49 protein-coding genes, 1 tRNA gene and 1 pseudogene (1 of these 51 cut by a window edge) are annotated in these 57,214 nt (G+C 71.8%); 25 read left to right on the top strand and 26 right to left on the bottom strand.

Features of this window, described 5'->3' with window-relative positions; all coding sequences use genetic code 11:
• Positions 1-895: 895 nt before the first annotated feature.
• The 4 genes from IF55_RS10030 (at position 896) to IF55_RS10015 (ending at position 4,434) form a co-directional block, all read left to right on the top strand.
• Positions 896-1,573, top strand: a complete 678-nt coding sequence (locus IF55_RS10030; RefSeq protein WP_245661136.1) for a hypothetical protein — start codon at positions 896-898, stop codon at positions 1,571-1,573.
• A 16-nt stretch (positions 1,574-1,589) separates the two neighbouring features.
• Positions 1,590-2,813, top strand: coding sequence for a histidine kinase (locus IF55_RS10025; protein WP_048831832.1), 1,224 nt, complete (start codon positions 1,590-1,592; stop codon positions 2,811-2,813).
• A gap of 26 nt (positions 2,814-2,839) precedes the next feature.
• Complete coding sequence (locus IF55_RS10020; RefSeq protein ID WP_030892169.1) at positions 2,840-3,517, top strand: response regulator; 678 nt, start codon at positions 2,840-2,842, stop codon at positions 3,515-3,517.
• A 293-nt stretch (positions 3,518-3,810) separates the two neighbouring features.
• Complete coding sequence (locus IF55_RS10015; protein WP_048831816.1) at positions 3,811-4,434, top strand: DUF3159 domain-containing protein; 624 nt, start codon at positions 3,811-3,813, stop codon at positions 4,432-4,434.
• Between the two features lie 22 nt (positions 4,435-4,456).
• Here IF55_RS10015 and IF55_RS10010 read toward each other — a convergent pair whose 3' ends face one another.
• From IF55_RS10010 to IF55_RS10000, 3 genes are all read right to left on the bottom strand, one after another.
• Positions 4,457-9,427, bottom strand: a complete 4,971-nt coding sequence (locus IF55_RS10010; RefSeq protein ID WP_048831831.1) for a DNA repair ATPase — start codon at positions 9,425-9,427, stop codon at positions 4,457-4,459.
• A 215-nt stretch (positions 9,428-9,642) separates the two neighbouring features.
• Positions 9,643-11,697: an SPFH domain-containing protein gene (locus tag IF55_RS10005; RefSeq protein WP_030892160.1), complete on the bottom strand. Its 2,055-nt coding sequence runs from the start codon at positions 11,695-11,697 to the stop codon at positions 9,643-9,645.
• Between the two features lie 113 nt (positions 11,698-11,810).
• Positions 11,811-12,500, bottom strand: coding sequence for a hypothetical protein (locus IF55_RS10000; RefSeq protein ID WP_030892157.1), 690 nt, complete (start codon positions 12,498-12,500; stop codon positions 11,811-11,813).
• 397 nt (positions 12,501-12,897) lie between these two features.
• Here IF55_RS10000 and IF55_RS09995 point away from each other — a divergent pair, with 397 nt between their 5' ends.
• Positions 12,898-13,992: a PucR family transcriptional regulator gene (locus tag IF55_RS09995; RefSeq protein ID WP_030892155.1), complete on the top strand. Its 1,095-nt coding sequence runs from the start codon at positions 12,898-12,900 to the stop codon at positions 13,990-13,992.
• A 193-nt stretch (positions 13,993-14,185) separates the two neighbouring features.
• Here IF55_RS09995 and IF55_RS09990 read toward each other — a convergent pair whose 3' ends face one another.
• The 6 genes from IF55_RS09990 to IF55_RS09965 form a co-directional block, all read right to left on the bottom strand.
• A complete protein-coding gene (locus IF55_RS09990) occupies positions 14,186-15,007 on the bottom strand; it encodes an SAM-dependent methyltransferase (protein ID WP_030892153.1) in 822 nt (273 codons plus the stop codon).
• Positions 15,008-15,078: 71 nt separating this feature from the next.
• Positions 15,079-15,528 (bottom strand): MaoC family dehydratase, encoded by a 450-nt coding sequence (locus tag IF55_RS09985; RefSeq protein WP_030892150.1) that lies wholly within the window; start codon positions 15,526-15,528, stop codon positions 15,079-15,081.
• A 14-nt stretch (positions 15,529-15,542) separates the two neighbouring features.
• Positions 15,543-15,785 (bottom strand): hypothetical protein, encoded by a 243-nt coding sequence (locus tag IF55_RS09980; RefSeq protein WP_030892147.1) that lies wholly within the window; start codon positions 15,783-15,785, stop codon positions 15,543-15,545.
• 121 nt (positions 15,786-15,906) lie between these two features.
• Entirely contained in the window at positions 15,907-16,314 is a 408-nt protein-coding gene (locus IF55_RS09975; protein WP_245661130.1) for a holo-ACP synthase, read from the bottom strand.
• Between the two features lie 146 nt (positions 16,315-16,460).
• Complete coding sequence (locus tag IF55_RS09970) at positions 16,461-17,315, bottom strand: aminoacyl--tRNA ligase-related protein (protein WP_030892141.1); 855 nt, start codon at positions 17,313-17,315, stop codon at positions 16,461-16,463.
• A gap of 96 nt (positions 17,316-17,411) precedes the next feature.
• Positions 17,412-18,314, bottom strand: a complete 903-nt coding sequence (locus tag IF55_RS09965; protein WP_030892138.1) for a diiron oxygenase — start codon at positions 18,312-18,314, stop codon at positions 17,412-17,414.
• Positions 18,315-18,646: 332 nt separating this feature from the next.
• Between IF55_RS09965 and IF55_RS09960 the strand changes: the two genes are divergently transcribed.
• Positions 18,647-19,816, top strand: coding sequence for a LysR family transcriptional regulator (locus IF55_RS09960; protein WP_078644018.1), 1,170 nt, complete (start codon positions 18,647-18,649; stop codon positions 19,814-19,816).
• Here IF55_RS09960 and IF55_RS09955 read toward each other — a convergent pair.
• Together IF55_RS09955 and IF55_RS09950 are read right to left on the bottom strand one after the other, a co-directional pair.
• Positions 19,755-20,786, bottom strand: a complete 1,032-nt coding sequence (locus IF55_RS09955) for a pyridoxamine 5'-phosphate oxidase family protein (protein WP_048831814.1) — start codon at positions 20,784-20,786, stop codon at positions 19,755-19,757. The genes IF55_RS09960 and IF55_RS09955 overlap by 62 nt on opposite strands.
• Positions 20,783-22,315, bottom strand: a complete 1,533-nt coding sequence (locus IF55_RS09950; RefSeq protein WP_078644040.1) for an MFS transporter — start codon at positions 22,313-22,315, stop codon at positions 20,783-20,785. Before IF55_RS09950 ends, IF55_RS09955 begins: the two co-directional genes overlap by 4 nt.
• Positions 22,316-22,400: 85 nt before the next feature.
• Between IF55_RS09950 and IF55_RS09945 the strand changes: the two genes are divergently transcribed.
• The 4 genes from IF55_RS09945 to IF55_RS35960 all read left to right on the top strand — a co-directional run bounded on the left by IF55_RS09945 (position 22,401) and on the right by IF55_RS35960 (position 26,161).
• Positions 22,401-23,012: a TetR/AcrR family transcriptional regulator gene (locus IF55_RS09945; RefSeq protein ID WP_030892127.1), complete on the top strand. Its 612-nt coding sequence runs from the start codon at positions 22,401-22,403 to the stop codon at positions 23,010-23,012.
• 224 nt (positions 23,013-23,236) lie between these two features.
• Entirely contained in the window at positions 23,237-24,229 is a 993-nt protein-coding gene (locus tag IF55_RS09940; RefSeq protein ID WP_030892125.1) for an aldo/keto reductase, read from the top strand.
• A 174-nt stretch (positions 24,230-24,403) separates the two neighbouring features.
• Positions 24,404-25,363: an aldo/keto reductase gene (locus IF55_RS09935; RefSeq protein ID WP_030892122.1), complete on the top strand. Its 960-nt coding sequence runs from the start codon at positions 24,404-24,406 to the stop codon at positions 25,361-25,363.
• Positions 25,364-25,681: 318 nt separating this feature from the next.
• Entirely contained in the window at positions 25,682-26,161 is a 480-nt protein-coding gene (locus IF55_RS35960) for a hypothetical protein (RefSeq protein WP_030892119.1), read from the top strand.
• A gap of 54 nt (positions 26,162-26,215) precedes the next feature.
• Here IF55_RS35960 and IF55_RS39710 read toward each other — a convergent pair whose 3' ends face one another.
• Positions 26,216-26,761: a DUF1707 SHOCT-like domain-containing protein gene (locus tag IF55_RS39710; protein WP_106980344.1), complete on the bottom strand. Its 546-nt coding sequence runs from the start codon at positions 26,759-26,761 to the stop codon at positions 26,216-26,218.
• A 195-nt stretch (positions 26,762-26,956) separates the two neighbouring features.
• On the opposite strand from IF55_RS39710, the gene IF55_RS09915 reads away from it, so the two are divergent.
• A complete protein-coding gene (locus IF55_RS09915; protein ID WP_030892111.1) occupies positions 26,957-27,271 on the top strand; it encodes a hypothetical protein in 315 nt (104 codons plus the stop codon).
• Positions 27,272-27,744: 473 nt separating this feature from the next.
• Here IF55_RS09915 and IF55_RS09910 read toward each other — a convergent pair whose 3' ends face one another.
• Entirely contained in the window at positions 27,745-28,056 is a 312-nt protein-coding gene (locus IF55_RS09910) for a hypothetical protein (RefSeq protein ID WP_425428517.1), read from the bottom strand.
• A 217-nt stretch (positions 28,057-28,273) separates the two neighbouring features.
• A complete protein-coding gene (locus tag IF55_RS09905; protein ID WP_030892105.1) occupies positions 28,274-28,768 on the bottom strand; it encodes a hypothetical protein in 495 nt (164 codons plus the stop codon).
• A gap of 231 nt (positions 28,769-28,999) precedes the next feature.
• Here IF55_RS09905 and IF55_RS09900 point away from each other — a divergent pair, with 231 nt between their 5' ends.
• From IF55_RS09900 to IF55_RS09880, 5 genes and pseudogenes are all read left to right on the top strand, one after another.
• Positions 29,000-30,586 (top strand): selenium-binding family protein, encoded by a 1,587-nt coding sequence (locus IF55_RS09900; RefSeq protein WP_245661129.1) that lies wholly within the window; start codon positions 29,000-29,002, stop codon positions 30,584-30,586.
• A gap of 312 nt (positions 30,587-30,898) precedes the next feature.
• Positions 30,899-31,531, top strand: coding sequence for a LuxR C-terminal-related transcriptional regulator (locus IF55_RS09895; RefSeq protein WP_030892100.1), 633 nt, complete (start codon positions 30,899-30,901; stop codon positions 31,529-31,531).
• Between the two features lie 65 nt (positions 31,532-31,596).
• A pseudogene (locus tag IF55_RS36960) lies at positions 31,597-32,253 on the top strand (TetR/AcrR family transcriptional regulator); the annotation flags it as partial.
• A 266-nt stretch (positions 32,254-32,519) separates the two neighbouring features.
• Positions 32,520-34,004: an MFS transporter gene (locus IF55_RS36955; RefSeq protein WP_078644038.1), complete on the top strand. Its 1,485-nt coding sequence runs from the start codon at positions 32,520-32,522 to the stop codon at positions 34,002-34,004.
• Positions 34,005-34,084: 80 nt separating this feature from the next.
• Positions 34,085-34,564 carry an HIT family protein gene (locus IF55_RS09880; protein ID WP_030892091.1) on the top strand — a complete coding sequence of 160 codons (480 nt, stop codon included), beginning with the start codon at positions 34,085-34,087 and terminating at the stop codon, positions 34,562-34,564.
• Positions 34,565-36,985: 2,421 nt separating this feature from the next.
• On the opposite strand, the gene IF55_RS09875 is transcribed toward IF55_RS09880, so the two are convergent.
• The gene (locus tag IF55_RS09875; protein WP_030892797.1) at positions 36,986-37,963 is read right to left on the bottom strand and encodes a zinc-binding dehydrogenase; all 978 of its coding nucleotides are present in this window, start codon (positions 37,961-37,963) and stop codon (positions 36,986-36,988) included.
• Positions 37,964-38,266: 303 nt separating this feature from the next.
• Here IF55_RS09875 and IF55_RS09870 point away from each other — a divergent pair, with 303 nt between their 5' ends.
• A complete protein-coding gene (locus IF55_RS09870; RefSeq protein WP_030892799.1) occupies positions 38,267-38,926 on the top strand; it encodes a TetR/AcrR family transcriptional regulator in 660 nt (219 codons plus the stop codon).
• On the opposite strand, the gene IF55_RS09865 is transcribed toward IF55_RS09870, so the two are convergent.
• Positions 38,907-40,292: a sensor histidine kinase gene (locus IF55_RS09865; protein ID WP_078644009.1), complete on the bottom strand. Its 1,386-nt coding sequence runs from the start codon at positions 40,290-40,292 to the stop codon at positions 38,907-38,909. The two genes, IF55_RS09870 and IF55_RS09865, sit on opposite strands and share 20 nt — an antisense overlap.
• A gap of 229 nt (positions 40,293-40,521) precedes the next feature.
• On the opposite strand from IF55_RS09865, the gene IF55_RS09860 reads away from it, so the two are divergent.
• From IF55_RS09860 to IF55_RS09835, 7 genes are all read left to right on the top strand, one after another.
• A complete protein-coding gene (locus IF55_RS09860; protein ID WP_048831813.1) occupies positions 40,522-41,298 on the top strand; it encodes an ABC transporter ATP-binding protein in 777 nt (258 codons plus the stop codon).
• Positions 41,292-44,096, top strand: a complete 2,805-nt coding sequence (locus tag IF55_RS09855; protein WP_048831812.1) for an ABC transporter permease — start codon at positions 41,292-41,294, stop codon at positions 44,094-44,096. The genes IF55_RS09860 and IF55_RS09855 overlap by 7 nt, the downstream gene beginning before the upstream one ends.
• 508 nt (positions 44,097-44,604) lie before the next feature.
• Positions 44,605-44,769 (top strand): hypothetical protein, encoded by a 165-nt coding sequence (locus tag IF55_RS39705; protein ID WP_169767194.1) that lies wholly within the window; start codon positions 44,605-44,607, stop codon positions 44,767-44,769.
• Positions 44,770-44,835: 66 nt separating this feature from the next.
• Entirely contained in the window at positions 44,836-45,129 is a 294-nt protein-coding gene (locus IF55_RS09850) for a Dabb family protein (RefSeq protein WP_030892808.1), read from the top strand.
• A 301-nt stretch (positions 45,130-45,430) separates the two neighbouring features.
• A complete protein-coding gene (locus IF55_RS09845) occupies positions 45,431-46,561 on the top strand; it encodes an RNA polymerase sigma factor SigF (RefSeq protein WP_245661128.1) in 1,131 nt (376 codons plus the stop codon).
• A gap of 201 nt (positions 46,562-46,762) precedes the next feature.
• Positions 46,763-47,599, top strand: coding sequence for an RNA polymerase sigma factor SigF (locus tag IF55_RS09840; RefSeq protein WP_030892813.1), 837 nt, complete (start codon positions 46,763-46,765; stop codon positions 47,597-47,599).
• A 223-nt stretch (positions 47,600-47,822) separates the two neighbouring features.
• Positions 47,823-48,659, top strand: a complete 837-nt coding sequence (locus IF55_RS09835) for a hypothetical protein (RefSeq protein WP_030892814.1) — start codon at positions 47,823-47,825, stop codon at positions 48,657-48,659.
• Positions 48,660-48,736: 77 nt separating this feature from the next.
• Here IF55_RS09835 and IF55_RS09830 read toward each other — a convergent pair whose 3' ends face one another.
• The gene (locus IF55_RS09830) at positions 48,737-49,093 is read right to left on the bottom strand and encodes an ArsR/SmtB family transcription factor (protein ID WP_048831811.1); all 357 of its coding nucleotides are present in this window, start codon (positions 49,091-49,093) and stop codon (positions 48,737-48,739) included.
• A 74-nt stretch (positions 49,094-49,167) separates the two neighbouring features.
• On the opposite strand from IF55_RS09830, the gene IF55_RS09825 reads away from it, so the two are divergent.
• Positions 49,168-49,458, top strand: a complete 291-nt coding sequence (locus tag IF55_RS09825) for a muconolactone Delta-isomerase (protein ID WP_030892816.1) — start codon at positions 49,168-49,170, stop codon at positions 49,456-49,458.
• 91 nt (positions 49,459-49,549) lie between these two features.
• On the opposite strand, the gene IF55_RS09820 is transcribed toward IF55_RS09825, so the two are convergent.
• From IF55_RS09820 to IF55_RS09785, 9 genes are all read right to left on the bottom strand, one after another.
• A complete protein-coding gene (locus IF55_RS09820; RefSeq protein WP_030892817.1) occupies positions 49,550-49,993 on the bottom strand; it encodes a DUF6010 family protein in 444 nt (147 codons plus the stop codon).
• A 142-nt stretch (positions 49,994-50,135) separates the two neighbouring features.
• Positions 50,136-50,897: a MerR family transcriptional regulator gene (locus IF55_RS09815; RefSeq protein WP_030892818.1), complete on the bottom strand. Its 762-nt coding sequence runs from the start codon at positions 50,895-50,897 to the stop codon at positions 50,136-50,138.
• A gap of 2,110 nt (positions 50,898-53,007) precedes the next feature.
• Positions 53,008-53,520 (bottom strand): flavodoxin domain-containing protein, encoded by a 513-nt coding sequence (locus IF55_RS09810; RefSeq protein WP_030892820.1) that lies wholly within the window; start codon positions 53,518-53,520, stop codon positions 53,008-53,010.
• A gap of 254 nt (positions 53,521-53,774) precedes the next feature.
• Positions 53,775-53,846: transfer RNA gene (locus IF55_RS09805), tRNA-OTHER, on the bottom strand.
• 178 nt (positions 53,847-54,024) lie between these two features.
• Positions 54,025-54,435: a hypothetical protein gene (locus IF55_RS09800; RefSeq protein WP_030892822.1), complete on the bottom strand. Its 411-nt coding sequence runs from the start codon at positions 54,433-54,435 to the stop codon at positions 54,025-54,027.
• Positions 54,436-54,503: 68 nt separating this feature from the next.
• Positions 54,504-55,226, bottom strand: a complete 723-nt coding sequence (locus IF55_RS09795) for a hypothetical protein (protein WP_048831810.1) — start codon at positions 55,224-55,226, stop codon at positions 54,504-54,506.
• A 689-nt stretch (positions 55,227-55,915) separates the two neighbouring features.
• Positions 55,916-56,134, bottom strand: a complete 219-nt coding sequence (locus IF55_RS09790; protein ID WP_030892826.1) for a DUF397 domain-containing protein — start codon at positions 56,132-56,134, stop codon at positions 55,916-55,918.
• Positions 56,135-56,180: 46 nt separating this feature from the next.
• The gene (locus IF55_RS36950) at positions 56,181-56,399 is read right to left on the bottom strand and encodes a DUF397 domain-containing protein (protein ID WP_078644036.1); all 219 of its coding nucleotides are present in this window, start codon (positions 56,397-56,399) and stop codon (positions 56,181-56,183) included.
• 11 nt (positions 56,400-56,410) lie between these two features.
• Positions 56,411-57,214, bottom strand: the 3' portion of a protein-coding gene (locus tag IF55_RS09785; protein WP_030892828.1) for a helix-turn-helix domain-containing protein. It continues 33 nt past the right edge of the window; the window shows 804 of its 837 coding nt (coding positions 34-837); its start codon lies beyond the right edge, outside the window; its stop codon occupies positions 56,411-56,413.

The raw sequence follows: 57,214 nt of genomic DNA, 5'->3' as shown, positions 1-57,214 counted from the left end.
CCCCAGCCCCGCCCCCTCCCCCGCCGCTGCCAGCGCCTTGGGTCCGAAGGGCCCGAGACGAAACCCGCACCAAACCACTCCGACACCTCCCCCATGCGGCCGCAGGCCGCAGCACCCCGCTTCGGGTCATGGTCGAGTCCCCGTGCCCAACCGCCAGTCGCGTAGCGCAGCGGAGCCCGCCTTGAACCCCAGCCCGACCCGAGCCGTCCCTGCCCGCCGCTCTTGAATCCTTGGGCCTCAAGCCCCCACGCCCCCGCAGCCGAACGAGCACAACGGCCACTTCGCGGCAGCAGCCAGCGGCGAAGCGCAGCGAGCCCTCTCTAGCCCCAGCCACAACCCCACCCGCAGGCAGCGAACCGGACCTCAGGCCGGCCCCCTCCCCCCGCCGCTGCCAGCGCTTTGGACCCGGAGGGTCCGAGACGAAAGCCGCAGCCAACCGGGCGCAATACCGCCCCACCCAGCGACAAGCCGTGACGCCCGCCCCTACCCAAACCGCAGGCAGCGAGCCAACCCCTGCCCGTCCCTGCCCGCCGCTTGCATGAACATCAAGCCACAACGCGCCCCCGACGAGAGCCGCGACCGGGCGGGCACAATGCCGCCCCGCCCAGCCGTTGCCGGTGGAGCGCAGCGGAGCAGGCGTGTCTCGGGCTCGGGCTCGGGCTCGGGCTCGGGTGGAGAGATTTCTCCACCCGGAGTTACGGCGGCTGCCTCATGAAAGGTAAGGGGGTCGAAATCTAGTTTTGGGGGTGTTGGCAGAGGTCGGCTAATCGGTTGGCCGGTTTATGGATTGGGAGGCAGCGCCATGAGTGGGCCCGTTGAGATTGTGCTGATTATCGCGGCTGTGTGTTACGTGATGGTTCGGCGGTTGCTGGGGGAGCCGGCCGAGGCAAAGCGGATGCTGATTCTTCCGGCGGTGTTGTCGCTCGTCGGGGTGTCCAATGTGTCCGGGCACCACACCGGGGTGGCCTCCGTGGTGTTCCTGGTGGCCACTGGCGGGATCAGCGTCCTCCTCGGGGTGCTGCGGGGCGTGAGTATCCGACTGTCCAATCGGGACGGGCTGGTGTTCATGCGCTACACCTGGGTGACCGTGGCGCTGTGGGTGCTGAACATCGTGGTGAAGATCGCGGCGAACGTCACCCTCGGGGCCGTCGACCCGCACGTGTCCGACGCCGCCGGCAACAGCCTGCTCCTGACCGTGGGCCTCGGCATGCTCGCCGAGGGCATCGTCGTCCTGGGCCGCGCCGTACGTACCGACAGCCGCGTCGTCTGGACCGTCGGCAAGGACGGGCAGCCCCACACCTCCTCCCCCCTCCTGGACAGCCTCCAGCAGCGGTTCGCTCCCAGTCAGTCCCACAGCCAGTCCCACAGCCAGTCCCACAGCCACTCCCCCAGCCAGTCCCCCAACGACCTCCCCGGCCGCCACACTGCCGGCGGCAGCCACGCCGCCACGAGCAGCCACACCGCCACCGCCACCGCCACCCGCACCGCCCCCCACCAGCGCGGAACCGCCCCCTCTATGCTGGACGCGCTTCGGGATGCCGACTCCCGCTCCCGTCAAGACCGCCGCTACTGAGGTCGGAGTGCGCCCCGTGCCGTCCACCGGATCCGAACCCCCGGCCCCAAAAACGTCCTCCTCCACCGGAGAAACGTCCTCCCCCACCCCGCAGCCCCTCTTTCCCCATCACCACGGTGACGATCTCGCCCAGCCCTTCATCGCCGTCACCGCCACCGTCCTGACCGCGATCCAGATCCCCCGCGCCCACATGGTCGCCCCGCCGCTCGCCATCTCCCTCTTCGTCGTGGTCGCGGCGTGCTCCTTCGCCGCGATCTTCTCCTGGGCCCGGCTGTCGCAGCGGGCGCAGGTGGCGCTCGCGGGCGGCTACGCCGTTCTGGCGGCCGTGCTCCTCCCTCTCGCGCACAACACCGTGGCGCCCTTCTTCGCCTACTCCGCCGCCGCCACCGCCGGGGTGAAGCTCGCCTCCCGGCGCACCGCCGTCGGGGTGGCGGCGGCCGGGGCGGTCAGCGCCGCCTCGGCGGTCTGGATCGCCGACCGGCTCTCCCCCTCCCCCGGCTACTGGCCCTGGTGGCTGGCGCTCACCGTGGCGATGCCCGTCTACATGGGCATCTCCAAGCGCGACCGGCGCGAGGCGCTCGCGAGCGCCCAGCACGCCGCCGCCGAGGCGCGGCGGGCCACCGAGTCCGAGGCCCGTACGGCCGCGCTCATGGAGCGGGGGCGCATCGCCCGCGAGATCCACGACGTGCTCGGCCACTCCCTCTCCGGCATCGCGCTCCAGCTCGACATGGCCGACGCCCTCAGCCAGAAGGACCGCGTCGAGGAGGCGCGCGCGGCTGTGCGCCGGGCCAGGGCGCTGGCCGTCGACAGCATCGCCGAGACCCGGCACGCCGTGCACGCCCTGCGCGAGGACACCCTGCCCCTCCAGGAGTCGCTGCGGCTGATGGCGGAGGGCGAGGAGGTCGCCTTCGAGATCGTCGGCGAACCCGTGCCCGTATCGGTCGAGATCGCGCAGACCGCGCTGCGCGTGGCGCAGGAAGCCCTCACCAACGCCCTCAAATACGCGCCGGGGGCCGCCCGCGCCATGACGCTCGAATTCACCGCCGACGCGGTCGCCCTCACCGTCGTCAACGGACCGGCCGGCTCCCCCGCGCCGCGCCCCGGCGCCGAGGGCACCGGCATGGGCCTGGTCGGCATGCGCGAACGCGCCGCCCTGGTGGGCGGTACCCTCCGCGCCGGACCCAATATCGCGGACGCCGCACCGGGCGGCTGGACCGTAAGACTGGAGGTGCCCAGGTGAGCGGCGACCAGGCGAGCAGCGCCCCGATGAACAGCGACCAGGCGAGCAGCGTCAAGTTGGTGGTCGTGGACGATCAGACGGCCGTCCGCGAGGCGCTGGCGGTCATGCTCGACCTCGACGACGACGTCGACGTCGTGGCGACGGCGACCAATGGCGAGGAGGCGGTCGCGGCCGTCGCCGCGCACGGCCCCGACGTCGTCCTGATGGACCTCAACATGCCCGTCATGGACGGCGTCGAGGCCACGGGGCGCATCCGCGCCGCCAGCCCCCGGACCACGGTCGTCGTCCTGACCACCTTCGAGGACGACGAGTCGATCCTGGCCGCCCTCCAGGCCGGGGCCGGCGGCTATCTGACCAAGGACGCGGGCCGCGACACGATACTGCAGGCCGTACGCAGCGCCAGCCACGGCCAGGCCGTCCTCGCGCCCGAGGTGCAGCGCCGGCTGCTCACCCTCGCCACCCACCGGCCCAAGCCCGCCGCCGAGCAGGCCGCCATGCTCACGGCGCGCGAGCGGGAAGTGCTCCGGCTGATCGGCGACGGGCTGCGCAACCCCGAGATCGCCGCCCGCCTCGTCATCAGCGAGGCCACCGTCAAGACGCACATCAACAACCTCTTCGCCAAGGCCGACCTCCACTCCCGCGCCGAGGCCGTGCGCTACGCGCTGAGCGTTCTCCCCCCGGACGGCTCCGAACAGCGGCCCTGACCTCGCCCCTGACACCTCCCCCTGGCACCCCCTGAGCCGCGCTCCTTCCCCAACGGCGCGGCCTCTTCGCGTGCGCGCCCAACTCGCCTGCGCGCCCCACCCCTCCCCCCTGGTGTACGCCGGGTGGAGACCCTTCTCCACCCGCAAGATACGGCGCTCACCCCACGACACTCCGGCCCCGCCCCCGTAATTTTGATATCGCCGCCGGGGAGAAACCGGAGCAGTCGGAAAAGGAATGACGACGGCTTCGCACCCGGATTCCCATTCGCCGCGTGAGAGGAATACCCGTTCCCATGAACTACCTCCGCAATTTCGCCCCGTGGTTCGTCTACGCCGGTGTTTCTCTCATCGGGTGGCAATGGGGCGCCCTGGCCGCTCTGATCTGCTCCGTCTATCTGCTGCTCAAGGACCGCCGGGCCGGCGTGGAGGCCGGGGCCCAGATCCTCGACTTCGGGACGATCGTCTTCGTGCTGGGCATGACCGTCGTCGCGTTCGCGGACCCGCACTCCTCGCTCCACGACCACGACAGCGCGCTGTCCACGGCCTGGCTGGCGCTCATCGGCTGGGCGAGCCTGGCCCTGCGGAGCCCCTTCACGCAGGGGATCGCCCGCCGCAACGCCCCCAAGGAGGTCTGGAACTCCCCGCACTTCATCCGCGTCAACACCGTCATCACCACGGTGTGGACGGTCAGCTTCACCCTCTCCGCCGCCGCCGAGTTCACCTGCTCCGCGCTCGGCGCCGGGTCCGCCCTCCAGATCTGCTGCAAGGTCGCCGGGTTCGTCGTCCCCGCCGTCTTCACGGGGCGCCACGTCAAGAAGGTCCGGGCCCGCGCCGCCGAGCGGCTCGCCGCCATGGAGGCCGCCGGGCCCGCCGGCGCCCCGGCCCCCGCCCAGCCCCTCACCTACGCCAAGCCGTAACGACCCCGACCGGCCCCGTCCCCTACCTCCCCGAATCCCCCCGGTGCCGCCCCGCCGGGGGTTCGGTCATGCGCAGGAGGGCGGTTTCGACGGCCGCGATGCGGTCGGCGACGAGGCCCAGCGCCGCGAGGGCGCGCACGCGCGGGTCCTCGTCGGAGCCGCCGAGGGCCTGAGTGCGGACGTACGAGGTCTTGATCGCCTCCCAGCGCGCGGCCTGCTCGTCCGTGAGCGTGCCCCGCAGTTCCGCCAGCTTCAGCAGGTTCGCCTCGGCGCCGGTGGTGAGGGTCTGGGCCTCGCCCGCGTAGTGGTCGTCGATGACGGCGGTCAGTTCTGCGTCGTTCATGACGGGCGCGATCCGTTCCGCGATCTTGTTCATGTTGCGGTACGAGCCCTGGAGCTGGAAGGGCGGCTCGGTGCGGCTGACGTCCGTACGGGCCGCCGACGCGATGTACGCGGTGTTGACGGCGAGGACCGTGCGCCGGGCGGTGAGCAGGTGGCGCAGTACGGCGAGTACGCGCTCCAGCTCGGCCGGCGCGTACGGGTGGGAGAGCCGGTCGGCGCGGGCCCCCGGCTCGCCCTGGGCGAGGCGGATCAGCAGGTCGAGGTCGGAGCGTTCGCGGGCGGCGAGGGGGGCGAGGACGGGGTTGGAGGTCAGGGCGTTCTCGACGAAGCTGAGGGCGAAGACGTCGTCCTTGCCGGAGAGCACGTCGCCCAGGTTCCACACGTCGGCGCGGTTGGCGAGCATGTCGGGGATGCGGAAGACGCCGCCGGACTCCGTGTACGGGTTGCCGGCCATGCACACCGCGAACCGCTTGCCGCGCAGGTCGTAGGTGCGCGTACGGCCGTTCCAGACGCCCTCGACGCGGCGCTGGGCGTCGCACAGCGAGATGAACTTCTGGAGCAGTTCGGGCGAGGTGTGCTGGATGTCGTCCAGGTAGAGGAGGGTGTTGCTGCCCGCCTCCAGCGCGAAGTTGATCTTCTCGACCTCCTGGCGCGCGGTCGCGTCGGGGGCCTGCGCCGGGTCCAGCGAGGTGACGGAGTGGCCCAGCGCCGGGCCGTTGACCTTGACGAGGGCGAGGCCGAGGCGGTCGGCGACGTACTCCATCAGCGTCGTCTTGCCGTAGCCCGGCGGGGAGATGAGCAGCAGCAGTCCGCTGTTGTCGGTGCGCTTCTCGTCGCCCGCGGCGCCCATCTGCTTGGCGAGGTTCCCGCCGATCAGCGGCAGGTACACCTCGTCGAGGAGCCGGTTGCGGACGAAGGCGCTCATCACCTTGGGCCGGAACTCGTCCACCCGCAGCCGGGTCCGCTCGGCCTCCACCAGCCGGTTGCGCCGCTGCTGGTACGCGCGGAAGCCCGGCACCCGCTCCTCGCGGAACGCGCGCGTACGGGCCAGGAACTCGTCCAGACGGACGGTCAGGCAGCGGCCGGCGATCCGGGGGTGGGCGCCCAGCAGGCCCTCCACCCGCGCCGTCAGCGCCGCCTCGGAGCCGTAACGCGCCGCGTCGGGGCACAGCTCGATCGCCACGGCCTCCGCCACGACGCCGGGGTCGGCCTCCTCGCCGCTCCCGGCGAGATACGAGCCGAGCCACGCCTGGACGAGCTGGCGCCGGGCGTCGAGGGACGCAGCAGCGAGCGACGAGGCGTCGAGGGAGACGACATCGAGGGGAGCGGCGTCCAGCGGCGCGGCGGACAGCGACCGCAGCTCCTCGTCGTACGCCGGGCCGCCGCTCGCCCTGCGGAACTTCTCCAGGAGGGTGCGGGCCTCCGCCCCGGCCACGAACCCCTCGGGCCCGGCCGCCAGCTCCTCGAAGAGGTACTCGGCGGCGAGCGGCCCGGCCGCGGAGCCCGGCCCCTCGAACGCCGCCATCTGCGCCGCGAGTTCCGCCGTCAGGTCGGCGATCGCCGGGGCCAGCCCGAACGTCTCCCGCGCCCGCGCCAGCGACCGTACGCGCAGCGTCCAGTGCTCGCGCGCCGCGCCGTCGAGGGCGTGCGTCCAGAAGACCTGGGCGGCGGCGCGGTCGGCCGCCGGGTAGCGCAGCAGCCCGGCGGCGGCGTGCAGGGCGAGCAGCGCGCCGAGGATCGCGGCGGCGTCGCGGTCGTGGACGCCGCGCTCGTACCCCTCGTCGTACGCGGCGTCGGCGGCGGCCCGCACCAGGGCGGCCAGCTCGTCGGGGCCCGCGTCGTACAGCGTGGCCGGGTCGTGCTCGGCGAGGATCTTCGCGGCGAGGTGTTCGGCGCGGTAGACGTCGGCGGACTCGGACGGCAGGAGCTGGTCCCAGTACGGGCGGGTGTCCGCGAACTCCGGGTCCGTGACCGGCGCGCGGTAGTCGGTGCCGGTCAGCGCGAAGGCGAGGGTGTCGCCGTGCGGGACGAGCGTCAGGTCGAGGGCCTGGGTGTTGACGGCGAAGCGGTGCCGGCCCAGGCGGATCGTCTCGCCGCCGTCGAGGTACAGGTCGGCGCGGTCGCGCAGGGCGCGCCCGGCCTCCTGGCGGGCGGCCTTCAGCCGCCCGTCGAGCTCGTCGGCCCGTACGCCGTCGCCGAGTTCGCGCAGCTCGTCGGCGGTGCGGCGGACCTTGGCGACCATCGGGTCGGACGCGAAGTAGGTGTTGACGGCGTCGAGGTCGGCGAGGGTCGCGGCCCGCCGGTTGATGGTCTCCAGAACCCGGTTCGCGGAGTCGGCGAGGCGTTCGGCGTGCCGGGCGCGGGCGTCCTGGAGGGTCTGCTTGCGGGAGGAGAACGCCTCGTAGACGTCGGTGCGCTTGGCGGACAGCTCGGTGAGGAAGTCGTCGGACTCCGCGAACCGCGCCTCCAGGTTCTCCAACTGGAGCAGCAGCCGCGCCAGTTGCTCCTCGCACGCCTCGGGCGTGTCGGCGGCGGCCAGCGCGCCCGTGACGGCCTGCCCGAGCAGCGCGAACTCAGCGGCGAACTCGGCGCGCCCCTCGTGGTCGAGGAGTTCGCGGCGGCGCGCGGCAAGGGTGGCGCGGGCCCGGTTGACGCCGCCCAGCACCTCCGCGATCCGCTCCAGGATGGAGGTGCGTACGGTCGCGTCGCCGATGTCGAGGCCCGCGACGACCTCGGTCAGGATCTGAAGGCCCTCGGTCCGCTCGTCGAGCCGTTCGCCGACGGGGGCGGCCTCGGCGACGGTGGTGATGGCCTCGGCGTCCGCGGTCAGCGCCTCGACGTCCTCCTGGTACCCGGCGAAGGCGTCGTCCTGCTGGAGGAAGTCCACGGCGCGCCGCGCGGTCGCGTCGATGTCGTCCGCCACCTCGGCGGCCAGCGCGTCGATCCGCTCGACGTCCACGTACCGCAGCTCGCGCAGCGTCTCCAGCCGGCCCTGGGAGCGGCGCAGCTCGGTGAGTTGCGCGACCCACGCGTCGGCGCTGCGCGGCGACTCGCCGCGGATGCGCCGCACCAGCGAGGCGATCTGCGCCGCGGCCTCGCCGAGCGCGTCGGCGGCCTGCCGGGTCAGGTTCTGTACGGTCTCGAACTCCGCCAGCACCTGCTCCGCGGTGGAGCGCACCAGCGCCAACGGCGCCTGGAGGCCGCCCAGCGCGTCGTCCGCGAGCCAGTGGAAGCGGTCGGTGAGCCGGGAGCAGGCGTCGGTGATCGCCGCGAACCCGGCGCGCGTCCCGGTCGGCTCGGCGGCCGTCCGCGCCACGGTCAGCAGCTCGGAGATGCCGCGCACCAGGTCCGCGTTGCCCACCCGCTCCAGCGGCCCGGTCCCCGCGGCCCCGGCGGCGTACGTCTCGGAGACGTACGGGCTCCGCCAGGTCTGCACGGCGTGCACGCGCGACGGCTCGTCGGAGTCGGCGCGCAGCGCGATGAGCGTGCCGTCGTCGAAGAGCGCGTAGCCGTGGCAGAGCAGCGGGGTGGCGACCTCCTTGCGGATGAGGTTGTAGGACAGCAGCAGGGTGCGGCCGTCGGCGGGGTCGCGGAAGGCGTAGAGGACGTCCTCGCCGTTGGGCGAGGGGGTGGCCCCCTCGTAGCCGAGGCCGTCCGTGTCGAGGGCGTCGAAGGTGCGGGCGGCGCCGGTGGCCAGGCAGTAGCCGCCGGGGAAGATGACGCCCTGGTCGTCGGGGAGGCGCAGGCACGCCTGGCCGATGCCGTCGAGCCGCACGACGGCACGGGTGGTGGCGTTGTAGACGAGGTGGCGGCGGACGCTCTCGTTGTACGGGCGTACGCGCAGCAGCACGAGCGGCCCGACGCGGGCGTGCTCGATCTCCGCGTCGGCCAGCGACTGCAGCGGCTCCTCGACGGGTTCGCGGTAGACGCCCTCGCCGGACTCGGTGGTGTTCTCGGTCTTGACGGTGAGGGCGCCGCCGACGGTGGAGACGTAGATCTCGCCGCCGATCGACACGTGCGGGTGGCGGCCCAGCACATGGTCGTCGCGGGTCGCGGCGGTCCACCGGATGTCCTGGGACTCCGGCAGGACGTGGTCGCGCTCGCCGCGCGCGTCGAGGTAGCGGGGCGTGCCGTCGGCGGCGAGCTGCCAGCGCAGGACGCGCAGGTCGCCGGGGTTCGGGCCGGTGCGGAAGACGGCGAGGAGCTTGCCGTCGACGCGCCGCAGCCGGCGCAGGGCGGCGGCCCGGTAGTAGCGGTGCAGCTCGCCGAACTCGCGCTGGAACGCGGAGTCGCCGAGCAGTTCGGGCAGGTCGTCGGCGTCGGCCTCGGCGAGCGTCACGCCCTCGCCGCCCTCCTCCGCGCGGCGCAGCGCGTGCAGCGCGAAGACGTCCCCGACGGCCGTCTCGGTGTTGGCGCTGTCCGGGGTGGTGTAGCCGAGGAGGAGGCGCCCGCCGACGGCGACGATGTCGCGCGGCACGCACCGCTGCTCGGTGCGGATCTGCTCGGTGCCCAGCAGGCGCAGCTCGGTGGAGCCGAAGGTCTCCACGCGCCGCGCGTTCAGCGCCTCGGCCCCGCGGGCCAGCTCCGCGGCCTGGGCGGCCAGCCGGTCGCGCAGCACCTCGTACGTACCGGCGTCGAGCCCCCCGGCCACCGACCCGCCGGCCGCCGCCGCGCCCGCGCCCGTACCGGCTTCGCCCTCCGCGCGCCCGTCCCGGCCCTCGGTGTTCACGTCCACCTCAAACTCCCTGCTGCTTCCGCTGTACTCGGCCGCCGCCGCGCCGGGCCTGGGCCCATGGTTCCGGTAAGGCGCGGCCGGGCCCCGCCCGCCCCCCCCCGTGGCGTGGCGGGACCCGGCCGGCGGTCGGGCTACTTCGCCCCGGCCGCCGCGCCGTTCAGTCGCGCGCCGCTCAGCTCGGCCGGACCGGCCAGGTCCGTGAGCTTCACGTCGGCGAGGCCGCCGGCCTTGGCGGAGTCCAGCAGGCCCTGGAGGGCGCCCGCCTGGGGGCCGCCGCCCGCGATGAGCTTGGTCAGCGCGCCGGCGATGGTCAGGTCGCGCAGGCCGTCCGTGCCCAGGCCCGTGAGCATGGCGCCGAGGTCCTGCGTGAAGGTGGAGCCGTCCTTGTCCAGCCACGGGCCGGCCATGGTCCGTACGGACTCGGAGTTGCCGACGAAGGCGTCGACGCCCTTGCCGAGCGCGATGGAGTTGACGAGGCGGTCGAAGAAGACGCTCTCGCCGCCCACGATGTCGATCTTCGCGTTCTCCAGGCCGGTGGCGAGCACCGTGGCCTGCGCCTCGGCGACCTGCCGGTGCACGTCGATGCCGGCCAGCCGGACGTCCTTCTCGGCCTCCAGGCGGAGCCGGAACTCCTCGTGCCCGCGGCTCGCCGCGTCCAGCGCGGCCATCGCCGCCGCCTTGTCCGTGAGCCCCTCGGCCTCGGCCTTCAGCTTCTCCTTCAGCCCCTCGGCACCGGCGAACGCCTTCTCCTTGGCGACCTCGGCCTCGGCGCGGCCGACCTTCGCGATGGCCTCGGCGTTGCGCTCGCGCACCTCCGCCTCGGCGAGCCCGACGGCCGCGGCGTCCGCGCGCTTGCCCTCGGCGAGCCGCACGGCGGCCTCCGCGTCGAGGTCGGCGGCCTTGCGCCGGGCCTCGGCCATGGCCAGCGTCTCGGCGGCCCGGTGGCCCGCCGCCTGCTCGGCGGCCTCGGCCGCCTTGATGTCCTTGACCAGGCGCTCCTGCGCCTCGGCCTCGGCCCGGATGATCAGCGCCTGGCGCTCACGCTCGGCCTCCTCGACCGTACGGAGCTTCTTGATCTCCTCCTCCTGGGCGGCGACGGTCTTCTCGACCGCGATCCGCTCCCGGACGACGTCCGCGATCTCCCGCTTCTCGGCCTCGACCTCCTTGTCGGCGGCGATGCGCCGGAGCTGCGTCTCCCGCTCCCGGGCGATGACCTCCAGCAGCCGGTCCTTCTCGATGCGCTCATTCTCGATGGCGATGACGCGCTCGCGGTTCTTCTGCGCGACGGCGACCTCGCGGTCCCGGTTCTGGCCCTGGATGCCGAGCGCTTCCTCCGTCTTGATGTGCGCGCTGTGCGACCGCAGCCGCTCCTCGGCCTGCACCCGCGCCGTCTCGGCCTCTTCCCTGGCCCGTACGGTCTCGATCTCGCGGGTCTGCCTGACCTCGGCCTCCGCCTGGCGGCGCTCCAGCTCCAGGACCGCCTCGCGGGCCTCGACGTTCTGCCGGGTGATCTCCTTCTCCTCGGTGCGCTGGTACTCGTTGGTGCGCACGTGCTCGATCGCCGTCAGCTCGGTGATCTTGCGGATGCCCTGGGCGTCCAGGATGTTCGCGGAGTCGAGCTGCGCCATGGGCGTCTGCTCAAGGAAGTCGATGGCCGCGTCTTCGAGGTGGTAGCCGTTGAGGTCGGTGCCGATGACCGCGATGATGCGGTCCCGGAACTCCTCGCGCTTGGTGTAGAGGTCGACGAAGTCGAGCTGCTTGCCGACCGTCTTCAGCGCCTCGGAGAACTTCGCCGCGAAGAACTCCTGGAGCGTGCGCGGGTCGCTGGCGCGCTGGGTGCCGATCGCCTGCGCCACCTTGACGACGTCCTCGACGGTCTTGTTGACGCGCACGAAGAAATTGATGTGGATGTCGGCGCGGATGTTGTCCTGGCAGATCAGGCCCTCGCGGCCGGTGCGCCGGATCTCGATGGTCTTCACCGAGATGTCCATGTACTCGGCCTTGTGCAGCACCGGCAGCACCACGGCGCCGGTGAAGGTGACGTCGACCCGCTTCGTCTTGGAGATGATCAGCGCCCTGCCCTGCTCGACCTTGCGGAACAGGCGGCTGACGGTGAACAGCACCCCGAGGGCGATGAGCAGCAGGACGGCGACGAGTACGCCGATCCCGATGGCGGTGGTATCCATGGCGGAACCTCTGTCGAATCAGTTGCGGTAAAGGAAAGTTCGTAAGGGGCGCGGCGGTGCGGTGCGGGGCGGGCCGGCGGTGCGTCCGGCGGCCGGAGGCGGGCCCGCGCCGGTCAGTACGCCGGACCGCCGGGATCGAGCGCCGTGCCGAACGGCGCTTCGAAGGCCCCGACGCGGAAGAACTCGCCGGCGGCGTCGTAGTCGAAGATCAGCGCCGTCGCGCCCGCGGTGAGCCCGGTCTCGTCCGTACGCACCTGGATGATCGCGGTGGAGCCGTCCTCGGCGGCCACCTCGGCCTGCCCGAACCCGCTGTCCACCCGGCCGGTGCGCACCACGCAGATCCGGCCGACGAAGTCCAGGCGCGAGGGTGGTCGTTCGTCGGGGTAGAGGCGGCGCAGCGGCCGTACGAGCAGCCAGGTGACGGCCCAGGAGCCCACGGCGGCGACGGCCAGGACGCCCGCGCCGAGCAGCGTGCGCGTCAGCCCGTGCGCCTCGATCCGCTCCAGCAGGACCGTGCCGGCCAGCGCGAGGAACCAGGCGACGGCGGTCAGCAGCGACAGGACGACGGTGATCGGCACGCCGCCGAGGCCGACCGCGGCGACGAGGCCCGTGAGCCCGCCGTGGCCGGAGCCGTCGGCGCCGTCCCCGCCGGAACCGTGCCCGTCGGAGAGGTCGTGGTGCCCGTGGCTGTCGGAGTCGATGCCGCCGACGAGGACGAGGAGCCAGTACGCGACGACGACCACCAGCGCGAAGCTGAACACGACGGCTGGAAAGCCGAGCGCGGCTGCGAGGAAGTCGTGCACCGGCCCCGTCCCTTCGTACCGCTCGTTCCCGCGGCACTGCTCGTTACCGCGGCGCTGTTCCCCGCGGTTCTGCTCGTTGTCGCGGTACTTCTCGTGCCCGCGGTGCTGCTCGTACTCGTGCGCTCCCGTCGGAGCGCGACGGCCGCGCGGGGACGGCGCCGGCGGCGGGCCTCGGCACCACGTCCCGTTTCCGGAACCTGGCACCGAGGCCGTCCCCCGTGTCCCCCGTTGTTCCCCCATATGCATATTGGCAGGTGGGAACAGGCGTACGCATTGCCGGAACCCGGCAATCTTTATGGATCTCTGATGCCGGGTGCTGGCCACTCCGGGCATCTGCCACCCTGGAGATCACACGCCAAGAAACCGTCAACGGCGCGTTAAGAGGTGGAGAGACCACGTGACAAAGCCGGAGCCGACCGAGGACTATCTGGCCGGCTACGCCGAGCTGCTCACCGAGGTGTCGGCCACCGGCCGCCGGCTCAACCGCGCCGAACTGGACTCCCGCCGCGCCCTCGGCGAACGCGCCGGGGAGAGCGGCCACGGACTGCGCACCCTCGTCGTCCGCCACCTCGCCGCCACCCGCGCCCTGTGGGCCGAACTGCCCGCCCCGGCGGGCCCGGCCGGAGCCCGCGGCCTGCGCGCCACCGCCGAGTCCGTCCTTGCCGTGACCGAGCAGGCGATCGACGCCTTCGCCGAGGGGTACGAGCGCGCCCAGCGGCTGGCCGTACGCCAGGAGGAGGCCGCCCGCCGCGAGTTCATCGACGACCTGCTCTACGGCCGCAGCGACCTGGGACGGCTCGCCGGCCGCGCCGAACGGTTCGGGCTGCGGCTCGCCCACGCCCACGCCGTCGCCGTCGCCACGGGCGCCGAGCCGTACGACGACGCGCACCCGGCGACCCGGCGGGTGGAGAGCGCGCTCAACGGCCGGTTCAGCGACCGCCGCATCCTGCTCACCACCAAGGGCGGCCGGCTGATCTGCGTGGCCCCCGGCGACGAGGACGACGTGCTGCGCTACTTCACCAAGCAGGCGCACGCCGCCACCGACGGCGGCCAGGTGGCCATCGGCCGCCCCCACGAGGGCGCGGGCGGCGTCGTCCACTCCTACGAGGAGGCGCTGGGCGCGCTGGACCTCGCCGTGAAGATGGACATCGACGCGCCGGTGCTGCGCGCCGCCGATCTCCTCGTCTTCCCGGTCCTCACCCGCGACCGGCAGGCCCTGACCGATCTCGTGCGCTCCACGCTGGCCCCGCTCCGGCAGGCCCGCGGCGGCCCCGAGCCGCTGCTGGCGACGCTCGACGCGTACTTCGACACCGGCTGCGTCGCGGCGGAGGCCGCCCGCCGCCTCTCCCTCAGCGTCCGCGCCTTCACCTACCGCCTCAAGCGCATCCACGAACTGACCGGCGCCGACCCCGCCGACCCGATGCACCGCTACACCTTGCAGACCGCGGTGATCGGGGCCCGGCTGCTGGACTGGCCGAAGCGGGAGCTGTAGGGGGCGGGTGGCGGGCGGGCTTACGGACGTACGGACGTACGGACGTACAAGGGCGGGTTTACGTACGTACGGGGCCGGGCTTACGAGCGTACGTACGGGACCGGGCTCGCGGACGTACGGGCGTGCCGGGGCCGGCCGTGGCGGCGGGGGAAGGGGCGCGCGCCACGACCGGCCCGGCGGGGGGAGCCGCTGGTCAGCCCTGGTACTCGGCGTGCAGCAGCCAGTTCCGCGGAATGTCGGGCACATCCCGCGGGAACACCTCGTACGGCCAGCGGCCCTTGCCGATGCCCTCCTCGCCGGGCTCGTTCAGCCGGTTCACCTGCCAGCCGGACAGCGCGAAGTAGCCCTCGGGGTCATCGGTGCCGAAGAGCCAGGGGATGCCGTCCGCCTTCAGGGCGTTCAGGAAGAGCTGGGTACCGATGTTCTTCAGCAAGGACTCGCTCAATACGTCCAGCGCCAGGACGCTGCCGGGCGCCGAGCCCTCCGCGAGGAGATCGAGCAGCCCGCGCACCTGGTCGTCGGTGAGGAAGAAGAGCAGCGCCTCCGCCACCCACAGCGTCGGCTTCTCGGGGTCGAACCCGGCCTCGTACAGGGACGGCAGCCACGGCTTGGTGAGGTCGGCGCCCACCACCCGCCGGTCCACGGACGGCTTGGCGTCGAGGTCGGCGAGCCGGCCCTCCTTGACCTCGAAGAGCGCCGAGTGGTCCACCTCGTAGACGACGGCATCGGTGGGCCAGGTGAGCCGGAAGGCCCGCGCGTCCATCCCGGCGGCGATGAGGACGACCTGGCGTATCCGGCCGTCGCGCACATGGGTGGCGATGGCGTCGTCCAGATACTTGGTGCGGATGGACACGAAGTCCGCGAGCCCGCCGCCGCCGTACTTCTTCAGCAGGTCGAACCCGGTCTGCGAGGCGAGCGGACGGGCCAGGTCGTCGCGGAACAGCGCGTCGTCCCGTTCGGTCTCCAGGGCGCGGGCGGCCGCGGTCCACTGCGAGGTGTGCGAAACAGCTTCCATCTCTCGTCTTCCTCCGTACTCCGGTGTCACGGGCGTGGGCTGGGCGAAGGGAGCGGGTACCGTCGGCGCGCTCACTCGCGGGGCCGGCGCCGGAACATGCTGTAGAGCGTGAGGCGCATGACCGGCAGGCCCTCGGCGTCGGTGAGTTCGCCCCGCTTGTGCAGGGTCGCGCAGTCCGGGCGGGTCATCGACGGCGTGATGCCGGTGACGGTGAGCCGCCCGGTCAGCACGTCGCCGGGGCGGGTCGGCCGCAGCCAGCGCAGCTCGTCGACGCCCGGCGACCCCTCCACCGCGGCGCCCGGCAGCAGCGCGTCCACGTAGAGCCGCATGAACATGGCGCAGGTGTGCCAGCCGCTGGCCACCAGGCCGTGGAAGAGCGACTCCTCCCCCTGCTCCGCGTTGACGTGGTACGGCTGGGGGTCGTACTTCCGGCCGAACTCGATGATCTCCTGCTCGGTGACCTTGTACGTACCCAGCTCGTACGTCCGGCCCTTCTCGTAGTCCTCGACGTAGCGCAGCATCTCCTCGCCTCCGCTCAACCGACCGTGGCGCCCAGGTACTTCGCCTCGATCCGGTCCAGCGTGCGGAAGTCGTCGACGACGAGGTTGTCGCGGTCGATGGACTGCCCGCCGACCTCCTCCAGGAGGAAGAGAAACTCGGCGAAGGCGAGGGAGTCGATCAGCCGGTTGTCGATGAGGTCGAGGTCGGAGGCGATGTCATCGCGCTCCGGGTGGCGCTTGAGTATCCATGCCTTGACCTGGTCGATGGGGCGGGCCATGTCGGTGTCCTCTCGTGGATGACGTGCTGGATGGTGGGTGATGCGCTGGATGGGCGGGTGACGTGCTGGATGGGCGGGGACGTGCTGGATGGGCGGGGACGTGCTGGACGGGCGGTGAGCGTCAGCGGCGTACGGTCGCCACCGCGACGGCGAAGGCGAACCCGCCGTCATGGCTGATGCTCAGGCTCAGGTCCGTGAGCCCGGCCGCGTCGGCGAGCCGCCGCGCGGCCCCGTGCAGCACGGCCTCCGGCCAGCCGCCGGGGGCCTTGCGCACCTCGATGGAGAGCCAGGGGAGGCTGCTCAGCGGGGTGTGGAACGTCTTGAAGACCGCTTCCTTCGCGGCGAGCCGGCCGGCCACGGCGGGCAGGAAGGTGCCGTGGTCGGTGGCGCAGTCGCGCAGTTCGGCCGGGGTGAGGAGGGTGGCGAGGAAGCGTTCTCCGGAACCGCGCACCATGCCCTCGACGCGGCTGACCGGGAGGAGGTCGGCGCCGGTGCGGAGGGCGAGCCCGCTGAACACACCGGCGGCCACGGAAGGGGAGGGTGTGGCGGCCTGGGCGTTCGCGGTCTCTTGGGGGTGCGCGGTCGTTCCGGAGTTCTCGGTCGCTTCTGCCGGTGACGGCGTTTCGGTCAGTGATGGCGTCCGGGGCGGGGGCGTCGCTCGCGCGACGAGGGACGTCACGTGACGGCCGCGCACGCGTCCTCGACGGCCGAGAACGCCTTGTCCCAGTCGCCGTCGTAGCGGTGCTCCAGGGCGAAGATCCAGCGCTCCAGGCCGAAGGCCACACAGCTCGTGAAGACCGGTTCGGCCGTCTCCTCGATGCGGATGTCGCACCGTTCCCCGAAGAAGTTGCGGTGCACGTTGACGGAGGCGATGGCGGTCTCCGCGTATACGAACTCGTGCTTGACGGGCGCGAGTTGCTGGAGGACGGCGCGCGAGCCGCCCTTGTCGTAGAAGGGGTCGGAGGCCACCTCCTTCTCCACCGGCAGCCCGGCCGCCTCGGCGAAGTCCCGCACCTGCCGCTCGTAGACGGCCAGGTGGCGCTGGGTGTGCTCGTACGTGCCGAGGGCCACGATCTCCCGCATGTGGAAGCCCAGCAGCCGGCGCAGCCCCTCGTACCGGTCCTCGTTGCGGTAGCAGCGGCCCAGCACCGTCACCGTCCGCGCGCCGTCGACCGACTGCCCGGCGTGGTGCAGGAAGACGCCGTAGCAGGCCGCGGACGGCAGGGCGAGGGCGGCGGGCCGCAGGCTGTCGGGGGCGTAGGAGCCCGTACGGGCCTCGGCGGCGCGTCCGGCGGGGTCGGCGACGTCCAGGGTCGAGGCGACGACGGCGAGTTGGGGAAAGTTCTCGTAAAAGTCCAGGGCGGCCAGGTCGGCCACCGGCAGCAGCGGCGGCATGGTCAGCGGCAGCGCGCCGCGCCGCTCGCCCCAGCCCCGGAAGGTCTCGTCCAGGAGGTTCAGGAGCTGGGTGGCCTCGGGGCCGAGGGCGGCGAGGCCGGGGGCCGGTCGTCGCGTCGGGGCAGTCGAGGGCATGAGATCACCTCTTTCCTTGTCGCGGACGTGCTTTTCTTGGGGTTCTGGCCCCGCGGGAAGCGGGACGTTGTTTATCGCGTCGTTCTGCGGCCCGCGTCAGGCGACGGCCGGCAGTTCCTCGTCCTCGAATATCCCGGCCCTTGTGAAGAATCCCATCGGTTTGCGCACGGCTTTACGCTCGTGGGCCCGGCGCGCGGGGTCCTCCAGGACGCGCCGGCGGAATGCCAGCGGGTCGCTGATGCCGGCGTCCTTGTAGACCTGCGGGTTGTAGAAGGACTGCAGGCTGTAGGTGATGTAGCGCTTCAGATAGTCCGCGATCTCGCGGCGGCGCGGGGCGTCGAGGCGTGCGCGCAGCGGTTCGTAGAGCAGCGAGACCAGTTCGCGGCCGAAGGCGATGTGCCGGGATTCGTCGCGGTGGTGTATCCGGTTGACCTGGCGGATGGTGTCGTGGAGGGATTCGTCGTCCGCCATGGTCAGGTTGTAGTGGTCGACGATCTCCTCGAAGAGGAGGATGCGCGAGAACACCAGGAAGTGTTCCACGTCGACGTCGGTGCCGCCCGCGGCGGCCCCCTTGAAGGGCACCGCGGTGGGGTAGAGCTTTCCGCCGTAGCGCAGGCAGAATTCGGCGAAGAACCACATGTGTTCGTTCTCTTCGCCGATGAAATGGTGGAAGAAGTCCGAGGGCACCTCGAACCCCGGCATATGGATGCGGTTGACCACCTCGGTGAGCAGTTCGCGGATGCCGTGCACGTTCAGGCTGTAGAAGTTGACGCTCTCCCAGCGGCTCAGCTCGGTCAACTGGGCCGCGTCCAGCTCGGCTCCGGCAGCCGTTCCGTAGGTGCTGGTCAGCTCGCGGGTCATCCAGGGCAGATCGGTGGGGAGCGTGGCGGGCCAGGCGAAGGTCTTGTAAGGGTTGTAATAGTCCTGGATGGCCTTTTCCTGGAGCCTGGCCAGGATTTTCTCGAACCTTTTGGTGGCCAGGGTGTCGACGGCGGCCATACACTCTCTCCTTTGCTGTGCCACTCGGCGGCGAATGCCGGAACAACCGGAACTAACCAGAACTAAAACGCATGCCGACGGCCGGACATGGGCATGCGTCCGGGCATCCGGATTACCGTTAACGCGATCTTCGCAGCGCGGACATACATGTGTGCTGGCGACACGTACCTCTGGGGAGTACCTTGCTGGCGTGGTGTGCGGGGGCCCACCGTAAAGGCGGCCCGGCCATGCGCCACACACTAGTCACGGAGAGTCGGACCCGGGAAGTGCCAAGATCGCAAGGGTGATGCGCGAGACGCATCGGCCCAGGTGAAAGACGGGGGAGACGATAGATGGCGAAGCTCAGCGGAAGTTCTGATCTTGAACTCAGGCACTTACGATCTTTTCTCACGCTGGTCGAGCACCGCAGTTTCCGGGGGGCCGCCGAGGCGCTCTGGGCCTCTCAGTCGGCGCTCAGCCGGACCATTGCGCAAATGGAACACATCGTCGGCCAAAAGCTGATCGAACGCGGACATAATGGCGTGTCGTTATCGGCGGCGGGCGAACGCTTCCTGCCCTATGCGGCGCGCGCCGTGGCCGCCGCCGACGACGCCGTCAAGGCCACCGCCTCCCGCCAGTCGACGCTCCGCGTCGGCTTCTCCTGGAACGCGCTGGGCCGCGACACCGCGCCGCTGATCAAGGAGTTCGAGGAGCAGAACCCGGGCGCGCGGGTGGAGTTGCGCCGCATCGACGACGTGCCGTACGCCGGACTGGAGGACGGCCGCAGCCACGCCGCGATCCTGCGCGGCACGCTGTCCGACCCGAGCATCAAACACGTGCTGCTGTACGAGGAATCACGCGTCGCCGCCCTGCCCAAAGGACACCCGGCGGCGGTGCTGCGCGAGGTGACCCTGGACGACATCCGGCACGACCCGCTCGTACTCAACATCATCTCCGGCACCACGATGCGCACCATCTGGAAGGACGGCGAGAGCACCGACCGGCCGGTCATCGGCGTGCACAACCTGGAGGAGTGGCTGGAGGCCATCGCCGCCGGGCGCGGGATCGGACTCTCCAGCGCGCTGACGCCCTGTCTGCACCCCCACCCCTGGGTCGTGTACCGGCCGGTCAGGGACGCGCCGCCGCTGCCGGTCCGGCTCTGCTGGGACGCGGTGCGCCCGCACCCCCTCACCCCGCGCTTCGTGGCCCTCGCCCGCGCCCGGACCAAGAGCGGGCCCGTATGCGACCCGCTGCACCCCACCACGCTGCACGCGACCGCGCCGGACGCGGTGGCGCCCGGCGCCGCCACTGCCACTGCCACTGTGCCGGACGCCGCCGCGCGCCAAGGGGAGGCGCACCAGGGAGCCGCGCGCCAAGGCGCCGTGCGCCGGGGCTCCGCGCGCGACGGCAGGCCGCCGCCGCGCGTCGGCGGGGCGTTGACCACGCCCGTCGGCGGGGCGTTCACCACGGTGCGTCGCCGGGAGCCCGTGCGCTCCGGGTCCGTACCACTCGATCGACGGTGATGTCGACGACGCGCTCGACCTCCAACCCCCATACGGTGCGGGGCGGTTCGTGCTCGATGGACGCGCGGCCGGTGAGCTGGACCGTGTCGCCCGTGGAGAAGTCGCGCAGGACCAGGCCGACGCGGGGGTCGCTCCACAGGTTTCCGAGCGTGTTGAACATGGCGTTGCCCGCGTAGTCCGGCAACTGGACGCGGTTCGGCCCGGCCACCCGCAGAAAGCCGGCCGGCCCGCCCCGGTGCGAGACGTCGGCCCCGGCTTCCGGGTGCTTCGTCGCGATGAACAGGGTGTCGGACCGGCCGATCAACTCCGAGTCAGAGTGGTCCAGTTCGGTGCGGGTGGAGAGTTTACGGGCCTGGGCATCGTCATGGGCGTGGGCGAGGAGTCCGGGGTCGAGGGAGCGCCGGTGGATGAAGCGGGGGCAGTTCCCGTACGCCTCGTCCACCCCCAGCTCGATCAGCCCCGGGCCCCAGGCGCGCACCCGCCCGTTGACGCGCAGCCGGCGCCGGCGGGTGAAGTCCATGGCGATGAGGCCGAGACGGTCGCCGGGGAGGCGGGGGCCTATGGGGTCCTGGGGGCTGAGATCGCCGGCGGGAAGTTCGGGGGCGTCAGTCTCCCCAGCAGCACTGGTGTCGCCGGCGGCAGCGGAGTGGTTCGCCCCCGTCGCCCGCCCGAGGATGCGCACCGAGCCGGGTGAGGCCCGTACGAACCCCGGCTGCCCCAGCAGCACCGACGCCCACATCCGGCCCTCGGCGTCGGCCGCGCCCAGCGCGACGCAGGACACCGACGACAGGAACGCCTGGGCCATCAGCTCGACGCGCGTGCCGTGGATGACGGCGACCCTGTCGGCCTCCGCCTCCACCCCCGCGGCGCGCTGAACGGCCCGTTCGCCCTCGTGGTAGATGCCCCCGGGCGAGGCGGAGCCTCGGGGGGCCGAGGCGGAGGCCGTACGCCCCCGGGGCGCGGAACTCACGCGGGCCCCCGGCCGGCCGTCGGCGCAGCGGCCTCCCCCGCGGCGGTGCCGCCACCAGCCGAGGGGCGGTCGCTCGTCGCAGGGCGGTCCTTCGCCGAGGGGCGGTCGCTCACCGCGGGGCGGTCCTTCGCCGCGGAACGGTCGCCGACTGCTGGACGGACGTCGGTCGCCAGGCGGGCGTCCGTGGCCGGGCGTACGTCCGTAGCCGAGCGTACGTCCGTAGCCGAGCGATCGTCCTTGGCCGAGCGGCCGTCCGTAGCCGAGCGGCCGTCCGACTTGGGCGTCGCGTCGCGCGCAGGCGCCGCGGCGCGCGTCGGCTGCCCGCCCGCCCCGGCGGCACCGGCGGCACCGGCGGCCCCCGCCCCGGGGTTGCGCAGGGCGGTGGCGACGACGAGCAGGCTGAGTACGGTCGTGGCGGCGGCGACCGCGAAGGCGGTGGGGTAGCCGGCGTGCCCGGCGATCAGTCCGCCGATCGGGCCGGCGGCCATGATGCCGAGGTCCCAGTAGGAGGTCATGACGCCGACGGAGGTGCCCGGCCGCAGGGCGCCCGTGCGGTGCAGGGTCATGGCGACCGTCGCGGGGTACATGAGGGCGACGCCCGCGCCGGCGAGCACGGTGCCGGCGAGCGCGAGGACTTCGTTGCCCGTACCGGCGACGAGCAGGAGCCCGACGGCTTCGACGACGAGGGAGCCGAGGGCCACGCGTACCCCGCCCTTGCGGTCGACGAGGGGCGAGCCGAGGGCGCGGGCGAGCAGGAATCCGGCGGCGAAGACGGCGAGCGCGGCGCTGTCGCCGCCGATGCCGTCGTGGTGCAGATGCAGGACGAGCAGGGCGTTGACGGTTCCGTAGCCGTAGCTGGAGAGGCCGAAGGCCAGGCCGGGGAGGGAGGCGCCGACGGGCACGATCTCGCGGAAGCTCTTGGGGAGGGGGGAGAGTCCGTCGCCGTCGCGGTTGTCGCCGGCGGTGGTGAGGACGAGGGCGGCGGAGGCGATGCCGAGGACGATGACGCCCCACCACACGCCGCGGTAGCCGCTGAGGTGGTTGAGGCCGACGGCGACGACGGGGCCGAGCGCGAGCCCGCCCCACATGGAGAGGCCGAACCAGCCCGCGACCCGGCCGCGGCGCTGGGGCGGGGTGTCGGCGAGCACCCAGGGGATGGCGCCCGAGAACAGCGCGGCCTCGCCCACGCCCATGACCAGCCGGGCGACGATCAGGGTGCCGGGGTTGGGGGCGACGAGGTGGCCGGCGCCGCCGATCGCGCCGAGTACGCCGCCGGTCGCCACGACCGGCCGGGCGAACCCGGCGTCGGCGAGCCGGCCGGCGAAGGGCCGGGCGCAGGCGGTGGCGAGGAAGGCGATGCCCACGACGGTGCCGGCGATCAGCGGCCCGCCGTGGAAGTGCTGGACGACGTAGGACGGCAGCGACTGGAGGGTGGCGCCGAGCGCCATGTACCCGAAGAGCACGGCCGCCCACAGCCGCCGGACGGGGACCGGCAGGCCGGGCGGCGGCGCAGGCGACACAGGCGTCATGAAAGAGAAGATACCGTACGGGACCATCTCTAGGAAGTGAAACGGTACGTTACCTTCTCGCCCGGCCGTTGCGTAGAATGTCCGTATGCCAGTGAAGGCAGGAACCACGATCGACCCGCGCGCCACCCGCGCCCGCGTACTCGCCAGCGCCGTACAGCTCTTCTACGAGCGGGGCGTGCACGACGTCGGCGTCGACGAGATCGCCCAGCACGCCGGGGCCTCGAAGCTGACGATCTACCGCAACTTCGGCTCCAAGGACGGCCTGGTCGAAGCGGCCCTGCGAGACCGCAGCGACCGCATCCACCTCTGGCTCACCGACCAGCTCGCGGCGACGGCCCCCGGCCGGGAGCGGGTGCTGGCCCTCTTCGACCTGCTCACCGTCTGGTACGCGCGCGACGGCTACCGCGGCTGCGCCGTCGTCAACACGGCCGTCGAAACCCGCCACCAGGACGGGCCCGTACGCCAACTCCCCCGCCTCCACCTCGCCCGCTACCGCGACCTGCTCGAACGCCTCCTCACCGAGGCGGACATCGCGAACCCGGCCCCCCTCGCCCGCCGACTCCTCATCCTCATCGAAGGCGCCACCACCATCACCGCCATCGACGGCGACCCCACGGCGGGCGAAGACGCCCGGGCGACCGCCGAACTCCTCCTGGACGCGGCGGTGGCGGGGGCCGCTGGGACCGCTGAGGGCTGAAGGCCGCTGAGGGCTGAAGGCCGGTGAGGCCGCTGAGGGCTGAAAGCCGCTGAGGCCGCTGAGGGCTGAAATCCACTGAGGCCACGGTCGGCGGGGGCCGACGTCCGGTGGGGGCCGGTCGTCCGGCTTGACTTCGAGCGCGCTCCAAGTCCTAGCGTCGAGGGCGTTCGTCAGCCCTCGATCGAGGTACCGCCCGGCCCGCCGGGCAGGAGGAGTGCCCGCGCATGATCACCCGAACCACGCTCGGCTCGTCCGGTCTCACCGTCAGCGCGATGGGCCTGGGGTGCATGGGGATGAGCGAGAGCTACGGCGCCGCCGACTGGGACGGCGGCATGGCCACCATCGACCGGGCCCTGGAGCTGGGCATCACGTTCCTGGACACCTCCGACTCCTACGGCACCGGGCACAACGAGGTACTGGTGGGCCGGGCCATCCACGGCCGCCGGGACCAGGTGCAGGTGGCCACCAAGTTCGGCATCGACCGCAGCGCCGGCGACCGGTCCCGCCGCATCCGCGGCGCCCGGGACTACGTACTGCGCTCCTGCGACGCCTCGCTGCTGCGGCTGGGCGTCGAGGTGATCGACCTGTACTACGCCCACCGCCCGCCCCAGGACGTGGAGATCGAGGAGACGGTCGGGGCGATGGCCGAGCTGGTCGAGGCGGGCAAGGTCCGCCATCTGGGCCTGTCCGAGGTCGACGGCGAGCTGCTGCGCCGGGCGCACGCGGTGCACCCGATCGCCGCTGTGCAGAGCGAGTACTCGCTGTGGACCCGCGACGTCGAGGCGGTCACCCCGGTGCTGGCCGAGCTGGGCGTCGGGCTGGTGCCGTACTCGCCGCTGGGGCGCGGGTTCCTGACCGGCGCCCTGAACCGCTCCGCCCTGGGCGAGAAGGACTTCCGGCGCACCAACCCCCGCTTCTCCGGCGCGGCGGGCGAGGCCAACGAGAAGATCGCGCAGACCGTGCGCGAGGTGGCCGACCGGCTCGGTGCCACCCCGGCCCAGACGGCGCTGGCCTGGGTGTACGCCCAGGCCGAGCGGCTCGGGGCCCAGATCGCGACCATTCCGGGCACCCGCAGCCCGGCCCGGCTGGAGCAGAACGCGGCCGCGCTGGAACTCGCCCTGGACGCCGAGGCCCTGGCCGCGCTGGCCCCGCTGAGCGACCAGGTGATGGGCGAGCGCTACATCCCCGCGCACACCGCCGAGGTCGCTCGGGGCTAGGTACTGGAGCGGGTACTGAAGCGGGTACTGGAGCAGGGGCTGAAGCGGACACTGAAGCAGGGGCTGAAGCGGACACTGAAGCACGGACTGGAGCAGGGACTGAAGCGGGTGCGCGGAAATGGGAGATACGGGCGGCGAGGAACTTCGGGCAACCGTACGCACGTTGATCCTGCCATGACTGAACTTCGCCCGCTCAGCTCATCCGGCCTCCTCGTTTCCCCCCTCTGCCTTGGCGGCAACGTCTTCGGCTGGACGGCCGACAAGACCCAGTCGTTCGCGGTGCTCGACGCCTACTTCGCCGCGGGCGGCAATTTCCTCGACACCGCCGACTCGTACATGCATCACTTTCCCGAGCAGGGCAACGAGCCGGGACAGTCCGAGACCATCATCGGCGAATGGCTCGCCACCCGCCGCAACCGCGACGACGTGGTCGTCGCGACCAAGGTCGGCGACCATCCGGAGCACATGGGTCTGGCAGCCGCCACCATCAAGGCCGCTGCCGAGGAGTCCCTGCGGCGACTGCGTACGGACCACATCGACCTCTACTACACCCATTTCGACCGGGACGAATCCATCCCGGTGGACGAGATCATCACCGCCCTCGACGACCTCGTGAAGGCCGGCAAGGTGCGCGCCATCGCGGCCTCCAACATCAGCCCCGAACGGCTTTCCGCGTCGCTGGCCTTCTCCGATCGCGAAGGGCTGTCCCGCTACGTGGCTCTGCAACCGCCGTACAACCTCGTCTCACGCGATACCTACGAGGGAGCGCGGCGGGAGATCGTGCGGCGCGAAGGGCTGGCCTGCGTTCCGTACTTCGCACTGGCCTCCGGCTTCCTCACCGGCAAGTACCGCCCCGGGAGGACCACCGAGAACGTACGCGACCTTCCCGGACTCGCCGGCGGCTACGCGGACACCGAACGCGGCGTGAAGGTGCTCGACGCGCTGGAGCAGGTCGCGACGGCGCGCGGGGTGGAGATGGCCACCGTGGCGCTGGCCTGGCTCGCGCGGCAGCCGACCGTGACCGCACCAATCGCCTCCGCACGCACCGTCGAGCAGTTGCCGGCGCTCCTCGCCGCGCAGGACCTGCGCCTGTCGGACGCCGAGCTACAGGCTTTGACGACGGCCTCGTCCTGACCAGGCAGGCGGTCGGGGCGAGTACGACGGGGCGAGTACGACGGGGCGGGTACGACGGGGCCAGTACGACGGGAGGCGGGCTCGGGTTCGGCTCGAGTGTGGCTCGGGTTCGGCTCGGGTGTGGCTCGGCTGCGGGATCGACTGCGGGCTCGGGCTCGGCCTCGGGCTCGGCCTCGGGTTTGGCCTCGGGCTCGATCGCGTCCGTTAGCCGTGCGTTAGTGGATCGCCAAGGGGCCGGGGCAGGCTGGGGGTCAAGATCGACCGACCGCCAGCCCGAGCCACTTCACCAGCCCGAGCCAGTTCAAGGGGGCTACCCATATGTCCTTCACCAGCACCTACGGACGCCACCGGGTCCGCCGCGCCGTCGTCGCCTCCGTCATCGCCGCGGCGGCCATCGGCCTGACGGCGACCGTCAGCGACGCCGCGCCCGCGCCCGACCACGCGTCGGCAGCGGGGGCCCACCGCGTCACCACCGTCAGCCCCGAGGGCGCCGACGCCACCGGCGTCAGCGGTACGTGGCGGGGCACCCTCAAGTACCTCGCGCCCGGCAAGGTGACCGTGGCCCCCAAGTCCGGTATGGAGCAGGGCTTCCACGTCGGGCCGCACACCAAGGTGCTCGGCGCTGCGGCCATCTGCGGTGGCCCCGATGGCAACGTCACCATCGACAGCAAGGGCGACGGCACCACGCCGTGCACCCTCAAGCAGCTCATGAAGGCCGCGAAGACGGACGCCGTCAAGGTCCGCGCCACCGTGAAGAACGGCGTCGCCACCACGATCGCCGAGCACTACCACCCGTGACCGGGGGCCGTACGGGCCACAGTGCCCCGCGGTCGGCCCCGCCGCCCCCGGCGGTCAGTCCCGCCCGCGCCGCTTCTTGACCACTTGGCGCGCCCCGTACGCCACCGGCGGCACGATGAGCAGCCAGTACCAGGACCCGGTGAGGACCATCAGCACCACCGCGATGACGCCGGCCGCCGGGAACATCCCGTAGACGGCCGCGGCCGCAGCCCCGCTGAGCTTCGCGGGCGCCGCCCCGCCCTGCCCCCGCGCCGCCGGAGAGCTGTCCCCGGCCCCACTGGCCTCGTCCAGCCCGTCGAGCCCGTCGAGCCCGCCGGCCCGCGTCGCCGGAGCCAACGGAGCCGACGCCTGGTCGGCCGTCCGGGCCGGAAGGCCCGGCTCCGCCGCCGCGTCGAAGGCGGGGCGCGGCTGCGGCAAGTCGTCGAAGAGCCCCAGCAGTTCGTCACGGGAGGCGGCGGAGCGGGCCTTGTCCGAACGGGCTTCGAACTCCGCGTCCGTGAGCCGCCCCTCCACCACGTGCTCGGTCAACGCCTCGATCGCCTGGTCCCGCTCCCGCGTACTGGCCCGTACGCCCGGCAGACTCCCCACTGGAACACTCACCCCTCGCCTAGTTCCACCTGCGGAAACCGCCTGTCGGCGATCTCCTCGGCCGTCCAGCGTACGCGGGCCGCGGCGAGGCGCCAGGGGTCCGCCGCGCCCGCTCCGAGATGCCGATCACAATAGGGCGGGGGGTGGTCGACGCACGCGGCCTTCCCCGCGTTCACCAGGTGCGACACCCCTACGGAGGAGACAGACATGGCCGATCGCCCGACCGATGAGGAGATCCTGCGGGCCGTCCGCAGGGTCCTTGAGCTTGAGGACCGCCACGACCGCCTGGCGGCGCGCGTGACCGAGCTCCGGGTACCGGCCGACGAAGCGGAACTGGCCGAACGCGACCGCACCGGCGACCAGATGGCCAAGGTCGCCGAAGCGCTCGTCATCGAGTCCATCCAGGCGCTGGAGGAGATCGGCATGGTGATGGCGGCCCAGGCCGTCGAGGCCATGGCCGCCGCCGAGGGCATCCCCATGGACTCCGGCCTCCCGCCCCACGAGGAGCCCCCGCTCTTCTGACATCCGGCACGGCGGTCGGGCAGTGGGTGGTGCGAGGGAGCAGGCGGTACGGGAGAGCGGTCGGTACGGGCACGAGTACGGATACGTGCCGGAGGCCCGTACGGGCAGCATGGCCGTACGAGCGGGGCGCCGGTCCGTACGAACGGGGCTTCGGCCCGTACGAACGGGGCTTCGGCCCGTACGAGCGGGGCTTCGGGCCCGTACGAGCAGCACGGCCGTACAAGCGAGGCTCCGGACCGTACGAGCGAGGCTTCGGCCCGTACAAGCAGCACGGCCGTACGAGCGGGACTCCGGCCCGTACGAATGGGACTCCGGACCGTACGAGCGGGGCTTCGGGCCGCGGGCCGGTGTCGACCGGCCCGCGGCCCGGCGGAAGGGGCGGCACGGGGGAACCGCCCCTGGTTCAAAGGGGACCGGCCGCCTCGGCAACCCGGCCCCCTCGGCGGCCCGGCCCCCTCGGCGGCCCGGCCGCCTCAGGGGCTGGCCGGGTCGAAGCCGTAGTGCGGGAAGCCGCCGTCGCCGCCGCGGTGGTCGCGGCGGTAGACGTACAGGGCCTGTACGCGCCAGGCGGCGTCGCCCCCGTCGGCGTCCTGTTCGGCCGGGCACTGCCGGACGACCTGGACGACGCTCGGCCGCCCGGCGACCTGGATGCGGGTGCCGTCCGCCGGGCCGCCGCGCAGTACGGCCGTCTCCCAGGCCGACGCGTCCGCGGGCCCGTCCAGCACCGCCGCCTCCCACACCATCGTGATCTCCCACCCGTCATGTACGGCCGCGCGAACGGCCATTTATGGCCGCGCGTACGGCCATCTACGGCCGCGCGTACGGCTCGGCGCCCATGCACGCGCATCCGCGCGCATTGACCGGCATCCGCGCGCATCCACCCGCATCGGCGAGCAGCCGTGCGCGCCCACGCACCGCCAAGCCTACGCTTCAATAATTGCGCAAGTGAGAAAACCGGCTGAATTCCGCTGCTCGGACCCGGTCCGCGGAGCCCTCACGCGCTCAGCCGCGCCGACGGCTGAACATCCGCCGCACCGCGCGCACGATCAGCCAGATCACCAGCACCACCACCAGGATGATGACGATGACCAGCACCAGCAGGAAGATGCCGAGCTTCTTGAAGAACCCGGCTTTCTTCTTCTTGGGCTTCTCGGCGGAGGCCAGGGCGACCTGCGCGGACGGCGCGGCAGCGACCGAGGCCGCGGAGGCGGCGGAGCCGGTGGAACCGGTGGAGCCGGCCGAAGTGCCCGAGGCCGCAGAAGCACCCTTGGCACCCGAGGCCGCAGAAGTGCCCTCGGCGGCCGCCGTCCGCTGCCCCGCGGATACGGCCAGGGCCTGATGGACCGGCGCGGCGGACGCGGCCGCCGGGGCGCCCGCCACCAGCGCGCCGAGCAGCAACGCCAGCACCGCGACCGCCCGGCCCCGCCGCCCGGCGGGCGCCGAAGCCGCTATGCGGGCCTCGCGCCGACCCTCATCGCACCGTCGTACCGTGTTCACTGGCGTCCTCGCATCTCATTCGATTCGTTCCGGCTCCGATGTTCCGCACCGCACTGCCGGCGCCCGGAGCGCGTCCATTATGAGCGCGGAACGCGCACCTCCCGCTCGTACGGCGTCGTGCGACCCTGCCGAATCAGCCGCTCCATGACCGCTGTTCGGGGGCGGCGTACGGGCTCGCATCGCGAGCCGGCACCGTCCGGTCCGCCGCCCACTTGGCAGCCGATATGCCGTATGCGACGCTCCGTCCTGAACGGACCCGAGGCGCGCCCCGGCCCGCACACCCCCGGCCCGCACGCCCCCTTCGCGCACGCCCCCTTCGCGTACGGACCGAGGAGACCCGGCATGACCACCGACCGCACCAGTTCCGCACCCGGCCCCAACTCCGGCCCAGGCCCCGACCCCGAGCACAGCAACAACCACAACCACCCCCTCGACCCCACCCTCTACCGCTCCCCGGCGGATGCCGTGGCCGGGCCGCGGGAGAAGCTGGCGTATGTGGTGGGGTTCGACCGCTCGGCGCGGCGCCCGGACGCGCTGTTCGTCCTGGACACCGATCCCGGCTCGGCCTCGTACGGCCGGGTCACGCACATGACCGAGGTGCCCGGCCTCGGCGACGAGTTGCACCACTTCGGCTGGAACGCCTGCTCCAGCGCGCTGGCGCACGAGGGCCACCACGCCCCTGAGCGCCGTTATCTGCTCGCGCCAGGGTTGCGTTCCTCGCGGCTGCATGTCTTCGACACGCACCCGGACCCGGCCCGGCCGCGCCTGGTGAAGGTCGTGGAGGCGGCCGAACTCGCCGCGAAGGCTGGCTATTCGCGCCCGCACACCCTGCACTGCGGCCCCGACGGCGTCTTCCTCTCCTGCCTCGGCGGCGCCGGCGGCGCGGACGGGCCCGGCGGCGTGGCGCTCCTCGACCACGAGACCTTCGAGGTGCGGCGCGCGTGGGAGAGCGACCGCGGGCCGCAGCGCCTCGCGTACGACGTGTGGTGGCACCTGGCCCACAACACGGCCGTGACGAGCGAGTGGGGCACCCCCTCGATGATCGAGAACGGCGTCGACCCGGATCTGCTGCTCGGTCGCGGCTACGGCCACGCCCTGCACTTCTGGGACCTGGACACCGGCCGCCACCGCCACCGGGTGGACCTGGGCGACGAGCACCAGATGGTGCTGGAACTCCGCCCGGCCCACGACCCGCGGGCCACGTGGGGGTTCGCGGGGGTGGTCGTGAGCGTCGCGGACCTGTCGGCGTCGGTGTGGCTGTGGCACCGCGAGGGCGAGGAGTACACGGCCCGCAAGGTCATCACCCTGCCCGCCGAACCCGCCAAGACCGAAGAGCTTCCCCCGGCCCTCCAGCCGTTCGGCGCGGTGCCGCCGCTCGTTACCGACATCAACCTGTCGGTCGACGACCGCTGGCTGTACGTATCGGCGTGGGGCACCGGCGAACTCCTCCAGTACGACGTCGGCGACCCCTTCCACCCCCGCCGCACCGCGTCCGTACGCCTCGGCGGCATCACGGGCAGGCGCCCGCACCCCGCCGCCCCGCAGACCCCGCTCACCGGCGGCCCCCAAATGGTCGAACTCAGCCGCGACGGCCGCCGGGTGTACCTGACCAACTCCCTCTACGGCTCCTGGGACGACCAGTTCTACCCCGACGGTATCGACCCCTGGCTCATCAAACTCGACGCGGACCCCGAACGCGGCGGCCTCCGCGTCGACGAGCGATTCTTCCCGCACGGCGAGGAGTTCCGGGGCCTGCGCGTGCACCAGACGCATCTGGAGGGAGGCGACGCGTCGTCGGACTCGTACTGCTATCCGTGAAGTCGAGGCCGTGGGCGGGAACTACCCTGAGGGGACGCAACACACGGTGCCGGTGCCGGTGCCCGTACCGGCGCTGGTGCTGGCACTGGCACAGGCACTGGCACTGGCACCCAGAGAAGGCGACGAGACGTGACGCGACCTCTCAGGGAGACCCGGGCCCGCCGGGACCCGCAGCATTCGCAGGGACCGCAGGACTTGCGGAATCCACAGGAGCCGCAGGACTTGCGGAATCCGCAGGCGCCGTGGGGCCTGCGGGGTTCGCCGGAGCCGCGGGACCTGCGGAGTTTGCCGGGCCAGCCGGCTCTCCGGGCGGTGATAGCCGAGGACAGCCTGCTGCTGCGGGAAGGGCTCGCGGGGGTGCTCACGCGCTTCGGCCACGAGGTGACGGCGGCGGTGGGGGACGCGGACTCACTGCTGTCGGCCGTCGCCGAGACGCGTCCGGACATCGTGGTCACGGACGTACGAATGCCGCCGACCCAGACCGACGAGGGGCTGCGGGCGGCGCTCGACCTGCGCCGCGCCACGCCGGGGCTGCCGGTGCTGGTGCTCAGCCAGTACATCCAGCGCACGTACGCGGCCGAACTGCTCGACTCTTCGGACGGGGTGGCCGTCGGCTATCTGCTCAAGGAGCGGATCGGCAAGCTGGAAGAGTTCATCGACGCGCTCCACCGCGTCGCGGCCGGCGGCACGGTGGTCGACCCCGCCGTCGTACGCCAGTTGCTCAGCCACCGCCGCGACCCGCTGACCCGCCTCACGCCCCGCGAACGCGAAGTCCTCGCCCTCATCGCCGAAGGCCACTCCAACACCACCATCGCCCGCACCCTCGTCGTGAGCGAAGCGGCCGTCAGCAAGCACATCAGCAGCATCTTCAGCAAACTCGACCTCCCCCCGACAGCCGACGGCCACCGCCGCGTACTGGCGGTACTGGCGTATCTGCGTGACTGAGGGCCGGTAGACAGCACCTACGACGTCGGTAGACACTGTCTACGCCGCACTGGTAGACAGTGTCTATGACTGATGAGCGTGAGAGCGGCCTTCGTGAGCGGTTGATCGATGTCGGGGTGGAGCTCGTACTCGACGAGGGCTCCGCGTCCGTAGGACTGAGGGAGATCGCCCGGCGGGCGGGGGTGTCGCACGGGGCGCCGCGGCGGTACTTCCCCACGCATGACGCGCTGCTATCGGCCATTGCCCGGCGCGGCTTCGAGGACCTCGGAGCCCGGTTCGAGGCGGCGGTCGCCGGGGCCGGGACGCCGCGCGGCCAGGTGGAAGCGCTCGCGCACGCGTATGTCGGGTACGCGCTGGAGCGGCGCGGCATGTTCGAGCTGATGTTCCGGCACGACCTGCTCGACAGCACGGGGCAGGCAACGGACCAGCCCGCACTGCGCGAGTCGACCCTCCCGCTGTTCGGGCGCCTTACGGAACTCGTCGCCCGTTGCCGTTCGGAGCGGGGTGGCGCACAAGGCGCCGACGGGTCGGATGCCGCCGCACCGCCACCGGCCGTAACCGCTGCCGCCCTGTGGTCGAACCTGCACGGCATCGCGCAGTTGTGGGCCTGGGGGAGCCTGCAACTCGCCTTCGCTGGTGGAGGGTTGGCCGGGAACGACGCCGGTGACGGCCATCGAGAGCGGCTCATTACGGCGGTTCTGGACGCCCATCTTGGGGGGGTGGGGGTGCTTGGGGCGGCTGGGGCGGTCGGGGCATTCGGGGCGGCCGGGTTGCTGGGGGCGCTTGGGCCGTCCGGGGCGCTCGGGCAGTCCGGGGCGCTTGGGCCGTCCGGGGCGCTCGGGCCGTCCGGGCAGTCCGGGCCGTCCGGGCCGCTTGGGCCTTCCGGGGCGCTCGGGCCTTCCGGGGCGCTCGGGTCGCTCGGGTCGGCGGCGCCGTGACCGCGCCCGTACGGCGACGGCTCGCCCTGCTGGTCAGCGTGGCCGGGGCGATGCTCGTCGCGTTGGACGGCACCATCCTGCTCGTAGCGCAGCCCAGCATGCAGCGCGACCTCGACGCGAGCATGGCGCAGATCCAGTGGACGAGCACCGGCTATCTGGTCGCGGTGGCCGCGCTGCTCGTCATCGCCGGGCGCCTCGGGGACCGGTACGGGCACCAGCGCCTGCTGCTCATCGGCGTCCTCGGCTTCGGGTCCGCCTCCGCCGGCATCGCGCTCGCGCCGAACGTCGGCTGGGTGATCGCCCTGCGCGCGGCGCAGGGCGCGTTCGGCGCGCTCCTCCAGCCGGCGACGCTCGCGCTGCTGCGGCTGGCATATCCCGCGGACCGCCTCGGCACGCCCATCGCCATCCGCACTAGCGCTATCGCGGTGGCGGCGGGTTCCGGGCCGATCCTCGGCGGGTTGCTCGTGGCGCACCTGGGCTGGCGCGCCGTGTTCTGGGTCAACGTGCCCGTGGCGCTCGCCCTCGCCGCCGCCGCCGTCGCCCTCCCCACTCTCGTCGGCATGCGTACGCCGACACCGACACCGACACGCACACCGACGCCAACACCCGCACCGAGGCCAACCCCCGCGCCCACACCCACACCCACACCCACACCCGAACGTACCGGCTCCCCGCGGCTGAACCTCACCGGCGCGGGCCTGCTCGCGATCGCCCTCGCGGTCCTGGTACACGCCTTGGCCGGAGTGCCCGCGCGCGGCTGGACCGCCACGCCGACGCTGCTCGAACTCCTCGCGGCCGCCGTCATCGCAACAGCGCTGATCCGGCACGAACGCCGCACCGCGCAGCCGATCATTCCGCCAGCCGTGGCGCGCTCCGCGCCGGTGACAGCGTCGATGGCGATGCTGCTGGTCACCACGGCCGGCCTGTTCGGCGCGCTGTTCAGGGCCACGTTCTATCTCCAGGACACCCTCCGCCTCGACCCGCTCGCCAGCGGTCTGCGCGTACTCCCGATGACCGCCCTCATGGTCCTCGGCGCGCCGGCCGCGGGGGCCGCACTGCGCCGGTACGGGGCCCGCCACACCGCGATCACCGGCTCGGCCCTCGTCGTGGCCGGCATCGCGGGGCTCTCCCGCCTCGGCCCGACCGCCCCGTGGCCGGCCATGTCCGCGGCCTTCGCCGTCATCGGCGCCGGGTTCGCCACCGTGATGGTCACCGCCACCGGAACCGTCGTCGGCGACGCCCCGCCCGGCTACGCCGGGGTCGTCGGCGGGCTCAAACAGACCGCCGTGAACATCGGCCCGACCCTCGGCATCGCCGTAGCGGCCGGCACCACCGGCTCCGCCGCGCCCACGATGAGCCCCACCCCGCTACACCTGGCCGCCCTCGCCGCCCTCGGCCTGCTGCCCGCGTCACGGCTGCCGGGGCGTCTGGCCCGTGCGGCCCGCCCGGCCCGCCCGGCCCGCCCGGCCCGTCGTGGAACAGGCGAAACGACGGCAACGCGGCAACCAACCCCTGATCGACGCACGGCCAGTTGAAAGTCCACTGTTGGGCCTCCACCAAGGTCGGCCAGCTTCTGTCTCTCGGCTAGCTTCTGTCTCTCGGTTAGCTTCTGACCATGGTCGACGACTGGCGGACAGATCGAATCGGAAGCGCCCTACGCGGCGAAAACCCCACAGTCCTACGGCGCCTGGACGCAGGCTTCGCGGCGATCGGCGACGTGCAGTTCCTGCCGGGCTACTCCGTTCTCCTAGTAGACGACACCGGGGTAGAAAGGCTCTCGGACCTCCGTAAGGAAAAGCGGCTGGCCTTTCTCGCGGACATGGACCAACTCGGCGAAGCGGTCGAACGAGCCTCCCGCCGCACAGACGCGGCCTTCCGTCGGATCAACCTCGAAATCCTCGGCAACACCGACGGCTTCCTCCACGCCCACATATGGCCCCGCTACGACTGGGAACCCCCCGATCTGGTCCACATGCCGGTATGGCTCTACCCCCACACCAAGTGGACCGCCCCCCAACACATCCTCGGCCCCCAACACACCCCACTACGCGAGGCAATCGCAGAGGAACTGGACCGGCTGCGCTCGGCAGCGTGAGGGCGGGGGTTTGAGCACAGCACCGTAAAGGGCGAACAACCATCGAAGAGTTGAGCCCCACGGGGAAGTGCTGAGGGCACCATCGACGTTGCGGGCATTGCCCCGTACGAACGTGAAACCAGCTACGGCGCACATAGGCAGGCCCACTGCGGCGGGGGCGAAGGGGGCAGTGGTCGAGTGCGGACGGGGCCGGGCCTGGTGCCAAGGAAAGCTCCGCTGCGCTCCGCCGCCGGTTACTGGTAATTACTGGTGAGGGGACTGACGCGCGGGTGCGGGTTCGGGCCCAAGCCAGCGACGGTGATGCTGGTGCTGAGTTGGGGGTCGGCTTGCTGGCTACAGCTCGGTGGGGGCGAGCGTCACGGATCGTCGCTGAGTGGGGCGGTATTGCGCCCGGTTGGCTGCGGCTTTCGTCTCGGACCCTCCGGGTCCAAAGCGCTGGCAGCGGCAGGGGGAGGGGGCCGGCCTGAGGTCCGGTTCGCTGCCCGCCGGCCGGTGGGTGCCTGGGGTCAGAGAGGGCTCGCTGCGCTTCGCCGCTGGCTGCTGCCGCGAAGCGGTCGTTGTGCTTGTTCGACTGCGGAGTTCGGGGAGTCGCGGCCCAAGGATTCAAGGGCGACGGCCGAGTGCGACTTGAGGCTGGGTCGCTGAATGCGGGTGGACGACGCCTGAGGTTAAGGCACACTCCGCTGCGCTACGCGGCTATCTGGTTGAGCACGGGGCCGACAAAGCGGAGGCGCTGCGCCCTGCTGCCGCGTGGGACGGTACTGCGCCCGGCCAAGCGCGGCTTTCGTCTCGGACCCTTCGGACCCACAGCGGAGCATGGGAGGGGTGCGGGGGAGGCTGAGGTCGGTTGGCCCACTGCGGGTAGGGGGTGTGGCTGGCGCGCGCGGCTGTGCTGCGGTTTGCGGTCCAAGCCAGCGGGGGCGGGGGGTGGGTCGGGGCTGGTTTGCGGCCTGCGGCTCGGGGGGGGGGGGGTGTCACGGACGGTCGCTGGGTGGGGCGGTATTGCGCCCGGTTGGCTGCGGCTTTCGTCTCGGACCCTCCGGGTCCAAGGCGCTGGCAGCGGCGGGGGGGAGGGGGCCGGGCTGCGGTCCGGTTCGCTGCCTGCGGGTGAGTTTGTGTCTGAGGTCAAAGAGGGCTCGCTGCGCTTCGCCGCTGGCTGCTGCCGCGAAGTGGCCGAGGCCAGATCGTCGGGTGCGGCCCGGGGCGAAGTGCGGACCTATGATCCACGACGATTCGGCAGGGGGCGGCGCGCTGCGCTGCGCCGGGGGACGCTGGCCGTTCGGGTGCTGTTTCCGCCCGTAAGGCAGGGGTCTGAGGGTGGGGAAACCCCCTCCGCCGCTCAACGTGCCCGATATGCCCGGCCTGGGACGTTGAACGGGCAACCGGGTGGGGTTACCGCCCAATCCCATGCCCGAAAAGGCGCTTTTGCCGGGCGGCAATCACACCCTACCTACGGGTAGCCACCAAGGCCCGGCGCAACGCCCCGGCAATAGCCCGCGCCCAGGCCGGAAGGTTGAGCAGACAACTGGGGGGCCTACAGTCCGATTTCGCGTCCGAAAAGGCGCGTTTGTCGGGTGGTAGCGCAACCCTACCTACGAGTACGAGCCTCCCGGCCGCACTCGGAGGGCGGAGCGCAGCGGAGCCGTCCTTGACCTTGACCGCCGCCACACCCGCAGCGGGCGAACCGGCCCGCTGCCCCCAATGCTCCGCTGTGCGTCCGAAGGGCCACGCCGCGCAGCGCACCGCCCGCTGTCAACTCTCGTGGATCACAGGCGCGCGACCCTCCTCGAGCCGCACCCGACGAACCGGCCACGGCCACTTCGCGGCAGCAGCCAGCGGCGAAGCGCAGCGAGCCCTCTCTAACCCCAGACACCCACCGGCCGACGGGCAGCGAACCGGACCTCAGCCCGGCCCCCTCCCCCCGCCGCTGCTAGCGCCTTGGACCCGGAGGGTCCGAGACGAAAGCCGCAGCCAACCGGGCGCAATACCGCCCCACCCAGCGACCGTCCGTGACACCCACCCCCACCCGAGCCGCAGGCCGCAAACCAGCCCCACCCCGAGACCGCCGCCGGCATGAGCCTCAAGCCACGCCACACCCGCACTCTGCAACCTTCGGCGCAGCGCAGCGGAGCCCATCCTCAACCCCCGCCGTCCTTGAATCCTTGGGCCGCAAGACCCCAAGACGCCACGCCCGAACAAGCACAACCACCACCTCGCGGCAGCAGCCAGCGGCGAAGCGCAGCGAGCCCTCTCTGACCCCAGGCACCCACTGGCCGGCGGGCAGCGAACCGGCACCAGCTCGGCCCCCTCCCCGCGCCGCTGCCAGCGCCTTGGACCCGGAGGGTCCGAGACGAAAGCCGCAGCCAACCGAGCGCAATACCGCCCCACCCAGCGACGATCAGTGACGCCCACCCCCACCCCTCACGGCCGCAAGACGATGCGGCCGAAGGCTTCGCCTGTGTCCATCTTGTGGTGGGCCAGGGGGGCTTGGGCTAGGGGGAGGACGTCGTGGATGACGGGGCGGAGCTCGCCGCGGGTGACGGCGGCGAATTGTTCGGCGCGTACGGTGCGGCGGTCTGTGATCGGGACGGTGTCGGCGCTGAAGGTGGCGAAGGTGAGGGACTGCTGGAAGGCGGCGATGAGCTTCATGCCGAAGTCGGCCGGCGGGGCGCCCGCGACGATGCCGATGGCTACCAGGCGGCCGTTGGGGGTGAGCTTGTCGAAGAACGACGGCATGTCCGGGCCAGTGACGATGTCGATGATGACGTCGTAACGCTCCGGAGCGTCATCGCCCACACCCTCGCGGTCGACCTCACCCGCGCGGTCCAGTACGTGCGTCGCGCCCAGTTCGCGCAGCCTGGCCCCGCGCTCGCGCGACGAGGTCGTCACCGCCACCGCGCCGGCCCCCCGCAGCGCGGCGAGTTGGACCAGGAGGGTGCCCAGGCTGCCGCCCGCCCCGCGGATGAGCACCTTCTCGCCAGGCGCGAGGTGGGCGTGGGAGAGGGCGAAGTGAGTCGTCACCCCGGAGGTCCCCACCGTTACCGCGTCGTCAGCGGACAGGGCGTCGGGGATCGCCATGACCTCCTCGATCGGTACGGCCACCTGCTCGGCGTATGCGCCGGACAGCCCCGTGAACCCCCACGCGCGCCGGCCGATCCACGCCGCGTCCACGCCTCCCCCAACCGCCGTCACGGTCCCCGCCACCTCGCTGCCGGGGATGAGACCTTCCTTGAAGCCGTACGAGGCCATGGCACCGCTCCGGATCACCGCGTCCACGCCGCCCACGCCGATCGCCTCGGTCGCGATCAGCACCTCACCCTCGGCCGGCACCGGCACCGGCCGGTCCACGAGCGCCAAACCCTCCGGACTCCCGTACTTCCTAATCTCCACCGCCTTCATGGTCGTGTTCATGGTGATGGTCCTGTTCGTGTTCGTGTCCGGGGTCATGGTCGTCTCCAGTCCTCTTCGCAGTCCTCTTCAGCAGTCCTCCGCCACCGGCCTCCGCCGCCGGCCCCCGCCCCGCGACAGCCCAACGGGCGCCCCTCTACAGCACCCCTCTACGGCGCCCCTGTACGGCACCCCTCTACGGCGCCCCGCTACGGCAGCCCTCCACAGCGGCCCTCCACCACGCCCAGCCGGCGCTCCCCGCCTCTCCTCCGGACGCTAACGGACGCCCCCGTCCACTTGGCTAAAGTGAGAAAGGTGACCGACGAATTGCCTCACAACCGCCGACCCGCGCTCCGCTCCGACGCACAGGACAACCGCGCGCGCATCCTCGCCGCCGCCCGCGCGCTCTTCGCCGCGGACGGGCTGCGCGTGTCGATGCGCGAGGTCGCCCGGCACGCGGGGGTCGGTCCCGCCACGCTCTACCGGCGGTTTCCGACGAAGCAGGCGCTGGTCGACGCGGCCTTCGCGAACGAGCGACGGGCCTGTCACGCCATCGTGGACGAAGGGCGCGCCGAGGCGGAGACGGACCCCTGGCGCGGTCTCTGCCTCGTCATCGAGAAGGTCTGCGAGGTGAACGCGCTCAACCACGGGTTCACCGAGGCGTTCTTGTTCGCCCACCCCGACTCGCCGGAGTTCATCGCCAGTCGTACGTACACGGTCAACGCGATCGCCGGACTGGCCCGCCGCGCCAAGGAGGCGGGCCGGCTGCGCGCCGACTTCGTACTGGACGACCTGCTCATCATGCTCATGGCAAACCAGGGCATCCGCGCCGCGTCGCCCGCCGACCGGGTCGCCGCCTCCCGCCGCTTCGCCGCCCTCATCATCCAAGCGATCCAGGCCTCCGGAGAACGCTCCCCCCTACCTCCCGCCCCCCGGCTCGCCACCGCGGCCCTCCTCAAGAACCAGAAGCTCTAGCACCACCCGCTACCCCGTCCCCAACCGGTATCTCCACCCGTACCAGCGTCGGCCCGCCCGCCGGGCTGGAGATCAGCAACCGGCCGTCGACCACCGCAAGCCGGTCCGCGAGCCCCAGCAGGCCCGTGCCCTCGGCGGGGTCCGCGCCGCCCGCGCCGTTGTCCTCGACGCGCACCACGAGCCGGCCGTCGACGAGCCCGCCGCGTACCGTCGCGCGGTCGGCGCCGCTGTGCTTGGCGACGTTCGCCAGTACCTCGCAGATCGCGAAGTACGCGGTGGTCTCCACCGCCTGCGGCAGCCGGCCCGGAAGTTCCTCGAAGGCCACGTCCACCGGGACCGGCGACCGGTCCGCCACGTCGTGCACCGCGCTCGGCAGCCCCCGGTCGGTGAGGACCTGCGGGTGGATGCCCTGGATGAGTTCGCGCAGCTCTTCCAAGGCCAGCCCCGCCTGGGCCTGGGCCTTCGCGAGCAGGGCCGCGGCCTCCGCGCCCTCCGACATCGCGGCCAGCCCCAGCAGCATCGTGAGCGCCACCAGCCGCTGCTGCGCACCGTCGTGGAGGTCGCGTTCGATACGGCGGCGCTCCGCGTCGAAGGCGTCCACCAGCCGCGCCCGCGACCGGCTGACCTCCAGCAGCCGCTGCGCGAACTCCGCTTCCCGCCGCCCCAGCACCAACCGCGTCAGCTCCGCGCGGCACCCGGCCACCACGCCCGTCAGATACGCCCCGGCGGGCAGCCACACCACCCCGAGCAGCCCGGCCGCCGCCGCCTGCGGAAGGGAGGAGATCTCCCAGCCCGGCAGCAGTCGCACCTGCCCGTTGACGCCCGCCGCCACGGACCCCGCCTCGTACAGCACTCCTACGGGCAGCAGCAGGCCGATGGCCAGAGCCGCCAGGTCGACCGGCCACAACAGCAGGCAGAAGACGAAGAGGTACCCCAACTCCCGCCAAGTGACGGGCTCGCCGAGCCGGGTACGGGCCCACGCCACGAAGCCGGGGCGCGCCAAGGCCGGGTGCGGATCGCGCACCGCCGTGCCGCCCAGCAGCCGGACCCGGTGCCGCTCCAACGCCCCCATCGGCACCCCGGCCAGACAGATCGCGGCGAGCAGCGGGAGGCCGATCAGCAGCACGGACAGCACCGTTCCGACCAGGATCAGGGTTACGAGCAGCCCGAACGCGCCCGCCCCGCACACCGCCCCCGCCGCCAGGTACGCGGCCGACCGCCACGGCCACCGCGTCCGCACATAGCCCCGGCGGCGCAGCGCCCACCACAACTCCTGCTGTCCACCCGGCGCATCGCCCCCCGCCGACTGCCCCCGCTCTATCTGCCCGCCCCGCGCATCGCCCGCCGCCGATCGCTCCCGCTCCATCGCCGAAACGATACGGACCGTCGCGTACGGCGTCCTTCGCCCCTGCCCCCGTACCGGGGTAGAACAGGCTCTACCCCCCACTGGCCGACGGCCCCTCCCACAACCCCCAACCGCCCCTCCGACGGGACCCTCCGACGCCCCCGACCGCCCCCCGGTAGTGCCTGCCCTACCCCCAAGAGTCGCCCCCGCGGTAGTGCGACGGTCGGCCCCCGCCGGTTGTCTGATGGCTATGAACGCCAACGAACCGGTACAGCTTCTCTCCGTGTCAAGGAGTTACGGCACCGGGCCGAACTCCGTCACCGCCCTCGACGACGTCACCCTGACCATCCCTCAAGGCTCGTTCACCGCCGTCATGGGCCCCTCCGGGTCGGGGAAGTCGACGCTCCTCCAGTGCGCCGCGGGCCTCGACCGGCCCACGGGCGGGCGGGTGGTCCTCGCCGGTACGGACCTGACCGGGCTGAACGAGACCGCGCTCACCCTCCTCCGCCGCGACCGCGTCGGCTTCGTCTTCCAGTCCTTCAACCTGCTGCCGTCGCTGACGGCCGAGCAGAACGTCGCCCTCCCGCTGCGGCTGGCCGGCCGCAGGCCCTCCGGCGCCGAACTCCGGGACGTACTGGCGGCGGTCGGCCTCGCCGAACGCGCCCGGCACCTGCCCGGTGCGCTCTCCGGCGGCCAGCAACAGCGCGTGGCGATCGCCCGCGCCCTGATCACCCGCCCCCAGGTGCTCTTCGCCGACGAGCCCACCGGCGCGCTGGACACCAACACCTCCCGCGAACTCCTCGCGATGCTGCGGGACATGGTCGACGACGGGCTGACCATCGTGATGGTCACGCACGATCCGGTGGCGGCCTCGTACGCGCATCAGGTGATCTTCCTCCAGGACGGGCGCGTCACCAGCCGCCTCGAAGCGCCGACGGCCGAAGAGGTGGCGAACCGGATGACCCGGATGACCCGAATGACCGATACGGCCGGCCGTACGCCCCATCCAGAGACTGCGGGATGCTGAGCACCGGCCTCCGGCCCCCCGGCCGCCCGGGGAGGGCGACCAAGGCCGCCGAACCCACCGACACGGGCATGTCGAGGATCGCCTGGCGCACCCTGCGCACCAGATGGGGCGCGTTCCTCGGGCCCTTCATCGCGCTCATGCTCGGGGTGGCCCTGCTGGCCACCATGGGTCTCGTACTCGCCGCCACCGCGACCACCACCGGCCCACCGAGCACCGGGCCCGGCCCCGACCAAGCCCCCGGCCGCTTCGCCGCCGCCCCCGTGGTCGTACGGGGCAACCCGACCCTCACCGTGCCCGACCCCTGGGGCGGCCGGAACAAGGAGGCCCTCGCAGAACCGCGCGGCCTGTCCGACACACTCGTCGCGAAAGCCCGTACGGCCGAGCCCGCCGGGCCAGCCGACCCAGCCGAACCAGCCGGACCCGCCGAACCCGCCGGGCCAACCGGGCCAACCGGGCCAACCGGGCCAACCGGGCCAACCGGGCCCGCCGGACCAGCCGGACCAGCCGAACCAACCAGGCCAGCCGGGCGTACGGTCCTGGACCGCAGCTTCCCCGTCCACCTCGCCGACGGCCCCCGCCGGCAGGTCGGCCACGCCTGGTCGGCGGCGGCCTTCGCCCCGTACCGGCTGGCCGCCGGGCGCCCGCCCGCCGCCGACGACGAGATGGTCGTCGGCGGCTTCGGCACCGCGAGGCCGGGCGACAAGGTGACCGTGCTGACCCGTGAGCGGGCGCGTTCCTACACCGTCTCCGGCGTCACGGCCCCGGTCTCCTTCGAACACGCCCTCTTCTTCAGCGAGCGGGAGGCCGCCCGCCTCTCCCCGCGCGTCGACGCGCTCGTCTCGTACGCCCGTCCCGAGGCGGTACGCGCGGCGGTCGGCGACGGGGTCCAGGTCCTCACCGGCGACGCCCGCCGCGCCGCCGATCCCCGCGCGAAGGAGGACGCCGACGCGGTCGTCGGCGTGAGCAGCCTGCTCGGCCTGGCCGCCGGCGTCGCCGCCTTCGTCTCCGTCTGCGTCATCGCCTCGACCTTCTCCTACTCCGTCGTCCAGCGCCGCCGCGAACTCGCCCTGCTGCGACTGGCCGGCGCCACCTCGCGCCAGGTGCGGCGGCTGGTGCTGAGCGAGGCGAAGATCGTCGGCGTCGCCGGCTCCGCCGCCGGCTGCGCCCTGAGCCTCCTCGGCGCGCCGCTGCTCGCCGACTGGCTGGTCGGCCACGGGATCGCGCCGGAGTGGTTCTCCGCGCCGCTGTCCTGGGAATCGGCCCTGCTCCTCGTCGCCGCCTTCGCGCTGGGTGTGCTGCTCGCCTGGCTCGGCGCCGGCGTCTCGGCCCTCCGCGCGGGACGGGTCCGGCCGCTGGAGGCGCTGCACGAGAGCGAGAACGACGGTGAGAACGACGGCGCGAACGGCAGCGAGAACGGCAGCGAAGACGCGAGTGCGGCCCAACGCCCGGCCATCCCCCTGGCCCGGCGGCTGGCCGGGCTGGCCGTCCTGGTCTGCGCCCTCGCGCTGCTGGCCGCCGCGCCACTGCTGCCCCCGCTGTACTGGGCCGGGCTCACCACCCTGGCCGCCCCGGCCCTGATCCTCGCCTGCACGCTGCTGTCGCCGCTGGTCATCCCCCTCATCACCCGGCTCGTCACCGCCTGGCCGGCCCGCGGTCGCGGCGCCGGCGCCATGCTCGTACAGGCCGCGGCCCTGACCTCGATCCGCCGCACCGCCGCCACCGCCGCGCCGGTGCTCATCACGGTCGGGCTGGCCTGTTCGCTGTGGAGCACCTCGGGGTCGATCCAGACGGCCCGTTCCAGGGAGGTCGGACAGCAGGTGCGCGACGCCGACCTGGTCGTCACCCCTGGGTCCGCGCCCGGGCTCAGCCGCGCCACCGTGGACAAGGTCCGCGCGGTGCCCGGCGTGGACGCGGCGGCCACCACGCCGACGACGGTCTTCACCGTCCCCGGCCCCGACCCGCTCCTCTACCCGGCCGGCGCCCCGCTGCTGCCCTACCCCGCGCGGGCCGTCACCCCCGCCGAACTGGCCGCCGTGCTGACACTCCCGGTGGTCTCCGGCAGCCTCGCGGACTTCGCCGACGACCGGACGATCGTCGTCGACGAGTCCTGGCACCGCGCCGCCGGCGACAAGGTCACGGTGTGGCTGGCCGACGGCCGCGAGGTCTCGCTGCGCGTGGCGGCGGTGCTCAGGGCCGGGCTGGGCGATGGCGGCGTCTTCGTCAGCTCCCGCTACGCCGGTACGCGCCTCCCCGACGCCCTCTACGTCAAGCCGCGGCCCGGCGCCGACCCGGCGACGGTCCGCGCGGCGGTCGAGGCGGCGGCCGACGACGGGTTCGCGGAGGCGGTGCCGCGCGAGCGGTGGACGGCGCGCGTGGACGCCCGTAAAGCGGCGGAGACCCGGCTGGCCCTCCTGTTCATCGGCGGCATCGCGGTCCTCTACACCGGCGTCGCCATCGCCAACACCCTGGTCATGTCCACCCGCCACCGCGCCCGCGAACTCGCCCTGCTGCGCCTCTCCGGGCTGACGCCCGCCCAGGTACTGCGGGTGGTGGCGGCCGAGGCGCTGCTGGTGGTCGCGGTGGGCCTGGTCCTGGCCGCGGGCGTGGCCGCGCTCAGCCTGGGCGGCCTGTGGATCGCACTCCAGCAGATCGTCAGCGGAACGCCGGTCGTGGTACCGGCCGGGCCGGTCGCGGGGACCGCGGCGGCCTGCGCGCTCATCGCCCTGCTCGCCACGGTCGCCCCGGCCTGGCACACGCTGCGGACACCGGCGGTGCGGATGGTCTCGGCGGGGGGCTGACCCCGGCGGGGGGCTGACCCCGGCAGGGGCTGAGAGAAGCGGACCAGCGAAAGCGAAGGCCAAGAGGCGACGGCCCAGCGAAGACGGCCCGGCAAAGATGGCCCAGCGCAGCCAGCCCGGCGAAGACGGCCCAGCGCAGCCAGCCCGGCGAAAGAGAAAGAAGAAAAAAGGGGGAGAAAAGAAGGACGGGGGAAGCGGCATCGGGGGGACAAGCCGCTTCCCCCGATGAGGACACGGTCTCCAAGTCCAGGCCGCGCTCAGGGGGGAAGCGCGCGGCCGGACCCCGCAGTGAGGCCCATGTCCCTTGCCCACGGATTCCTGCCAGATCCGCTGGGCTCCCCTCTATCCTCCGCCCTTCGGGGAGCGGAGCCAGCGGGCAAAGGGCCCCGTTCATCGGGCCTTTGGTCCTTAAAGATGACATCAACGCACGGATGCGGACCGACGACTCGTCCATATGTGTGGATAGACTCGCGCGAGACAGAGGGGACAGCCGGGGAGGCAGTGCAGCATGGCGCAAGCGAGGAAGATAATCCTCATCATCGTTGTCATCTTTGTGCTGTACACGATCATCACCTCCCCGCCCCGGGCCGCCGAACTGGTCCAGATGGGCTTCCAGGCCATCTCGGACGCCGCGCACAGCGTGGGCGAGTTCATGACCCAGCTCATCAAGTGACCTGGTCGAGGAGGAGACGGCCTCCTCGTACGACCGGCTCCGCGCCGTCCACAGGGAGACATCCGCGTGCTACGCCACCTGGTCCTGTTCAAGCTCAATGAGGGCGTCACGCGCGACGACCCGCGCGTGGTCGCGGGCGCGCGCGCCTTCGAGGAGCTGGGCGGGCTCATCCCCGACCTGCGTTCCTGGGAGTGCGGCTGGAACGTCGCCGACCGCCCCATCGCGTACGACTTCGCCATCAACTCCTCTGTCGAAGACGCCGAGGCGCTCCAGCGCTATCTGGAGCACCCGGCGCACCAGGCGGGCGTCGCGCTGTGGAAGGAATTCTCGACCTGGGTGATGGCCGACTACCCGTTCTGACGGGCCGGCCGGGCCACCGGGCCCCGTGCTCTCGGACTGCTGTCCGAGAGCACGGGGCCTTTTCCGTGCCTCCGCCGCCGGAAGACGGGCCCACCCGACGGACCAACCTACGGACCACTCGGCGGACCACCTACGACCCACCCAACGGACCAACCCGCGGATCAGCCGACAGGCCGACAAACAAACCAACTAACGAACCAACACGTCGTTATTGGGTGCTTGCACACAGTGCACATGTCTTGTGATGCTATGACCGCTTTTGACGGATACGGAGAACCTGAGGGGAAGGGGTGGCGTGAGGATGTCGGCCCGCACCGCGCCCGGAACGCCGCTCCAGAGCCGGAGCGGCGCCGACGGCGAGCCCGCGACCGGGAGCCGTACGGCGGCGCGCCCGGGCCGGGAGACAGCGGCCGAGAGCCGTGAAGCGCCCCTCGAAGGCAGGGAGGAAGAGCCGACGGAAGACCAGGAGGGGGAGGAGGGGGAGAACGAGCAGGCACAGGGGAACGAGCCGAAGCAGGCGCAGGCCCAAGAACAAGCACCGGAGCAACCACAAGCACCGGAACCGACACCGGCACAGGCAGAGGAACAGGCACCGGCACAGACAGAGGCACAGGCAGAGGAACAGGAACAGGTCCCCCCGCCCGAGAGCCCCACTCACCGCCGGGAGCGGCGCGGCGCCGATGCCCGCGCGCTGACGCAGGTCCTGTTCAAGGAGATCGCCGACCTGGAGCCGGGGACCAGCGAGCACGCGCGCGTACGGGCCGCCCTGATCGAGGCCAACCTGCCGCTGGTGCGGTACGCGGCGGCGAGGTTCCGCAGCCGTAACGAGCCGATGGAGGACGTGGTCCAGGTCGGCACGATCGGTCTGATCAACGCCATCGACCGGTTCGACCCCGACCGCGGGGTGCAGTTCCCGACGTTCGCGATGCCGACCGTCGTCGGCGAGATCAAGCGGTACTTCCGCGACAACGTCCGTACGGTCCATGTGCCGCGCCGCCTCCACGAGCTGTGGGTGCAGGTCAACGGCGCGACCGAGGATCTGACCGTGCTGCACGGCCGCTCCCCGACGACCGCCGAGATCGCCGAACGGCTCAAGCTGACCGAGGAGGACGTGCTCGCGTGCATCGAGGCGGGCCGCTCGTACCACGCCACCTCGCTGGAGGCGGCGCAGGAGGGCGACGGGCTGCCGGGCCTTCTCGACCGGCTGGGGTACGAGGACCCGGCGCTCGCCGGAGTCGAACACCGCGACCTCGTCCGCCACCTTCTCGTACAGCTACCGGAGCGCGAGCAGCGAATCCTGCTGCTGCGGTACTACAACAACCTGACGCAGTCCCAGATCAGTGTGGAGCTCGGGGTTTCGCAGATGCACGTGTCCCGGCTGCTCTCGCGCAGCTTCGCACGCCTGCGTTCCGCAAATCGGATCGAGGCGTAATCAACGCGAGGGACCCCCGCCCCACCCCTTCGGGGCGGATAAGTCGACTTGGCGCTACAGCGCGTTGCCGACATGTGACATTCTGCTGGAACCGCGTTTGCCACAGCGCCGCCTCCGGTATTCAGGTGGAGGCTGCACTCCTCGTACGGACTGGGTACGAGGGAGCTGCCGGCAACCCGTCCGCGACCTCAAGGGGGTGGCATGTCCGTAGAACTGGGCAGCTCGAAGGTGCTCCTCACCAAAGACGCACCACACGATGTGCTTGACGACTGCGACGCCATCGACACTCGCACCCTCTCCCGCGCCCTCTTCCTGCGGCTCGCCACGCTTGCCAAGGACAGCGCGGAGCGTACGTACGTACGCGACACCCTCATCGAACTGAACCTGCCGCTCGTGCGGTACGCGGCGGCCCGGTTCCGCAGCCGCAACGAGCCGATGGAGGACATCGTCCAGGTCGGCACGATCGGTCTCATCAAGGCGATCGATCGTTTCGACTGCGAACGCGGCGTGGAATTCCCGACCTTCGCCATGCCGACCGTCGTCGGCGAGATCAAACGCTTCTTCCGCGACACCAGTTGGTCCGTGCGGGTCCCCAGGCGGCTCCAGGAGCTGCGCCTCGCCCTCACCAAGGCCAGCGACGAGCTGTCGCAGAAGCTCGACCGCTCCCCGACCGTGCCCGAACTGGCCATGTGCCTGGGCGTGTCCGAGGAGGACGTGGTCGACGGCCTGGCGGTGGGCAACGCGTACACCGCGAGTTCGCTGGACTCCCCCTCCGCCGAGGAGGACGGCGGCGAGGGCTCGCTGGCCGACCGGCTCGGTTATGAGGACTCCGCGCTGGAGGGCGTCGAGTACCGCGAGTCGCTCAAGCCGCTGCTGGCCAAACTCCCGCCGCGGGAGCGGCAGATCATCATGCTGCGCTTCTTCGCCAATATGACGCAGTCGCAGATCGGCGAGGAGGTCGGCATCTCGCAGATGCACGTCTCCCGGCTGCTCACCCGCACCCTGGCGACGCTGCGCGAAGGGCTCATCGCCGACTGAACGGGCCGGGCCGGGCCGATCGGCTCGGCACCGCCGTACGCGAGGCGGCGCCTCACCCGCCCAGGCGACTGAGGCCGCGCCCCACCGGTCCGTAACGCGCCCCGCCGCACCGCGCCCGGGATACGTCCGTACGACGCCCGCGACGCCATGCGGGGCGGCATCACCCCCGTACATTCCCGTACATCACCTATACAGCTGACGTCCCGTCAGCCACACTGGCCCGATGCGACGGACGACGATCGGCTCCGCCTCGGCGACGGCGCTCTGCCTCGGCGTACTGCTCACCGGCTGCGGCAGCGGCAGCCGCGACGGCTATGTCGCGGCCGAAGCGGCGGGCCCCGCCGGCAACCACGCCCCGGGCACGGCCGTACCGCCGAAGGACGGTGTGGACCTCGTACCACTGGACGGAGCGGGCAGCGGCAGCCCGACCCCCGGTTCGAGCGCGAGCGCGGGCGACAAATCCGGCACGGACGGCAGGACCACCCGCACGCCCCGCGCCCCTGGCTCTCCCAGCGGGAGCGGGAGTACGAGCGCGGGCACATCCTCCGCCTCCGCCGGTACGGGCCCGGGCACGGGCAGCCGTACGGGCGACCCCTCGGCGCAGGCACCCGGCGCGGGTACGAGCAGGGGCAGGGGTACGGACAAGGGCCCCGGCACCGGGAACGGCCCCGGCACCCCGCAGAGGCCGAACCCCCCAGGCACTCCGGGCACCACCCCGCCCGGCTCCCCGAAGCCCCCCACTCCATCGCCCTCGCCGGCAGCGCTGACCGTAAGCGCTCCGAAGCGCACCCCGGCCGACCACCGCTGGTGCGAACAGGTGACCGTCACCTTCACCAACACCGGCGGCCGGCCCGTGACCAAGGGCATCGTCACCTTCGAAACCCACGTCATCGGGGCCCTCGGCGTCGACTGGGCGACCATCAAGCAGACCCGCCCCCTGCCCGCCCCCATCACGGCGGGACAGCGGAAGGAACAGACCTGGCCCATCTGCGTGGACGCGTGGCGCGTCCCGCTGGGCATGCACATCGAGACGCGGGACGTCACGGCGCGGTGGAAGTGAGGGACGGGGCGGAGGGGAATACCGGTTCGGCCCGGACCTATGAGGCGGATGGGGCGGCGGTCTCCGCCACCTGCGCTCTATGAGGCAGGGGCGGGGGCCTCCGCCTCCTCTGCTTCCTCCGCGGCCTCCGCGGCCTCCACGGCCTGGAGCACGCTGCCGACGACCGCCGGGAACCGTTGGAGCGCGTCCTCGCGCAGCGAGACGAAACAGCGGGTGCCCTCGAGGCGGTGGTAAGTCAGGCCCGCCTCGCGCAGCGTCTTCATGTGATGGCTCACGGTCGACGGCCCGACGCCGAGGTCGAAGTCCTCGCGCGGGTGCTCGCCGCGGTCCGCGAGCACCGCGATGATCCGCAGCCGCACGGGGTCGCCCAGCGCCGACAGGACTCGGGCGAGCGTCGTGTCCTTGAGGTCGGGGTGATGTAGCTGACGGGGCATGGCCTTGAGTCTAAACGCACCGGGACTTATCGTCGATAATCGACGAACATCGATTAAAGAGATGGAGAGCCCGAGTGGAATTCCTGGTACGCATCGACGTCACCCGCGTCTACGAGCTGCCCGCGGACGAGCAGGCGGACCTGATCAGGCGCGAGCGCGAGCGGGGCCGCGAGCTGATGGCCGAGGGCGTACTGCGCCAGATCTGGTCGGTGCCCGGCAAGCGCGCCAACATCGGCCTGTGGTCCGCGGCCGACGCGGACGCCCTGGTGGAGGCGTTCAACAGCCTGCCCATCCGGCCGTACGCCGACTTCGACGTGACGGCACTGGCCACCCACGCCCTGACGGCGGAGGCCAAGGCCGCCTAGGCCAGGGCTGCCTAGGCCAGGGCCGCGGGGCCCTGGCAGAAGCGAGCAGGGCAAGGGGGCCGAGGCCCGACTGACGACTACTCCCGCACTCCTACTCCTGCAAACCGGGGTGTTGCAACGCTCCGCGCTGCCGGCCGCCCGGCAGGAGTTCCCGGAGGGGCGGGCCGCCGCGGAAGCACCACAGCGCGATGACCGGGTCGCAGATCGCGCAGCCCAGGGACGAGTCGTGCGCGAAGGGCAGGATCGGGCTTCCCTTCAGGTGGTGGACGATGTCCCAGGCGGTGTGCAGCAGCCAGCCGACGCCGATGAACGTCCAGGACGTGAGCCCTCGGTAGGCGACGTACAACATCAGCGCCCCGAAGGGCAGTTCCCAGACGCCCATGCCGCCGCCCGAGAAGTACACGCCTCCGGCCCCGGCGATCGCGAGGGCGTTCAAGGGCTGGCGGTGCTGTTCGGGGACGAGCGACAGCGACAGCACGACGACGAGGCCGATAGCGACCGGCATGACGTAGGGGAGAAGGCCGGCAATGTTCATGCGGCCGACGCTATGCGGGCTCTGGGGCTCGCCCCAGTGGCGAGAGTGACAGTTTCCAACGGTTTCTCGCCAGCGGGCCGGGTGGCGGCCCACCGCTCCCCCCGGTGCGGTTTCTCGCCACCCGGCCCTGACTCGGGGGCCGTCAGGAGAGTCGAGTATCGGCGTACGCGTCGATGGCGGCTCGCTGGTAGGCGGCCAGGCCGGGCGCGATCGCTTCGTACACCGCCTGCCAGTGCTCGTTCTCCACGCAGGTACGGCCGATCGCGCGGTATTCCTCGGCGGTGGCCGCCCGGCTACGGGCCAGTGTCCGGTACTGGGCGTCGACCTCGGCCTGCACGGCGTCGGCGCCGGCGGGCACCCCGACGGCCAGCAGTTCGGCGAGCCGGACCATCTGCGCCGTACGCTCCCGCTCGTCGGCCTCGCGCTCGGCCTCGCTCAACGCCGAGGCACGTCCCTCGACGGCCCCCACCAGCTCCGGGAAGCCGTGCAGGACCTTCATGCACTGGGCGGACCGTACGCCTTCGAACAGGTTCTCCGGCCGGCTGATAGTGATCATGTCTGTGCCTTCCTTCCTGGACTGCTCCAGTTCGTTGATCGTGCGGGTCACGACGCCGGCGAGGGCGTTCAGCCGGTCCCGCTCGGCGAGCAGCCGGCGGCGGTGCCCCCGCAGGGCCTCCACCTCGTCGACCTGGGCGGCCAGAATCTGGGCGATCTCGGCCAGCCCCAGCCCCAACTCCCGCAACACAAGAACCTGCTGCAACCGCAACAGTTGACGCTCCTCGTAGTAACGGCGCCCATTGGCCCCGACCCACGCCGGCGGCACCAACCCGATCTCGCCGTAATGCCGCAGTGCCCGGGCCGTAACCCCCGACATCCGAGCCACATCCCCGATCACCCAAGCCACCGCCACCACCACCGCCCCCGCCCAACAACCCCCACGGGCCCCGAACCCGCCTGGCCCTGCCCAAAACGCTAGAGCCTTCCCCTACGACAGCTTCAACCCCACGTCCGAGGCCCGCTATTGACGCCCGCCGAGGACCTGCCACCCACCTCCGGGCGTGGGCCAGGTAGGGGCTCGATCCGGACCCGGACCGCCTGGCGCGGATCGCCGAACTCGTGGCGAAGTGCGGAAGCTGCTGGGTACCGCCCCGGGCGCACTGAGCAAGGCGGCGGAGCGCCTTGCGGACAACGGCCGGGGCTGGGCTGGGGTACCTCGGGCGCCGCCGGGGCTGGTCAGGTGCGGGTTTCGTCTCGGGCCCTTCGGACCCACAGCGGAGCATTGGGGGGGCAGCGGGGGCGGGGGCTGAGGCCGGTTCGCCCGCTGCGGGTACGACGCCAGCCAAGGTCAAAGAGCCTCCGCTGCGCTCCGCCCACCGGGTGCGGCCGCGATTCCCGTTACTCGCAGGTAGGGTTGCCCTACCGCCCGACAAAAGCACCTTTCCGGACGCAAAACCGGCCGGTAAGGCACCATGTTGCCTATTCAACCTCCCGGAGCCGACCCACCGGGGCGCACTAACCCCGGAGGGGCCTATGAGGGAGCGGCCCCGGCGGGGAACTGGGGCCCAGGGCGACCGGGGATTGGTCGTCCGCTGCGGGCGGGGTTGCGGTCGGGCGCGGAAAGGTTTCGGCGCACTGCACCCTTGCCGAGCCTGCTCGCAGGGTTGGGCCAGCACCCGACAAAGACGCCATTCCGGCCGTAGAGGCGGGCGGCAACCGCACCCCATTGCCCGTTCAACTTCCGAGCCGGGCGCATCGCCCCCCGGGCGGGGGGCGGCAGGCACCGGCCGGGGGTCAGGAAAGCCCCGCCGCACTACCCCGCTGACCACCGCCACGAGGGAATACGGACGCGGCCCTGCGGTAGAGCTTGGGCGCCCTACCAGCCGGTAGAGTGCGATTACCACCCGACAAAAGCGCCATTCCGGACGCTGAATCGGTCGGCAACCCCACCCCGTTGCACATTCAACCTCCCAGTCCGGACATATCGGACCCGCTGAGCGTCAGAGTGGAGTTTCCCCACCCTCAGCCCCCTGCCTTACGGGCGGAAACGACACCCGAACGGCCAGCGCACCCGGCGCAGCGCAGCGCGCCGCCCCCTGCCGAATCATGTGGATCACAGGCCCGCGCCCCTCCCCGAGCCGCACCCGACGAACCGGCCACGGCGACCTCGCGGCAGCAGCCAGCGGCGAAGCGCAGCGAGCCCTCTCTAACCCCAGGCACCCACCGGCCGACGGACAGCGAACCGGACCCCAGCCCGGCCCCCTCCCCCGCCGCTGCCAGCGCCCTGGGCCCGGAGGGCCCGAGACGAAACCCGCACCCAACCAGGCGCAATACCGCCCCACCCAGCGGCGATCTGTAACCCCCGCCCCCACCGAGCCGCAGACAGCCAACCACCCCCGCCCCAGCCGCCAGCGGCGGAGCGCAGCGGAGCCTTCCTGGGCCCCAGGTCCAACCCCACCCGCAGCGGCCAACCGACATCAGGCCCCCGCTCCCCCATGCCCCGCTATGGGGCCGAAGGGCCCGAGGCGAAACTCGCACCTGACCGTCCGCCGCGCCCAACCGTGCCGCAGCCGCCGGCGGCGGAGCGCAGCGGAGCCTGTCCTTAGCGTTAGGTCCCAGCAGCGCCGCAGGCGGTTAACCGGCTCAGGGCGCAGCCGCCCCACCGCTGTTGGATCCTTGGGCCGCAAGCCCTCACGACCCCGCAGCCGAACAGCCACAACGGCCACCTCGCGGCAGCAGCCAGCGGCGAAGCGCAGCGAGCCCTCTCTAACCCCAGACACCCACCGACCGACGGACAGCAAACCGGCCCCCAGCCCGGCCCCCTCCCCCCGCCGCTGCCAGCGCCCTGGGCCCGGAGGGCCCGAGACGAAACCCGCGCCCAACCGGGCGCAATACCACCCCACCCTGCAACGAGCCGTGACACTCCCCCCACCTCAGCCGCAGGCAGCAAACCAGCCCCAATGCCCTCCCCCCTGCTCTGACTTGAACCACCACCCGACCACCCCACCACCCCACCCTCACGCCCAAGGCGCCCGCGCCCCCGCCCCCGCCCGCCGGCGCCCCAGCTCTCCGGCGAAGGCTCGGGCGGCGGCGATGTCGGCGGCGTTGGGGCGGTGTTTGTGGAGGCCGCCGAGGGGTTTGAAGGGGGCCCAGGTGTCGAGGGCTCGGCACGAGAAGGTTGCTTCGACCTCGAAGCCCTTGCCTTGGAGGAGCTGAGACAGGGGGCGGGCGTACGAGAAGACCAGCGACAGCTCCGGGAGGCCGCTCGTGGCGAAGACGAACGCCCCGCGCCGCTCGCCGCCGGGGGGCGCCGAAACCCCCGGCAACGACCGTACGAAGCCCGTCAAGCGCGGGTGGAGCCGCCCGTAGAAGACGCCCGAGCCGAACCCCACGATGTCCGCCTCGCCCACCTCCCCCACATCGGCCTCCTCAGGAGTGACGACCCTCGCCTCCAGCACCTCGGCCATGCTGTCGGCGACGCGCCGCGTGTTGCCGTGCGACACGGAGACGCACACGATGACGGCCTTCATCCTCACCATCCCTCTCCCGTAACAGCCCGCTCCAGCCCTGCCCCACTCACTCCCAGGCCAGGGCCCGCTTTCGCTTCCGCACTACTGACAGCGCAGCGAGGCAAGGCGTGACACCTTCCGTCGCCATCTCATCGGCGACTCACTTCGAGCGGTGGGGTTACGACACGGGGCACGCACCAACCTCGCGGCAGGGCGGCGTCCGAGGCCGGGAAAACGCCGAAGCCCCCGTACTCGCTGAGTACGGGGGCTTCGCATGGAGCGCCCGGCAGGCCTTGCACCTGCATTTCCCGCTGGATGGCGGGCGTCTTGCCTTGGACCACAGACGCGTGACTCCCGGCTGCGCGCCGGGGTTACGTAGATGATCTTACCGGCCCGCCCCCCCTGTTGGCCAACGCGTGGCCCCAACGCCCCTCTCGGCCGGCGGCGGGCGGCGGGCGGCGGGGGATGCGGGACCGGCGGCCGGCGGGGGATGCGGGACCGGCGGCCGGCGGCCCCCAGCGCCCCTCACGCCTTGAGGTCGAAGCGCCAGGTTTCCGAGGGGACGACGAGCCTCGTCTCTTCCCAGTACGGTCCGAACATGACAGCAGCGCCGGAGAATGTATAAGTGGCGTCGCCCCAGTACATCACGCTGCCGCTTTGAACCCGCCCGCTCGGGTGCGGGAGGTCCTTCCTCACCTCTGTTTCATCGATGATCACTTGTCGGCCCACGGTAACCGTGAAAGAGGCGGGGCTGATCTTCGCCGGGTATTTCGTCGTGGCGTACCACCACCCGGCCCCCCAGAAGTACTGAGCTTCGGCCACGTCAAGAAAGGCGTAAATGCTCTCAGCGTTGTAGCGCAGGCCGAAGGTGAACTCGCCGTACGTCCACCTTCCATCTCCATAGATGCGCCGAGTGTCGGACTTGACCTCCGTCATTGTCCCCCCACGGACTGTGGGCCCAAATCCTGAAGATTCGGGCCCACTGCCATCATCCCGGTCCGCCACTACTTCTTGCTCAACCGTTCGGCGTCGTGCGCCAGTTCGTTGGGCGACTCGACCAGCAGCGGCACGATGTTGTCGCGAGCGCTTATCTTCCTTGCCCAGATCTCGCTGGGCGACCACCCGGTGTTGATGTGGTACTGGACGCTACGGTGACCCACCCCGGTCACGTCGATCAGCAGGCCGGGAGCGAATGCCCGCTCGATGACGGTGCCGGTGTTGATCGAGTCCGAGGCGAAGAACAGCAGTACTTTCTCCACCGGGGTGAACACGTTGATGTTTCCCCCGAACAGCGGGAAAGCACAGAGGGGGTTGAACGACGAGGTGTCGCCCACATCGCTCCGCTGGGAGATGCCGGTGGTGAACTCGGTGCTCGTCTCGTTGTAGACGGACACGGCCCCCTGAAGCCCGTCAGGCGATACGGTGCCCGTCCCCGTGATGCTCTTGACCTCCAGAGTCTGGCCGAGCTCGATGTTGTACGAGTTGCTGGCGGTCACTCGCCCGTCGGGGATGATCTGAGAGTGCGAAGTGAATGCCTTCAGTTGCGGCGCCCAGGAGATCTCCGTCGCCGTCATGTAGCCCAGGGAGCTGAACCAGACCAACGGCCTGCCGTTGGACGACGAACTGCGCACCCCCCTGAAGCCGTACAGACGGAAGCCTCCTTCGCGGAGCCTGTTGGTTGTCGCGTCATCCATCTCGATGGAGATGCTGTACCCGTCCTGCGCCATGCTCGACTCTCCCTCTTACGAGTGTGGTCTCAGCGCCGCGAGTCTCGCAGGCGGTACGCGCCCATAAACAGGGAACAACCGGCCATGCGAATCGGGCTCCGCCGCGCAATTGCCCCCATTGAGCCAAGCGCCCTGCGGGCTTCGGCCCTGCACACAAAGCGCTGCGTAATTTATCTACGCGCACTCCCAGGGGACAGCAACGGACGGACCGCCAGGCGAGAGACTTTTGATCTGCCGAGGCGGCGCGGCAGCCAAAAAGCAAGCGCGGGCGAGAAACGTTCCCACGGCTCCGCCGCGCCAGGGCAGCCGCCGGCCGCCGACCGCGGCCCGCACGGCCACCGCTCCTGTGCTCCCTCGTGCGTTCCTGCGCCCCGAGGGAGCGAATAGCCGCGTGATATTCCAGTGGGCTATGTGCAGCGAGATAACAACTAGCTTTGAATGCAGCGGAATTAGCTACCGGCAGCCTCAGAAACATCACCGATCCCGACCGGCACGCACCTATTGGGAACGCGGCAACGCCTGGTGCGATTGATGCTTGGGCGACATTTCCACAGAAGCGGCGAGCACGAATCACACGGGCCCGCTGCCGCTCGGGACAATGACAAGGTCAAGGACAAGGACGTTGACGTTGACGAGGACATGGACGAGGCCGGCAACGTCCACTCGCCGCCCGGGGCTCTCCCCGCCCCCTATCGCCGTACGGGCGGCCCAAACCCTCCGCCGGGCCCGCCGGCCTTCACCTGACGCAACAGGCCGGCCAACCCCGGGCGGGTGAGAGTGAGCATGCTGGCGGGCTCTTCGCTCTCGCGGAGAAGGGCGGTGCCGCCCACGGCGGCAAGTTCGACACAGTTGGCCGAATCCCCGCCACTTGAGAACGAGGACTTCTGCCACTCGACGACCCGGGCCATGCCGACCCCCTTCATTCACTCCGCATGAGACAGCGGCTGTACCGACCTACGGATGGACGGGCGGCTCGAAGCCCCCGGAGGAGCCCCCAGCCTTCACCTGGCGCACCAACCCCGCCAATGCCTCGCGCCTCAGGGACAGCACGCTGGTAGGAGCTTCGCTTTCACGGAGAAGGACAACACTGCCTGCGGCAGCGAGTTCAACGCAGTTGGCCGCGTCGCCACCGCCGGAGAAAGAGGACTTCTGCCACACAGTAACCAGTGTCATGTCGTGCCCTTTCACGTGCTCTGCACGAGGCGGTGGATGAGCTCTCTCGACTCTACGACCCCCAGCGCCGACGCCTCCACCCTGCGGAGAATCGCTCGGTACCGGTGCAGTTGCGCTTCCGCATCCAGAAAGTCGGAGCCGTGCGGCGTATCCAGCAGGACCGTGTCCAACTGCGGAACGGGTCCGCTCGCATACAGCAACGGAGCCCCGATGTCGGCAAAACCATCCACGTCGAACGGGACGACCTGAACAGTAACTTGCGGCAGCTCGGACTGTTCCAGGATGTGGACTAGCTGGTTTCGAGCGACGATCCTGTCGGCCGTCCTGATCCGCAGTGCCGCTTCGTGGATCACCGCGACATAGGGCACGGGCACTCTCTGGCGCCGCAGACGGAAACGTACACGAAGCTCAAGCTCTTCCTCCGACAGCTTCGGCACCGTGGAAGCGAAGAACGCCCGAAGTTGCTCTTCGGTCTGCAACAAACCGGGGATGTAGACGCTCTCGAAGTTCGTCAAGCGCGCGGCATGGTCCTCCAGTTCAGCCAAGTCCAGATAGCCAGACGGAACCTGACCCCGGTACTCCTCCCACCACCCCCGCCCCCGCTCCGTAGCCATGGCCACCAGCGCGTCCACGAGCGCGGTGTCGTCGCACGCGTACTGGCTGGCCAGGTGGCGTACGCGTTCCGCGCTGACGCCGACGCGGCCCGCCTCGGTCATTGAGATCTTGCTTTCGGCGATGCCGGCGGCCTGAGCCGCGACTCTGGCTGTCAGGCCCGCCCGTTCCCGGAGCTTCCGCAGTTCCGCGCCGAGGCGCTG

The organism is Streptomyces varsoviensis (assembly GCF_000718635.1).
GTDB lineage: Bacteria > Actinomycetota > Actinomycetes > Streptomycetales > Streptomycetaceae > Streptomyces > Streptomyces varsoviensis.
Note: the sequence above shows the minus strand (reverse complement) of the source record. Positions and strands in the feature narration are given on the sequence as shown.

Coding starts and splice junctions, on each gene's coding strand:
- IF55_RS10015 (WP_048831816.1), top strand. CDS start 3,811: ATGAACTACCTCCGCAATTTCGCCCCGTGGTTCGTCTACGCCGGTGTT.
- IF55_RS10020 (WP_030892169.1), top strand. CDS start 2,840: ATGAACAGCGACCAGGCGAGCAGCGTCAAGTTGGTGGTCGTGGACGAT.
- IF55_RS09845 (WP_245661128.1), top strand. CDS start 45,431: ATGTCGGCCCGCACCGCGCCCGGAACGCCGCTCCAGAGCCGGAGCGGC.
- IF55_RS09840 (WP_030892813.1), top strand. CDS start 46,763: ATGTCCGTAGAACTGGGCAGCTCGAAGGTGCTCCTCACCAAAGACGCA.
- IF55_RS09940 (WP_030892125.1), top strand. CDS start 23,237: ATGATCACCCGAACCACGCTCGGCTCGTCCGGTCTCACCGTCAGCGCG.
- IF55_RS09880 (WP_030892091.1), top strand. CDS start 34,085: ATGGTCGACGACTGGCGGACAGATCGAATCGGAAGCGCCCTACGCGGC.
- IF55_RS09960 (WP_078644018.1), top strand. CDS start 18,647: ATGGCGAAGCTCAGCGGAAGTTCTGATCTTGAACTCAGGCACTTACGA.
- IF55_RS09965 (WP_030892138.1), bottom strand. CDS start 18,314: ATGGCCGCCGTCGACACCCTGGCCACCAAAAGGTTCGAGAAAATCCTG.
- IF55_RS09950 (WP_078644040.1), bottom strand. CDS start 22,315: ATGACGCCTGTGTCGCCTGCGCCGCCGCCCGGCCTGCCGGTCCCCGTC.
- IF55_RS36950 (WP_078644036.1), bottom strand. CDS start 56,399: ATGACACTGGTTACTGTGTGGCAGAAGTCCTCTTTCTCCGGCGGTGGC.
- IF55_RS09935 (WP_030892122.1), top strand. CDS start 24,404: ATGACTGAACTTCGCCCGCTCAGCTCATCCGGCCTCCTCGTTTCCCCC.
- IF55_RS10030 (WP_245661136.1), top strand. CDS start 896: ATGCTGATTCTTCCGGCGGTGTTGTCGCTCGTCGGGGTGTCCAATGTG.
- IF55_RS09910 (WP_425428517.1), bottom strand. CDS start 28,056: ATGGCCGTTCGCGCGGCCGTACATGACGGGTGGGAGATCACGATGGTG.
- IF55_RS09790 (WP_030892826.1), bottom strand. CDS start 56,134: ATGGCCCGGGTCGTCGAGTGGCAGAAGTCCTCGTTCTCAAGTGGCGGG.
- IF55_RS36955 (WP_078644038.1), top strand. CDS start 32,520: ATGCTCGTCGCGTTGGACGGCACCATCCTGCTCGTAGCGCAGCCCAGC.
- IF55_RS09835 (WP_030892814.1), top strand. CDS start 47,823: ATGCGACGGACGACGATCGGCTCCGCCTCGGCGACGGCGCTCTGCCTC.
- IF55_RS09830 (WP_048831811.1), bottom strand. CDS start 49,093: ATGCCCCGTCAGCTACATCACCCCGACCTCAAGGACACGACGCTCGCC.
- IF55_RS09820 (WP_030892817.1), bottom strand. CDS start 49,993: ATGAACATTGCCGGCCTTCTCCCCTACGTCATGCCGGTCGCTATCGGC.
- IF55_RS09985 (WP_030892150.1), bottom strand. CDS start 15,528: ATGCTGCGCTACGTCGAGGACTACGAGAAGGGCCGGACGTACGAGCTG.
- IF55_RS09915 (WP_030892111.1), top strand. CDS start 26,957: ATGGCCGATCGCCCGACCGATGAGGAGATCCTGCGGGCCGTCCGCAGG.
- IF55_RS09795 (WP_048831810.1), bottom strand. CDS start 55,226: ATGGCGCAGGACGGGTACAGCATCTCCATCGAGATGGATGACGCGACA.
- IF55_RS09900 (WP_245661129.1), top strand. CDS start 29,000: ATGCGACGCTCCGTCCTGAACGGACCCGAGGCGCGCCCCGGCCCGCAC.
- IF55_RS09865 (WP_078644009.1), bottom strand. CDS start 40,292: ATGGAGCGGGAGCGATCGGCGGCGGGCGATGCGCGGGGCGGGCAGATA.
- IF55_RS35960 (WP_030892119.1), top strand. CDS start 25,682: ATGTCCTTCACCAGCACCTACGGACGCCACCGGGTCCGCCGCGCCGTC.
- IF55_RS09945 (WP_030892127.1), top strand. CDS start 22,401: ATGCCAGTGAAGGCAGGAACCACGATCGACCCGCGCGCCACCCGCGCC.
- IF55_RS09970 (WP_030892141.1), bottom strand. CDS start 17,315: ATGCCCTCGACTGCCCCGACGCGACGACCGGCCCCCGGCCTCGCCGCC.
- IF55_RS09980 (WP_030892147.1), bottom strand. CDS start 15,785: ATGGCCCGCCCCATCGACCAGGTCAAGGCATGGATACTCAAGCGCCAC.
- IF55_RS09855 (WP_048831812.1), top strand. CDS start 41,292: ATGCTGAGCACCGGCCTCCGGCCCCCCGGCCGCCCGGGGAGGGCGACC.
- IF55_RS09810 (WP_030892820.1), bottom strand. CDS start 53,520: ATGAAGGCCGTCATCGTGTGCGTCTCCGTGTCGCACGGCAACACGCGG.
- IF55_RS09875 (WP_030892797.1), bottom strand. CDS start 37,963: ATGAAGGCGGTGGAGATTAGGAAGTACGGGAGTCCGGAGGGTTTGGCG.
- IF55_RS09800 (WP_030892822.1), bottom strand. CDS start 54,435: ATGACGGAGGTCAAGTCCGACACTCGGCGCATCTATGGAGATGGAAGG.
- IF55_RS39705 (WP_169767194.1), top strand. CDS start 44,605: ATGGCGCAAGCGAGGAAGATAATCCTCATCATCGTTGTCATCTTTGTG.
- IF55_RS09860 (WP_048831813.1), top strand. CDS start 40,522: ATGAACGCCAACGAACCGGTACAGCTTCTCTCCGTGTCAAGGAGTTAC.
- IF55_RS10005 (WP_030892160.1), bottom strand. CDS start 11,697: ATGGATACCACCGCCATCGGGATCGGCGTACTCGTCGCCGTCCTGCTG.
- IF55_RS09990 (WP_030892153.1), bottom strand. CDS start 15,007: ATGGAAGCTGTTTCGCACACCTCGCAGTGGACCGCGGCCGCCCGCGCC.